Annotated in this window: 61 protein-coding genes (2 of these 61 only partly in view); 5 read left to right on the forward strand and 56 right to left on the reverse strand. The window is 63.2% G+C overall.

Annotated features, from left to right (window positions below; translation table 11 throughout):
- On the forward strand, window positions 1–1,129 hold the 3' portion of the coding sequence (lysA, locus tag AB4851_RS33975) for a diaminopimelate decarboxylase (RefSeq protein WP_414450502.1). It extends 143 nt beyond the left edge of the window; the window shows 1,129 of its 1,272 coding nt (coding positions 144–1,272); its start codon lies off the left edge, out of view; its stop codon occupies window positions 1,127–1,129.
- Window positions 1,130–1,259: 130 nt separating this feature from the next.
- Here lysA and msrQ read toward each other — a convergent pair whose 3' ends face one another.
- The 5 genes from msrQ to AB4851_RS34000 form a co-directional block, all read right to left on the reverse strand.
- Entirely contained in the window at window positions 1,260–1,949 is a 690-nt protein-coding gene (gene msrQ / locus AB4851_RS33980; protein WP_414450503.1) for a protein-methionine-sulfoxide reductase heme-binding subunit MsrQ, read from the reverse strand.
- A gap of 10 nt (window positions 1,950–1,959) precedes the next feature.
- On the reverse strand, window positions 1,960–2,961 hold the full coding sequence (msrP, locus tag AB4851_RS33985) for a protein-methionine-sulfoxide reductase catalytic subunit MsrP (protein ID WP_414450504.1): 1,002 nt from the start codon (window positions 2,959–2,961) through the stop codon (window positions 1,960–1,962).
- 160 nt (window positions 2,962–3,121) lie between these two features.
- Complete coding sequence (gene ccsB, locus AB4851_RS33990; RefSeq protein WP_414450505.1) at window positions 3,122–4,315, reverse strand: c-type cytochrome biogenesis protein CcsB; 1,194 nt, start codon at window positions 4,313–4,315, stop codon at window positions 3,122–3,124.
- Window positions 4,316–4,319: 4 nt separating this feature from the next.
- Complete coding sequence (locus tag AB4851_RS33995) at window positions 4,320–6,500, reverse strand: cytochrome c biogenesis protein ResB (protein ID WP_414450506.1); 2,181 nt, start codon at window positions 6,498–6,500, stop codon at window positions 4,320–4,322.
- 123 nt (window positions 6,501–6,623) lie between these two features.
- A complete protein-coding gene (locus AB4851_RS34000) occupies window positions 6,624–7,271 on the reverse strand; it encodes a c-type cytochrome (RefSeq protein ID WP_414450507.1) in 648 nt (215 codons plus the stop codon).
- Window positions 7,272–7,521: 250 nt separating this feature from the next.
- Between AB4851_RS34000 and yihA the strand changes: the two genes are divergently transcribed.
- Complete coding sequence (gene yihA, locus AB4851_RS34005) at window positions 7,522–8,181, forward strand: ribosome biogenesis GTP-binding protein YihA/YsxC (protein ID WP_414450508.1); 660 nt, start codon at window positions 7,522–7,524, stop codon at window positions 8,179–8,181.
- Window positions 8,182–8,424: 243 nt separating this feature from the next.
- Window positions 8,425–9,423, forward strand: a complete 999-nt coding sequence (hemB, locus tag AB4851_RS34010; RefSeq protein WP_414443699.1) for a porphobilinogen synthase — start codon at window positions 8,425–8,427, stop codon at window positions 9,421–9,423.
- 102 nt (window positions 9,424–9,525) lie between these two features.
- On the opposite strand, the gene dsbD is transcribed toward hemB, so the two are convergent.
- The 37 genes from dsbD to AB4851_RS34195 all read right to left on the reverse strand — a co-directional run bounded on the left by dsbD (window position 9,526) and on the right by AB4851_RS34195 (window position 33,862).
- On the reverse strand, window positions 9,526–11,454 hold the full coding sequence (gene dsbD, locus AB4851_RS34015; protein WP_414450509.1) for a protein-disulfide reductase DsbD: 1,929 nt from the start codon (window positions 11,452–11,454) through the stop codon (window positions 9,526–9,528).
- On the reverse strand, window positions 11,447–11,773 hold the full coding sequence (cutA, locus tag AB4851_RS34020; protein ID WP_414443697.1) for a divalent-cation tolerance protein CutA: 327 nt from the start codon (window positions 11,771–11,773) through the stop codon (window positions 11,447–11,449). The genes dsbD and cutA overlap by 8 nt, the downstream gene beginning before the upstream one ends.
- Window positions 11,774–11,917: 144 nt before the next feature.
- Window positions 11,918–12,310, reverse strand: a complete 393-nt coding sequence (rplQ, locus tag AB4851_RS34025; protein WP_414443696.1) for a 50S ribosomal protein L17 — start codon at window positions 12,308–12,310, stop codon at window positions 11,918–11,920.
- A 142-nt stretch (window positions 12,311–12,452) separates the two neighbouring features.
- Entirely contained in the window at window positions 12,453–13,430 is a 978-nt protein-coding gene (locus AB4851_RS34030; protein WP_414443695.1) for a DNA-directed RNA polymerase subunit alpha, read from the reverse strand.
- Between the two features lie 122 nt (window positions 13,431–13,552).
- A complete protein-coding gene (gene rpsD, locus AB4851_RS34035; RefSeq protein WP_414443694.1) occupies window positions 13,553–14,176 on the reverse strand; it encodes a 30S ribosomal protein S4 in 624 nt (207 codons plus the stop codon).
- Window positions 14,177–14,324: 148 nt separating this feature from the next.
- On the reverse strand, window positions 14,325–14,726 hold the full coding sequence (gene rpsK / locus AB4851_RS34040; RefSeq protein ID WP_012734376.1) for a 30S ribosomal protein S11: 402 nt from the start codon (window positions 14,724–14,726) through the stop codon (window positions 14,325–14,327).
- Between the two features lie 23 nt (window positions 14,727–14,749).
- Window positions 14,750–15,115 (reverse strand): 30S ribosomal protein S13, encoded by a 366-nt coding sequence (rpsM, locus tag AB4851_RS34045; RefSeq protein ID WP_013696382.1) that lies wholly within the window; start codon window positions 15,113–15,115, stop codon window positions 14,750–14,752.
- 36 nt (window positions 15,116–15,151) lie between these two features.
- Entirely contained in the window at window positions 15,152–15,268 is a 117-nt protein-coding gene (rpmJ, locus tag AB4851_RS34050; RefSeq protein WP_004199844.1) for a 50S ribosomal protein L36, read from the reverse strand.
- A 20-nt stretch (window positions 15,269–15,288) separates the two neighbouring features.
- Window positions 15,289–15,507 carry a translation initiation factor IF-1 gene (gene infA, locus AB4851_RS34055; protein WP_012734373.1) on the reverse strand — a complete coding sequence of 73 codons (219 nt, stop codon included), beginning with the start codon at window positions 15,505–15,507 and terminating at the stop codon, window positions 15,289–15,291.
- Window positions 15,508–15,513: 6 nt separating this feature from the next.
- Window positions 15,514–16,860: a preprotein translocase subunit SecY gene (gene secY, locus AB4851_RS34060; RefSeq protein WP_414450510.1), complete on the reverse strand. Its 1,347-nt coding sequence runs from the start codon at window positions 16,858–16,860 to the stop codon at window positions 15,514–15,516.
- Between the two features lie 43 nt (window positions 16,861–16,903).
- Window positions 16,904–17,338 carry a 50S ribosomal protein L15 gene (gene rplO, locus AB4851_RS34065; protein ID WP_206125767.1) on the reverse strand — a complete coding sequence of 145 codons (435 nt, stop codon included), beginning with the start codon at window positions 17,336–17,338 and terminating at the stop codon, window positions 16,904–16,906.
- Window positions 17,339–17,365: 27 nt separating this feature from the next.
- Window positions 17,366–17,548, reverse strand: coding sequence for a 50S ribosomal protein L30 (gene rpmD, locus AB4851_RS34070; RefSeq protein WP_028199571.1), 183 nt, complete (start codon window positions 17,546–17,548; stop codon window positions 17,366–17,368).
- Window positions 17,549–17,560: 12 nt separating this feature from the next.
- Complete coding sequence (gene rpsE, locus AB4851_RS34075; RefSeq protein ID WP_206125780.1) at window positions 17,561–18,079, reverse strand: 30S ribosomal protein S5; 519 nt, start codon at window positions 18,077–18,079, stop codon at window positions 17,561–17,563.
- 13 nt (window positions 18,080–18,092) lie between these two features.
- Window positions 18,093–18,458 (reverse strand): 50S ribosomal protein L18, encoded by a 366-nt coding sequence (rplR, locus tag AB4851_RS34080; RefSeq protein ID WP_206125766.1) that lies wholly within the window; start codon window positions 18,456–18,458, stop codon window positions 18,093–18,095.
- Between the two features lie 12 nt (window positions 18,459–18,470).
- A complete protein-coding gene (gene rplF / locus AB4851_RS34085; protein ID WP_414443692.1) occupies window positions 18,471–19,001 on the reverse strand; it encodes a 50S ribosomal protein L6 in 531 nt (176 codons plus the stop codon).
- 15 nt (window positions 19,002–19,016) lie between these two features.
- Entirely contained in the window at window positions 19,017–19,412 is a 396-nt protein-coding gene (gene rpsH, locus AB4851_RS34090) for a 30S ribosomal protein S8 (RefSeq protein ID WP_206125764.1), read from the reverse strand.
- A 14-nt stretch (window positions 19,413–19,426) separates the two neighbouring features.
- Complete coding sequence (rpsN, locus tag AB4851_RS34095; RefSeq protein ID WP_414443691.1) at window positions 19,427–19,732, reverse strand: 30S ribosomal protein S14; 306 nt, start codon at window positions 19,730–19,732, stop codon at window positions 19,427–19,429.
- A gap of 7 nt (window positions 19,733–19,739) precedes the next feature.
- Complete coding sequence (rplE, locus tag AB4851_RS34100) at window positions 19,740–20,279, reverse strand: 50S ribosomal protein L5 (protein ID WP_206125762.1); 540 nt, start codon at window positions 20,277–20,279, stop codon at window positions 19,740–19,742.
- A gap of 13 nt (window positions 20,280–20,292) precedes the next feature.
- The gene (gene rplX / locus AB4851_RS34105; protein WP_414443690.1) at window positions 20,293–20,598 is read right to left on the reverse strand and encodes a 50S ribosomal protein L24; all 306 of its coding nucleotides are present in this window, start codon (window positions 20,596–20,598) and stop codon (window positions 20,293–20,295) included.
- A gap of 9 nt (window positions 20,599–20,607) precedes the next feature.
- Entirely contained in the window at window positions 20,608–20,976 is a 369-nt protein-coding gene (gene rplN / locus AB4851_RS34110) for a 50S ribosomal protein L14 (protein WP_206125760.1), read from the reverse strand.
- A gap of 304 nt (window positions 20,977–21,280) precedes the next feature.
- A complete protein-coding gene (rpsQ, locus tag AB4851_RS34115) occupies window positions 21,281–21,553 on the reverse strand; it encodes a 30S ribosomal protein S17 (protein ID WP_414443689.1) in 273 nt (90 codons plus the stop codon).
- Window positions 21,550–21,744 (reverse strand): 50S ribosomal protein L29, encoded by a 195-nt coding sequence (gene rpmC, locus AB4851_RS34120; protein ID WP_004199856.1) that lies wholly within the window; start codon window positions 21,742–21,744, stop codon window positions 21,550–21,552. The genes rpsQ and rpmC overlap by 4 nt, the downstream gene beginning before the upstream one ends.
- Before the next feature lie 9 nt (window positions 21,745–21,753).
- Window positions 21,754–22,170: a 50S ribosomal protein L16 gene (gene rplP, locus AB4851_RS34125; RefSeq protein ID WP_013696371.1), complete on the reverse strand. Its 417-nt coding sequence runs from the start codon at window positions 22,168–22,170 to the stop codon at window positions 21,754–21,756.
- 2 nt (window positions 22,171–22,172) lie between these two features.
- The gene (rpsC, locus tag AB4851_RS34130) at window positions 22,173–22,973 is read right to left on the reverse strand and encodes a 30S ribosomal protein S3 (protein WP_414443688.1); all 801 of its coding nucleotides are present in this window, start codon (window positions 22,971–22,973) and stop codon (window positions 22,173–22,175) included.
- A gap of 11 nt (window positions 22,974–22,984) precedes the next feature.
- On the reverse strand, window positions 22,985–23,314 hold the full coding sequence (gene rplV / locus AB4851_RS34135; protein WP_206125757.1) for a 50S ribosomal protein L22: 330 nt from the start codon (window positions 23,312–23,314) through the stop codon (window positions 22,985–22,987).
- A 12-nt stretch (window positions 23,315–23,326) separates the two neighbouring features.
- Window positions 23,327–23,602, reverse strand: a complete 276-nt coding sequence (gene rpsS / locus AB4851_RS34140) for a 30S ribosomal protein S19 (protein ID WP_042623627.1) — start codon at window positions 23,600–23,602, stop codon at window positions 23,327–23,329.
- Window positions 23,603–23,612: 10 nt separating this feature from the next.
- On the reverse strand, window positions 23,613–24,440 hold the full coding sequence (gene rplB, locus AB4851_RS34145) for a 50S ribosomal protein L2 (protein ID WP_414450511.1): 828 nt from the start codon (window positions 24,438–24,440) through the stop codon (window positions 23,613–23,615).
- Window positions 24,441–24,442: 2 nt separating this feature from the next.
- Window positions 24,443–24,757: a 50S ribosomal protein L23 gene (gene rplW / locus AB4851_RS34150; protein WP_206125755.1), complete on the reverse strand. Its 315-nt coding sequence runs from the start codon at window positions 24,755–24,757 to the stop codon at window positions 24,443–24,445.
- A complete protein-coding gene (gene rplD, locus AB4851_RS34155) occupies window positions 24,754–25,374 on the reverse strand; it encodes a 50S ribosomal protein L4 (RefSeq protein ID WP_206125754.1) in 621 nt (206 codons plus the stop codon). Before rplD ends, rplW begins: the two co-directional genes overlap by 4 nt.
- A complete protein-coding gene (gene rplC / locus AB4851_RS34160) occupies window positions 25,374–26,024 on the reverse strand; it encodes a 50S ribosomal protein L3 (RefSeq protein ID WP_414443686.1) in 651 nt (216 codons plus the stop codon). The genes rplD and rplC overlap by 1 nt, the downstream gene beginning before the upstream one ends.
- A gap of 186 nt (window positions 26,025–26,210) precedes the next feature.
- The gene (gene rpsJ, locus AB4851_RS34165) at window positions 26,211–26,522 is read right to left on the reverse strand and encodes a 30S ribosomal protein S10 (RefSeq protein WP_206125752.1); all 312 of its coding nucleotides are present in this window, start codon (window positions 26,520–26,522) and stop codon (window positions 26,211–26,213) included.
- Between the two features lie 132 nt (window positions 26,523–26,654).
- The gene (gene tuf / locus AB4851_RS34170) at window positions 26,655–27,845 is read right to left on the reverse strand and encodes an elongation factor Tu (RefSeq protein ID WP_414443665.1); all 1,191 of its coding nucleotides are present in this window, start codon (window positions 27,843–27,845) and stop codon (window positions 26,655–26,657) included.
- A gap of 40 nt (window positions 27,846–27,885) precedes the next feature.
- Window positions 27,886–29,988, reverse strand: a complete 2,103-nt coding sequence (fusA, locus tag AB4851_RS34175; RefSeq protein ID WP_414443685.1) for an elongation factor G — start codon at window positions 29,986–29,988, stop codon at window positions 27,886–27,888.
- A gap of 117 nt (window positions 29,989–30,105) precedes the next feature.
- A complete protein-coding gene (gene rpsG, locus AB4851_RS34180) occupies window positions 30,106–30,576 on the reverse strand; it encodes a 30S ribosomal protein S7 (RefSeq protein WP_006477195.1) in 471 nt (156 codons plus the stop codon).
- A 174-nt stretch (window positions 30,577–30,750) separates the two neighbouring features.
- Window positions 30,751–31,134: a 30S ribosomal protein S12 gene (gene rpsL, locus AB4851_RS34185; protein ID WP_206125750.1), complete on the reverse strand. Its 384-nt coding sequence runs from the start codon at window positions 31,132–31,134 to the stop codon at window positions 30,751–30,753.
- A gap of 291 nt (window positions 31,135–31,425) precedes the next feature.
- Window positions 31,426–33,273, reverse strand: a complete 1,848-nt coding sequence (recQ, locus tag AB4851_RS34190; protein ID WP_414450512.1) for a DNA helicase RecQ — start codon at window positions 33,271–33,273, stop codon at window positions 31,426–31,428.
- Window positions 33,274–33,298: 25 nt separating this feature from the next.
- Window positions 33,299–33,862 (reverse strand): hypothetical protein, encoded by a 564-nt coding sequence (locus AB4851_RS34195; RefSeq protein ID WP_414450513.1) that lies wholly within the window; start codon window positions 33,860–33,862, stop codon window positions 33,299–33,301.
- Window positions 33,863–34,066: 204 nt separating this feature from the next.
- Between AB4851_RS34195 and AB4851_RS34200 the strand changes: the two genes are divergently transcribed.
- Window positions 34,067–35,026: a LysR family transcriptional regulator gene (locus AB4851_RS34200; RefSeq protein ID WP_414450514.1), complete on the forward strand. Its 960-nt coding sequence runs from the start codon at window positions 34,067–34,069 to the stop codon at window positions 35,024–35,026.
- 32 nt (window positions 35,027–35,058) lie between these two features.
- On the opposite strand, the gene AB4851_RS34205 is transcribed toward AB4851_RS34200, so the two are convergent.
- The 7 genes from AB4851_RS34205 to AB4851_RS34235 form a co-directional block, all read right to left on the reverse strand.
- A complete protein-coding gene (locus AB4851_RS34205; RefSeq protein WP_414450515.1) occupies window positions 35,059–35,979 on the reverse strand; it encodes a 2-hydroxyacid dehydrogenase in 921 nt (306 codons plus the stop codon).
- Window position 35,980: 1 nt separating this feature from the next.
- Complete coding sequence (locus AB4851_RS34210; RefSeq protein ID WP_414450516.1) at window positions 35,981–36,751, reverse strand: class II aldolase/adducin family protein; 771 nt, start codon at window positions 36,749–36,751, stop codon at window positions 35,981–35,983.
- A 28-nt stretch (window positions 36,752–36,779) separates the two neighbouring features.
- Window positions 36,780–38,108 carry an MFS transporter gene (locus tag AB4851_RS34215; protein ID WP_414450517.1) on the reverse strand — a complete coding sequence of 443 codons (1,329 nt, stop codon included), beginning with the start codon at window positions 38,106–38,108 and terminating at the stop codon, window positions 36,780–36,782.
- Between the two features lie 141 nt (window positions 38,109–38,249).
- Window positions 38,250–39,428, reverse strand: coding sequence for a porin (locus tag AB4851_RS34220; RefSeq protein WP_414450518.1), 1,179 nt, complete (start codon window positions 39,426–39,428; stop codon window positions 38,250–38,252).
- 285 nt (window positions 39,429–39,713) lie between these two features.
- The gene (locus AB4851_RS34225) at window positions 39,714–40,739 is read right to left on the reverse strand and encodes a histone deacetylase family protein (protein WP_414450519.1); all 1,026 of its coding nucleotides are present in this window, start codon (window positions 40,737–40,739) and stop codon (window positions 39,714–39,716) included.
- 37 nt (window positions 40,740–40,776) lie between these two features.
- Complete coding sequence (locus AB4851_RS34230) at window positions 40,777–42,009, reverse strand: Zn-dependent hydrolase (RefSeq protein ID WP_414450520.1); 1,233 nt, start codon at window positions 42,007–42,009, stop codon at window positions 40,777–40,779.
- A 77-nt stretch (window positions 42,010–42,086) separates the two neighbouring features.
- Complete coding sequence (locus tag AB4851_RS34235) at window positions 42,087–43,400, reverse strand: MFS transporter (RefSeq protein WP_414450521.1); 1,314 nt, start codon at window positions 43,398–43,400, stop codon at window positions 42,087–42,089.
- A 190-nt stretch (window positions 43,401–43,590) separates the two neighbouring features.
- Between AB4851_RS34235 and AB4851_RS34240 the strand changes: the two genes are divergently transcribed.
- On the forward strand, window positions 43,591–44,550 hold the full coding sequence (locus tag AB4851_RS34240; RefSeq protein WP_414450522.1) for a LysR family transcriptional regulator: 960 nt from the start codon (window positions 43,591–43,593) through the stop codon (window positions 44,548–44,550).
- 103 nt (window positions 44,551–44,653) lie between these two features.
- Here AB4851_RS34240 and rpoC read toward each other — a convergent pair whose 3' ends face one another.
- From rpoC to nusG, 7 genes are all read right to left on the reverse strand, one after another.
- Window positions 44,654–48,916, reverse strand: a complete 4,263-nt coding sequence (gene rpoC / locus AB4851_RS34245; RefSeq protein WP_414443673.1) for a DNA-directed RNA polymerase subunit beta' — start codon at window positions 48,914–48,916, stop codon at window positions 44,654–44,656.
- Window positions 48,917–48,937: 21 nt separating this feature from the next.
- Window positions 48,938–53,047, reverse strand: a complete 4,110-nt coding sequence (gene rpoB, locus AB4851_RS34250; RefSeq protein ID WP_414443672.1) for a DNA-directed RNA polymerase subunit beta — start codon at window positions 53,045–53,047, stop codon at window positions 48,938–48,940.
- 375 nt (window positions 53,048–53,422) lie between these two features.
- Window positions 53,423–53,794, reverse strand: coding sequence for a 50S ribosomal protein L7/L12 (gene rplL / locus AB4851_RS34255; RefSeq protein WP_414443671.1), 372 nt, complete (start codon window positions 53,792–53,794; stop codon window positions 53,423–53,425).
- A 54-nt stretch (window positions 53,795–53,848) separates the two neighbouring features.
- The gene (rplJ, locus tag AB4851_RS34260) at window positions 53,849–54,346 is read right to left on the reverse strand and encodes a 50S ribosomal protein L10 (RefSeq protein WP_414450523.1); all 498 of its coding nucleotides are present in this window, start codon (window positions 54,344–54,346) and stop codon (window positions 53,849–53,851) included.
- A gap of 296 nt (window positions 54,347–54,642) precedes the next feature.
- Window positions 54,643–55,344 (reverse strand): 50S ribosomal protein L1, encoded by a 702-nt coding sequence (gene rplA / locus AB4851_RS34265; RefSeq protein WP_414443669.1) that lies wholly within the window; start codon window positions 55,342–55,344, stop codon window positions 54,643–54,645.
- Window positions 55,345–55,776 carry a 50S ribosomal protein L11 gene (rplK, locus tag AB4851_RS34270; RefSeq protein ID WP_414443668.1) on the reverse strand — a complete coding sequence of 144 codons (432 nt, stop codon included), beginning with the start codon at window positions 55,774–55,776 and terminating at the stop codon, window positions 55,345–55,347.
- Window positions 55,777–55,920: 144 nt separating this feature from the next.
- A protein-coding gene (gene nusG / locus AB4851_RS34275) for a transcription termination/antitermination protein NusG (protein WP_414443667.1) crosses the window boundary here: on the reverse strand, window positions 55,921–56,144 show its final stretch. Its footprint extends 334 nt past the window's final position; 224 of the gene's 558 nt are visible here — the last part of the coding sequence; its start codon lies beyond the right edge, outside the window; it ends in the stop codon at window positions 55,921–55,923.

Raw genomic sequence — 56,144 nt, forward strand, 5'->3', positions numbered from 1 at the left:
AGCCTGCGAGGGCCGCCGCGCGGCGGTCCACGTCGCCGTGAAATCGAACAGCAACCTCGGCGTGCTGAACGTGTTCGCGCGGCTCGGCGCGGGCTTCGACATCGTGTCGGGCGGCGAACTGGCGCGCGTGCTGGCGGCAGGCGGCAAGGCGGAAAACGTGGTGTTCTCGGGCGTCGGCAAGAACGCCGACGAAATGCGCATCGCGCTCGAAGCCGGCGTCAAATGCTTCAACGTCGAATCGATTCCCGAGCTCGACCGCCTCAACGAAGTGGCCGGCTCGCTCGGCAAGCGCGCGCCGGTTTCGCTGCGCGTGAACCCCGACGTCGATCCGAAAACGCATCCGTACATCTCGACGGGCCTGAAAGCCAACAAGTTCGGCGTCGCATTCGCCGACGCGCGCGAAACGTACCGCACGGCGGCCCGGTTGCCGAACCTCTCGGTGGTCGGCATCGATTGCCACATCGGCTCGCAGATCACCGAACTGAGCCCGTATCTCGACGCGCTCGACAAGGTGCTCGATCTCGTCGAACAGATCGAGGCCGACGGCACGGCGATCCATCACATCGATATCGGCGGCGGCCTCGGCATCACCTATTCGGACGAAACGCCGCCCGAGATCGGCGTGTTCGTCGCGGCGCTGTTCGAGAAGCTCGACGCGCGCGGCCACGGCCAGCGCGAAGTGTATTTCGAGCCGGGCCGCTCGCTGACGGGCAACGCCGGCATCCTGCTCACGCGCGTCGAATTCCTGAAGCCGGGCGAGGAGAAGAACTTCGCGATCGTCGACGCCGCGATGAACGATCTCGCGCGCCCGGCGATGTACGAGGCGTACCACGCGATCGTGCCCGTCAAGGAAACCAGCGCTCACCCGAGCGCCGTGTACGACGTGGTCGGCCCCGTCTGCGAAAGCGGCGACTGGCTCGGCCGCGAGCGCACGCTGGCGATCGCGCCCGGCGATCTGCTGGCGATCCGCTCGGCCGGCGCCTACGGCTTCGTCATGAGTTCGAACTACAACACGCGCCCGCGCGCGGCCGAGGTGATGGTCGACGGCGTGAACGCGTACCTCGTGCGCCCGCGCGAGACGATGGAAGACCTGTTCGGCAGCGAAGCGATCCTGCCCGACGCGGAATAAGCCTGCCGGGCCTTGCCCGGCATCCGCTCCGCCCTATGAAAAAAGCGACGCAGGCCCTCCGGCTTGCGTCGCTTTTTTCATGCCCGCCGGTGCGATCGGTCGGTCGCGCCAACCTCCTTGCATTCCGGCTTCAGGGTGCCTCGCGGCGCGGCCCGAGCAACGCGGTGGCCACGCGCCAACCGAGCAGCACCAGCACGATCGCGCCATAAAGCTTCGGCAGCGCGAGATCGTGCTTGCCGGCCCGCATCCACCAGAAATGCAGGATCGCGAGCAACGCGATCGCGTAGATCAGCCGGTGCAGCCGCTGCCAATGCCGGCCGAGCCGGCGCACCATCGCGCGCGGCGAGGTCAGCGCAAGCGGAATCAGCAGCACGAACGCCGCGAAGCCGACCGTGATGAACGGCCGCTTGACCACGTCGCGCAGGATCGCCGCCAGGTCGAACCACTTGTCGAACCAGAAGTAGGTCGTGAAGTGCAGCGCGGCGTAGAAGAACGCGAACAGGCCGATCATGCGCCGCAGGCGCAGCAGCGCGTTCAGCCCGGCGATGCGCCGCAGCGGCGTGACCGCCAGCGTCACGCAGAGGATCACGAGCGTCCAGAGCCCGGTCGAGCGCGTGACGAATTCCACCGGGTTCGCACCGAGCCCGCCCGTGAAGCCGAGCACCACGAGCCGCGCGAGCGGAAACAGCCCGGCGAGGAACACCAGCGGCTTGGCGATGCGCACCCAGCGCGGCCCGGCGGGCGGCGCCACCCGGCGGCTCGCGCCGCGCGGCTGCACCGTTCCCGCGCCGCCGGCCGGCGTCTGCAGATTGTCGTCCACGCCGCGCCGCCTAGAAGTTCTTGCGCAGATCCATGCCGCGATACATCGATGCGACCAGATCGCCGTAGCCGTTGAACATCAGCGTCTTGCGCTTCGGCGTGAAGAAGCCGTCCTCGCCGATGCGCCGCTCGGTCGCCTGGCTCCAGCGCGGATGATCGACCTCGGGGTTCACGTTCGAATAGAAACCGTATTCGGTGGGCGCGTAGGTGTTCCAGCTCGTCTTCGGCTGCTGTTCGACAAAGCGGATCTTGACGATCGACTTGGCGCTCTTGAAGCCGTATTTCCAGGGCACCACGAGCCGCACCGGCGCACCGTTCTGGTTCGGCAGCACCTGGCCGTAGACGCCCATCGTCAGCAGCGCGAGCGGGTTCATCGCCTCGTCGAGCCGCAGCCCTTCCGAATAGGGCCAGTCGAGAACCGGCGCCGACAGCCCCGGCATCTGCGACGGGTCGGCCAGCGTGACGAACTGCACGTATTTCGCGCTCGGGCTCGGCTGCACGCGCCGGATCAGCTCGGCCAGCGGAATGCCGATCCACGGAATCACCATCGACCAGCCCTCGACGCAGCGGTGCCGATAGACGCGCTCTTCGAGCGGCGCGAGCTTCAACAGCTCGTCGATGTCGTAGACCTTCGGCGTCTTCACCGCGCCCTCGACGCTGACGCGCCACGGCCGCGGCCGCAGCGAGCCGGCGTTCTGCGCGGGATCGCCCTTGTCGGTGCCGAATTCGTAGAAGTTGTTGTAGGTGGTGACGTCCTGGTACGGCGTGACCTTGTCGGGCACCACGAACTTCGCATTGGTGGTGGCCGCGAGCGGATGCGCCGACGAGTTCGGCGAGCGATAGGCCGCGAACGCCGCGCCGGGCACGCCGCCAAGGCCGCCCGCCAGCGCCGCGCCGGCACCGGCCGCGCGCAACAGGCCGCGGCGCGCCGCGAACACCGACGACGGCGTGATCTCGTCGCGCGGAATGTCGTCGCCGGCAAGCAACTGCCGGCGCGTGGTTCTGATCAACATGGGCATCTCCGCGCCGGCCTTCCCGCCAGCGATCAAGCAGTGAACCGACAAATTCCGCCGTACCGGGCAGCCCGGCGGGCGGTGCAACAAAAAACCGCCGCTCGCGAACGACGCGGCGGCGGTTTTCGAATCCGTTTCAGGCAGCCTTCGGCACCCTGGCCTACAGCTTGCCGTAGCTGTGCAGCCCCGACAGGAACATGTTCACGCCGAGGAACGCGAACGTGGTGACGAGCAGGCCCGTCAGCGCCCACCAGGCCGCCACGCTGCCGCGCAAGCCCTTCATGAGCCGCATGTGCAGCCAGGCCGCGTAGTTCAGCCAGACGATCAGCGCCCAGGTTTCCTTCGGGTCCCAGCTCCAGTAGCCGCCCCACGCTTCGGCCGCCCACAACGCGCCGAGGATCGTCGCGATCGTGAAGAACGCGAAGCCCACCGCGATCGACTTGTACATCACGTCGTCGAGCACTTCGAGGGGAGGCAAGCGATCGGCCAGCACGCCGCGCGACTTCAGCAGGTAGGCCACGCTGACCATCGCCGACAACGCGAAGCTGCCGTAGCCGATGAAGTTGGCCGGCACGTGGATCTTCATCCACCAGCTTTGCAGCGCGGGCACCAGCGGCTGGATCTGCTGCGCGTCGCGCGCGATCGAGTACCACATCAGGAAGCCGACGGCCGCGCTGATCACCAGCAGCACGAACGCGCCGAGCGCACGCGTGCCGTAATGTCCTTCGTAGTACAGATAGAGCAGCGCCGTGATCAGGCTGAACAGCACGAACACTTCATAGAGGTTCGACACCGGGATATGGCCGACGTCCGCACCGATCAGGTAGGACTCGTACCAGCGCACCATCAGGCCCGTGAAGCCCATCAGCACGGCGGCCCAGGTCATCTTCTGGCCGATCGCCGCGCCCGTGGGCGAGCGGCTCAGCAGGCCGATCCAGTAGAACACCGTGGCGAACACGAACAGCGCGCTCATCCAGAGGATCGCCGACTGGCTCGACAGGAAATACTTGAGGAAGAACGCGGAATCGGCGCGAGAGAGATCGCCGTGATAGATCTGCAGCGACAGCAGCGACGTGCAGGCGATCAGCGCCATCAGCAGCCGCGCCGGCTTCCAGCGCCAGCCCAGCCCGATCAGCGCGACGGTCGCGCCCGTCATCACGACCTGATCGTAGTAATCCATGTGCGCCTGGTAGTGCACCAGGGCAAAACCGGCGCCGGCGACCATCGCCAGCGCGAACAGCCAGTCGACCGGCGACAGGCGGCGCCAGAACGGGCGATCGTCGAACAGCGGCAGGGCCGACGCATCGGCGCGGCCGCGCGGCGAGGGAGACGAAGAAGCCTGGATGAGAGCCATGACGTTACCGTGGGGAGTCGGGGAGCTCGGCGTCGCGCGCGGCCGGAGCCGCGGTTTGCGGCTCGGCGCCCAGCACCGCGCCCGCCGCATCGCGCGTCTGCGCGAATTCCCTCTCGAAATCGAAGGTCCTGCGGGCCGTGGACATCGCCATCACGACAGCCACTCCCGCCTGCGTATCCTTGAGCCAGAACCAGAGCCGGCGTTCGCGCACGTAGAACATCGAAAAGATGCCGAACACCAGCAGCAGGCTGCCAAGATACACCAGATTTTTACCAGGCGCGCGTGTCAACTGGAATACCGAAGCCTGCACCTGCTTATATGAATCCAGCCGCAAATACACCGGCGCGCCGTACAGAAAGCTGTCCGACAGCGCGTTGATGGCGTTCTGCACGAAACGCGCCGTGTCGGCCGATTGCGCGACCGGTTGCAGCCCCGCGTGCTCGCGCGCGACCGCCCAGACCTGCCACATCGCACCTTCCAGCATGCGCAGCAGCAAGCCGGCGGCCTTCTCCTGTTCGGCCTTCGGCACCGATTGATCGATGAAGCCGGCCACCGCCTGGAAGCCGCCCATCGGCGCGCCGTCCGGCTGATGGCCCGCGCTCGCGTCGGCGCCGGCGAACAGGGTCAGGACACGCAGCGCGCTGTCGTCGAGCCGGGTGCGCAGGCCCGCGTCGGCGCTCGGCAGGGACGCCTGCGCGAAGCGCGCGGCGGCTTCGGTGCGCACCGCCGGATCTTCCAGCGCCGCGCGAATTCGCATCCATTCGGCGATCGAATCGTCGGCATCGGCCGGAATCCGCAGATAGCGGAACGGATCGTTCGGGCTCACGCGCATGCCGGCCAGGAACATCCGGTCGCCGCCGACCTCGACCGGCAGCATGTAGTTGTTGAATTCGCGCGCCTGGCCGTCCTTGCCGCGCACCTTGTACTGGATCGACGGGCCGACGTTGTGCAGATTCACCGGGTTCGACGTCTTCGCGCCCGAGCCGAGCCGCTCGTCGAACGCCTCCTTGAGCGAATGGGACGCGCCCACGCCGCGCACGTCGGTCTTGCCGTTCGCGTCGGTGATGTTCTCGACGTTGATCGCGCGGAAATCGGCGAATTCGATCGTATCGCCGTCGTGGCCGGCCAGCGGCGCGGCGTTGCCGATCACGCCGTTCACCGGGAAGGTCTTGTCGCTGCCGCCCGTCATCGGAAACGCCGTCATCTGCATCTGCGAGCCGCCGTCCTGGAAGCTCGACTGATAGATCGACACGCCCTTGTAGGTGAACGGCTTGTTGACCTCGACGCGCGCCGGGATCCGCTTGCCGGTGGCGCGGTCGATCACGACGATATCGCTCGCGAACAGCTTCGGCATGCCGGTCGAGTAGTAATCGACGATGAACTTGTCGAGCTGGATCGAGAACGGCAGATCCTGGATCAGCGAGCCGCTCGGCTGGTTCAGGATCGCGGTGGACACGTACTGCCCCTCGGGCACCCAGGCATAGCCGCGGAACGTGGGGTTCGACGCCGACAACCGGTGTTCCGGCCCGATCTCGCTGATCGCGACGCTGGTGTTGACGGGCGACTTGCCGAACAGCCACATCTGGAAGTGGATCGGCAGGTTGCTGTCGAGCAGGCCGCCGATGCAGATCACGACGATCGCGAGGTGGGCCGAAATGTAGCCGTACTTGGTCAGCGCACCGCGCTTGGCCGCGATCAGCGTCGCGCCATCCGATTCGCGCACCACCTGCTTGTAGCCGGCCTTGGCGACGAACGCCGACAGCGCCGTGGCCACCCCCACACGATCGCCCTCGACGGTGTACTCGGCCTTGTGATGGAACGCGCGCAGGCTGCCTTCGCGCACCTTGTCCTTCCAGTTGCGGGCGTCGGCCAGCATCTTCGGGCCGTTGCGGATCACGCACAGCGACAGCGACACCACCAGGAACAGCAGGATCAGCATGAACCACCAGGCGCTGTAGACCGTGTACAGGCCGATCGAGCGGAAGATGTCGGCCCAGAACGGGCCGAACTGGTTCACGTAGTTCGGATAGGGATCGTCCTGCGTGAGGACGGTGCCGATGATGCTCGCGATCGCCAATACGACGAGCAGCGCGATCGCGAAGCGCATCGAACTGATCAGCTCGATCGCGGTGTTCAGCGCGCCGCGGCGCGTTTTCGTCTCGATTCCCGACGTGGTGACGCTCATTCACACTCCGACTGACAACAAAAAAGGGCAAGGCGCACACCTGCCGGCAAGCGCCCCACCCTTTCTTTCGTTCTTGTACCCGTCACCCGCGATGACAGGCGGACCATCCGTTGCCCGTCGCGCTCAGTGCAGGCCGGCCACGTAATCGGCCACCGCCTTCACTTCGCTGTCCGACAGGCGCGATGCGATCTGATGCATCGGCTCGTTGTTGTTGCGTGCGCCCTGCTGGAAGGCCGTGAGTTGCGTGACCGTGTAATCGGCCCACTGCCCCGACAGGCGCGGATACTGCGCCGGGATGCCCTGCCCGGTCGGGCCATGACAACTGGCACACGCCGGCACGCCCTTCTCGGCGATCCCGCCACGGTAGATCTTCTGGCCCAGCGCGACCGTGGCCGCGTCGCGCGCGACACCCGGTTTTGCCGTTTGCGAACCGTAATAGGCGGCCACGTTACGCGCATCCGCCTCGCTCAACGCGCCGGCAAACCCGGCCATCACCGCACTGCTGCGCGCCGGTGCTTTCGCACCCGGCTGCGTCTTGAAATCGTGCAGTTGCTTGAGCAGATATTCGGGATGCTGGCCGGCCAGCTTGGGAAACGCCGCCGTTGCGCTGTTGCCGTCCGCGCCATGACACGATGCGCAGACCGCCGTGGCGATCGCCTTGCCGCGCTCGAGATCCGGCTTGGCCGGTTCCGCTGCGTACGCCTGTGTCGCGAAACCCGTGAACCCTGCCGCAACCTGAAGCGTGATCAGAGACTTGCACAGTCGATTCATTCGCACACCCTGTTTCGTCTTGTGGGAATTTGAGTTTTGCAAACGACGGTAGCCAGTCTACAGCAGAAAACCTCTGCAACCCGCCCGCAGGGCTTCGCGGAAACCGCCGTATTGTACAATATGGTGTTTAAAGCCCCGTTCCGGCTATCAGGGTTATTGCGCGGATTTCCGTGTATCCAACCGAGCGGATCATTGCGGGGCATCCCGCCTTCACGCGCGCCCCAGCGCGCCCTCGCCCCCCTCCGCTCCCATGGCCTTCCTGCTCCATCAAGCCCGTTTCTATACGACCGTCAATCATCTGCGCGATTTGCCGCCCACGGTGATCCCGGAAATCGCGTTTGCCGGCCGGTCCAACGCGGGCAAATCGACGGCAATCAACATCCTGTGCAATCAGAAACGGCTTGCCTTCGCGTCGAAAACGCCCGGCCGCACCCAGCACATCAATTATTTCTCGGTCGGCCCCGAAGCCGAACCGATCGCCAATCTGGTCGACCTGCCCGGCTACGGCTACGCGGAAGTACCCAACGCGGCCAAGGCGCATTGGGAAGCACTGCTGTCGGCCTATCTGAAGACCCGGTCCCAATTGCGCGGCATGATCCTGATGATGGATTCGCGCCGGCCGCTGACCGATCTGGACCGCCGCATGATCGAGTGGTTCGCGCCGACCGGCAAGCCGATCCACACGCTGCTGACGAAATGCGACAAATTGACTCGCCAAGAAAGCATCCTCGCGCTGCGCGGCACGCAGAACGAACTGAAGGCCTATCGCGAAGCCGGCTATGCAGGCGAGCTGACCTGCCAGTTGTTTTCGGCGCTCAAGCGCGTGGGGATCGACGACGCGCACACGCAAATCGAAGGCTGGCTGCGTCCGTCGGTCGCCGGCGAAAATGACGCAGCTGTAGCAGAATGACCGCTCCGCGCCGTAGAGGCGCGGCCCCGAACGGAGGCTTGCCGTCGGTTAGCGCATAAAAAAACCCGCCGTGAAACGGCGGGTCAAACAGCCTAATCAAACTACGACAGGCACCCGCTCAGGGAGGAGAAGCGGGGAGTGCCGCGCTTACGCGGAACTCGATCGCTATCATATACCATTGTCTCGAAATTTCACCGAAGGCTGCCGTAAGCCAACCTTCAGACTGATTCCAGCGATTCCGTCATGAGCCTCCATCCCTTGCATCGCCCGCGCAGAATGCGCCGCGACGATTTCTCGCGTCGCCTGATGCGTGAAAACATCCTCACCACCAACGATCTGATCCTGCCCGTCTTCGTCGTCGAAGGCACCAACGTGCGCCAGGCGGTGCCGTCGATGCCCGGCGTCGAGCGCGTCTCGGTCGATCTGCTGATGGGTGTGGCCGAACAATGCGTCGCGCTCGGCGTGCCCGTGCTGTCCCTGTTTCCGGCCATCGAGCCGTCGCTGAAGACGCCCGACGGTCGCGAGGCGACCAACCCGGCCGGCCTGATCCCGCGCGCCGTGCGCGAGCTGAAAAAGCATTTCCCGGACCTCGGCGTGCTGACCGATGTGGCACTCGATCCGTACACGAGCCATGGCCAGGACGGCGTGCTCGACGCCAACGGCTACGTGATCAACGACGACACGATCGAGATCCTGGTCGAGCAGGCGCTCGCGCAGGCCGAAGCCGGCGTCGACATCGTCGCGCCGTCGGACATGATGGACGGCCGGATCGGCTCGATCCGCGAAGCGCTCGAAAGCGACGGCCATATCCACACGCGCATCATGGCCTACTCGGCCAAGTTCGCGTCGGCGTTCTACGGCCCGTTCCGCGATGCGGTCGGCTCGGCCTCGAACCTCGGCAAGAGCAACAAGATGACGTACCAGATGGATCCGTCGAATTCCGACGAGGCGCTGCGTGAAGTCCGGCTCGACATCGAGGAAGGCGCGGACATGGTGATGGTGAAGCCGGGCATGCCCTACCTCGATATCGTGCGCCGCGTGAAGGACGAGTTCCGCTTCCCGACCTACGTCTATCAGGTCAGCGGCGAGTACGCGATGCTGAAGGCCGCCGCGCAGAACGGCTGGCTCGACCACGACAAGGTGGTGCTCGAATCGCTGCTCGCGTTCAAGCGCGCGGGCGCGGACGGCGTGCTGACCTATTTCGCGCTCGACGCGGCCCGGTTGCTGCGCGACCAGAAGTAAGCCGCGCGCGCCCGACGGCGCGCTGCGAAATGCAAAAACGGCGAAGCGTGTTCAGCGCTTCGCCGTTTTTCATGCGGCGGCGATGAGGCTCGCCGCCCCTGCTCAAGCCGCGGGCGAGGTCACCGGCGCACCGGCGCGATCGAGGCTGCGCAGGAAGCGGTCGGCCGCTTGATAGCCGACCACGCGGCCCAGCTCGTGCCCGTCGGCGCCGAACACGATGATGCCCGGCGGCCCGAACAAGCCGAAGCGCTTCAGCAGCGCCTGATCGTCGGCGTTATTGGCCGTGACGTCGGCGCGCACCAGATGCAGTTGCGCCAGGCGCGCCTGCACGCGCGGATCGGTGAAGGTCAGGTGCTCCATCTCCTTGCACGACACGCACCAGTCGGCATAGAAATCGAGCATCACGGGGCGGCCGGCGGTCTTGACCACCTGATCCAGCTCCGCGCTGGAGCGCACCGGCGCGAACACCGGGCCTTCGTGCGCGGCCGCCACCGCCGCGCCGGGCGCAGTGGCTGCGCCGCCTCGCGAGGCAAACACCGACAGCGGACGCAACGGATCGGTCGAACCGGCGGCGAGGCCCACCAGCAGCACCGCGGCCCAGATCGCGAACGCCGCGCCCACGCCCCGGCCCAGACGGCGCCAGATCGAGGTGCCGCCCGCGGCCGGCGTGAACAAGCCGGTCGCGGCGGCGGCAATCAGCAGCCAGAGCGCGGCCAGGCCGATCTGCAGCGACCCGCCGAGCACCGGCCAGACGATCCAGAGCGCGGCTGCAAGCAGCACCACGCCGAAGAACACCTTCACGCCGTCCATCCAAGCACCCGCGCGCGGCAGCAGCGTGCCGGCGCCCAGGCCGATGATCAGCAACGGCACGCCGAGGCCGAGCCCCATCGCGAACAGCGCGGCGCCGCCCAGCAACGCGTTGCCGGTGTGTGCGATGAACGCCAGCACGGCGAACAGCGGCGCCGTCATGCAGGCACCGACCACCAGCGCCGACAGCGCGCCCATCGTCGCGACCGCCAGGAAGCGGCCGCCGGAACGGCGGCTCGACGCCTGCGCGGCGCCGTCCTGCCAGCGTTGCGGCAGCGAGATGTCGATGCCGCCGATCAGCGTCAACGCGAACACCGTCAGCAGCAGGCCGAACGCGCCGAGCATCCACGGGTTCTGCAGCCATGCGCCGAGGCTCTGCCCGACCAGCGCCGCAGCAATCCCGAGCACCGTATAGACCAGCGCCATCCCCACCACGTAGGTCAGCGACAGCAGGAAACTGCGCGTGCGCGTGGCCTGCGTGCCTTCGCCGATGATGATCGCCGAGAGGATCGGGATCATCGGATAGGAGCAGGGCAGGAGGCTCAACACCATGCCGGCGACGAAGAACAGCGCGAGGATCGTCACGAAACCATGGCCTTCGAGCAGCGATTGAGCGTAATCGGCGCTCGTCACGCGCTCGTACCAGCTACCGTCGGTTGCAGCGGCGGTGGGGGTAGCAGCAGCCGGAGCGGATATCGACGGGGCCGCCGGGGAGGCAGGCGCTGCGGAGGATTGCGGCGCCACCGATTGCGCGGCCGCCGCCGTCAGCGCCGCGCCATCGACGTGCACCACATGCTCGGCCGGCGGATAGCAGATCCCGCCGTCGGCGCAACCCTGGGACGTCACCGACAGGTCGAACGGCCCGGACGCCTTCGTCACCGGCAGATGCACGACCAGGTCGCCGCGATAGGTTTCGACGTTCTTGGCGAACGTCTCGTCGTACTTCACATGTCCGGCCGGCATCTGCGCGTCGCCGAGCGTCGCATTGCCGCTCTTCACCGCGAACACGAAGCGCTCGCGGTACATGTAGTAGCCGTCCGCGATCTTGAAGTGCAGATCGACCTGCCCCGGCGCTTCGCTCGAACTGAAGCGGAACGCGACCGAAGGATCGAGGAAATCGGCATCGGCGCGCGCGGCCGACGACAGGCCGAACAGCGCCGCAAACAGGGCAAAACCGGCGAGCAGCAGGCGCCACCCGGTGGCCGTAAATTGACGATCAGACATGGAACAGGCGTTGAGTTTCGGCCGCCACCCAGGCGCCATAGGCGTCGGATGCGGTGGCCTGCCACGAGACGATTTCGGGCGTCTCGTAGGGATGATGGGACGCGATGAAGCGTTCGAGCTCGAGCGAGCGCTGGGCACTCGTCTTGAACAACAACTGGATCTCCTCCGCGGATTCGATCTTGCCCTGCCAGTGGTAACTCGAGCGGATCGTGCCGAGTTCCGACACGCAGGCCGCGAGCCGGCCGCCCAGCGCGCCATCGGCGAGCGAGCGGGCCGTGGCCTCATCGGGCACGGTCGTCATCATCAGAACGATCACCATCGACGTCTCCTGCGGCATTCGCAAAACGCCCTATCCTAACGCAGGCCCAGGCATTGCGCGCTCGGTGCGCTGCGCGGGCTTACAAAGCGCCAGGCAACAAAAAAGCCAGGCATCGGCCTGGCTTTTTGGGACAACGGATAAACCTTATTCCGTTTCCTGGATGTTCTCTTCCGAGACTTCCGGACGGTCGAGCAATTCGACCAGTGCCATCGGCGCGTTGTCACCAACGCGGAAGCCGAACTTCAGGATACGCAGGTAGCCGCCCGGGCGGGTCGAGAAACGCGGGCCCAGCACTTCGAACAGCTTCGTGACCGAGTCACGATCGCGCAGGCGGTTGAACGCCAGACGACGATTTGCCAGCGACGGCTTCTTGCCCAGCGTGATGAGGGGCTCGACAACCTTGCGCAGTTCCTTGGCCTTCGGCAGCGTGGTCTTGATGACTTCGTGCTCGATCAGCGAATTGGACATGTTACGGAGCATTGCCAGACGGTGGCTGCTCGTGCGGTTCAGTTTCCGCAAACCATGACGGTGACGCATTTTCAGTTTCCTTGATTCAAAGTTTTGATCCAGCTCTTCTATCGCGCCTCAAGGGCGCACGGGCCGGTAGAAAAAGCAAGACGCGGATTCTAAAGGAAAATCCGCGTCTTGACTAGATGACGACGCTATGACTGTCGTGCGATTACTTGTCGAGACCAGCCGGCGGCCAGTTTTCGAGCTTCATGCCGAGCGTCAGGCCACGCGAAGCGAGGACTTCCTTGATCTCGTTCAGCGACTTGCGGCCCAGGTTCGGCGTCTTCAGCAGCTCGTTTTCCGTACGCTGGATCAGGTCGCCGATGTAGTAGATGTTCTCGGCCTTCAGGCAGTTCGCGGAACGAACCGTCAGTTCGAGATCGTCCACCGGACGCAGCAGGATCGGATCGATCTGCGGCGCACGCGACGGTGCTTCCGCTGCCGTTTCCGTGCCTTCCAGCGCAGCGAACACCGACAGCTGATCGACCAGGATGCGAGCCGACTGGCGGATCGCTTCTTCCGGGGTGATCACGCCGCTCGTTTCGATGTTCATCACGAGCTTGTCGAGGTCGGTACGCTGTTCGACACGGGCGCTTTCGACCGAGTAGCTGACGCGGCGAACCGGCGAGAACGATGCGTCGAGCACGATGCGGCCGATGATCTTCGCGGAGTCTTCGCCATAACGACGCACGTTGCCCGGCACATAGCCGCGGCCCTTCTCGATCTTGATCTGAACGTCGAGCTTGCCGCCCTTCGTCAAGTGAGCGATCACGTGTTCCGGGTTGATGATCTCGCAGTCATGCGCGAGTTCGATGTCGCCGGCCGTCACGATCCCTTCGCCATCCTTGCGCAGCGTCACCGTGACTTCGTCGCGGTTGTGCAGCTTGAACACCACGCCCTTCAGGTTCAGCAGCAGGTTGACGACATCCTCTTGCACACCATCAAGCGTCGAATACTCGTGCACCACGCCGGCGATCGTCACCTCGGTCGGCGCATAGCCGATCATCGACGACAGCAGCACGCGACGGAGCGCATTGCCCAAGGTATGGCCATAGCCGCGTTCGAACGGCTCCATGACCACTCTCGCATGGTTCTCGCCAAGCGATTCCACGGCGATGATCTTGGGTTTCAACAAACTGGTTTGCATAGGTTTTCCTTTTCAATACCCTCGGCTCGTTACACCGATAAGGCTGACCGGTAACACCTGAAAATGAAGAGCCGAGGCCCTGCCGGCGCTTCGCAAGCAGGGTACCTCGGCTATCAATCCGATTAACGCGAATACAATTCGACGATCAGGCTTTCGTTGATGTCGCCTGCAATTTCAGCGCGCTCCGGCACTTGCTTGAACGTGCCTTCGAACTTCTTCGCGTCGACCGCGACCCAGCTCGGCATGCCGCCTTGTTCAGCCAGCGACAGCGCTTCGACGATACGCGCTTGCTTCTTCGACTTTTCGCGGATCGAGATGACGTCGCCAGCCTTGACTTGCAGCGACGGAATGTTCGACACGACGCCGTTCACCGTGATGGCCTTGTGGCCCACGAGCTGGCGCGCTTCTGCGCGAGTCGAGCCGAAGCCCATGCGGTACACGACGTTGTCCAGGCGCGATTCGAGCAGTTGCAGCAGGTTTTCACCCGTGTTGCCCTTGCGACGATCGGCATCGGCGAAGTAACGGCGGAACTGGCGCTCCAGCACACCGTAAATGCGCTTGACCTTCTGCTTTTCACGCAGCTGCGTACCGTAGTCGGACGTACGCGCACCCGAGGTGCGGCCGTGCTGACCCGGCTTGCTGTCAAGCTTGCACTTGTCGGCGAGCGAGCGGCGCGCGCTCTTCAGGAACAGGTCGGTGCCTTCGCGGCGGGACAGCTTGGCCTTGGGGCCGGTATAACGTGCCACTTTGTGTTTCCTCTATCTAGCTTCACGCGGCTGCAACAACCGCGCTAGTTCGTGCCCTTTGGGCCGAACGGTGGACTTAGTCAATCAACGCAATCAACTACGTTGCCCGTAGCCGCCCTGAGGCGACGACAGGCTGCACCGGGCATCCTTAGATGCGGCGGCGCTTCGGCGGACGGCAGCCGTTGTGCGGGATCGGGGTCACGTCGGAAATCGCCGTGATCTTGATGCCGAGGCCATGCAGTGCACGCACTGCCGACTCACGACCCGGGCCCGGGCCCTTGATACGCACTTCGAGGTTCTTCACGCCGTATTCCATCGCGACACGGCCTGCCGACTCGGCGGCAACCTGCGCTGCGAAGGGGGTCGACTTGCGCGAGCCCTTGAAGCCTTGGCCGCCCGACGTCGCCCACGCCAGGGCGTTGCCCTGACGATCGGTGATCGTGATGATCGTGTTGTTGAACGAAGCGTGGACGTGAACCACACCTTCCGCGACGTTCTTCTTAACCTTCTTGCGAACGCGTTGAGCCGCGTTATTGGAAGCCTTAGCCATGACGTTTTCCTGTAACTGTCAGCTTATTTCTTCAGCGCTTGAGCGGCGCGGCGCGGACCCTTACGGGTACGTGCATTCGTACGCGTACGCTGGCCACGCATCGGCAGACCCTTGCGATGGCGGACGCCGCGGTAGCAACCGAGGTCCATCAGGCGCTTGATGTTCATCGTCACTTCACGGCGCAGATCGCCTTCGACGACAAACTTGCCCACTTCTTCACGCAGCTTTTCGAGGTCTGCGTCGTTCAGGTCTTTGACCTTCTTCGAGAATTCGACGCCTGCTGCGACGCAAATGCTGCGAGCGCGCGTGCGGCCGACACCGAAAATCGCCGTCAGGCCGATCTCGGTATGCTGGTGATTCGGGATGTTAACCCCTGCGATACGAGCCATTGTTTTTCCTCAAACAAAAAGCGCAAACAAGCGCAATCAGCCTTGACGCTGTTTATGGCGCGGGTCCGAGCTGCAGATCACGCGAACAACGCCTTTACGCTTGATGATCTTGCAATTGCGGCAAATGCGCTTAACCGATGCCATCACTTTCATGATATTACCCTTTTTACAAATCACTTCGCCCGGAACACGATCCGCGCACGCGACAGATCGTAAGGCGTCAATTCAACCGTCACCTTGTCGCCCGGAAGGATACGGATGTAATGCATCCGCATCTTGCCCGAGATATGCCCCAGTACGACATGGCCGTTTTCCAGCTTCACACGGAAGGTAGCATTGGGAAGGTTTTCAACCACCTCACCCTGCATCTGGATCACATCGTCTTTGGCCATGATCGTTCAACGCACTGGAATGTTGCCGCCCTTGAAATTGGCTTTCTTGAGCAGCGACTCATACTGTTGCGACATAACGTACGACTGCACCTGCGCCATGAAGTCCATCGTGACGACGACAATGATCAGCAGCGACGTTCCACCAAAATAAAACGGTACATTCCAACGCAGCACCAGAAATTCCGGGAGCAGACACACGAAGACGATGTAGATCGCACCGGCCAGCGTCAGACGCGTGAGGATGCGGTCGATATATCGTGCGGTTTGGTCGCCCGGACGGATGCCCGGAACAAACGCGCCGCTTTTCTTCAGGTTATCCGCCGTTTCCCTGCTGTTGAACACCAGTGCGGTGTAGAAGAAGCAGAAAAACACGATCGCCAGCGTGTACAACAGCACATACACCGGCTGACCCGGCTTCAGCGCTTCCGCCACATTATGCAGCGTGTCGGAAAGCCAGCTCTTGTGCTCACCCGAACTGAACCAGCTCAGGATCGTTGCCGGGAACAGGATGATCGACGATGCGAAGATCGGCGGAATCACGCCCGACATGTTCAACTTCAGCGGCAGGTGCGACGACTGCCCACCGTAAATCTTGTTGCCTACCTGACGCTTCGCGTAATTCACGAGGATCTTGCGCTGACCGCGTTCGATGAACACGACCAGGTAAGTCACCGCAGCGATCAGCACGACGATGATGATCGCCGACGCATAACCCATTGCGCCCGTGCTCACCAGATCGAACAGCGAACCCACCGAGTTCGGAAGCCCCGATGCGATACCGCCGAAGATGATGATCGAAATACCGTTGCCCAGACCGCGTTCCGTGATCTGCTCGCCGAGCCACATCAGGAACATCGTGCCGGTCACCAGCGTGACGACCGTCGTGAGACGGAACAACACGCCCGGATCGATCACGAGCCCCGGCTGATTGCCCAGCGCAGCCGCGATGCCGAAGGCCTGGAACGTAGCCAGAACGACCGTAAAGACACGCGTGTACTGCGTGATCTTCCGTTGCCCCGCCTGCCCTTCCTTCTTCAGCGCCTCGAGCTGCGGCGAGACGATCGCCAGCAACTGCATGATGATCGACGCGGAGATGTACGGCATGATCCCCAGCGCGAAGATCGTAAAGCGGGACAACGCACCACCCGAGAACATGTTGAACATGCCCAGGATGCCGCCTGACTGGCTCTGGAACAGCTTCGCCAGTTGATCCGGATCGATACCCGGAACCGGGATGTGCGCGCCGACGCGATAGACGAGCAACGCCAGGAGCAAGAACATTGCTCGCCGGCGCAGATCGCCGAACTTCGCCGTGCTACGACCGGGTTTTGCGAGACTCGGGCTGTTAGCCAAGTATCTTCTCCGATGCAGATGCTAGTAACGGCACGTGAGTGCGTTACTCGGCAAACGAACCGCCAGCCGCTTCGATCGCTGCGCGCGCCGACTTCGTCGCACCGAGACCCTTCACGACAATCTTGCGCTTCAGTTCGCCCGTGGCGATGATCTTTGCGCTCTTCGTCAGCTCGCCGACCAGGCCGGCTTGCTTCAGTGCGAGCAGATCGATCTCGTCGACCGGCAGCTTCTCGAGGTCGCCCAGACGCACTTCACCGACGAATTCCTTCGTCAGCGACGTGAAGCCGCGCTTCGGCAGACGACGTTGCAGCGGCATTTGACCGCCTTCGAAGCCAACCTTGTGGAAACCGCCCGAACGCGATTTCTGACCCTTGTGACCACGGCCGGCCGTCTTACCGAGGCCGGAACCGATGCCGCGGCCGACGCGACGCTTAGCATGCTTCGCGCCTTCTGCCGGCTTCAGGTTATTCAATTCCATATCAACTCCTAGATCGGTAGTCGGCGCTTAGCCGATGACCTTAACAAGGTACGAAACCTTGTTGATCATGCCGCGCACCGCCGGCGTATCCTGCAGCTCGCTGACCGAGTTGAGGCGACGCAGACCCAGGCCACGCACGGTGGCACGGTGAGTTTCGCGGGTCCCAATCAGGCTCTTGACGAGCTGAACCTTGACAGTTTTATCAGACATGGTGACCACCGCTTAGCCCAAAATTTCTTCGACGGACTTGCCGCGCTTGGCAGCAATGTCAGCCGGCGTCGACTGCTTGCGCAGGCCGTCGAGCGTTGCACGAACCAGGTTGTACGGGTTCGTCGAGCCATGGCTCTTCGCGACGACGTTTTGCACGCCCATCACGTCGAACACGGCACGCATCGGACCACCAGCGATCACGCCCGTACCATCCTTCGCCGGAGCGAGGAGGACAGCGGATGCGCCGTGCTTGCCGTGCACTTCATGTTGCAGCGTACCGTTCTTCAACGGCACCTTGAACATGTTGCGGCGAGCCTGCTCCATTGCCTTCTGGACAGCAACCGGCACTTCCTTCGCCTTGCCCTTGCCCATGCCGACGCGGCCATCACCGTCGCCAACCACGGTCAGTGCGGCGAAGCCGAGAATACGGCCACCCTTCACAACCTTGGTCACGCGATTGACCGAAATCATTTTTTCGCGAAGGCCGTCGTCGCGCTCGTCGGCCTGAACTTTCGCTTGCATCTTTGCCATGACGAATTCTTCCTTAGAACTTGAGCCCAGCTTCGCGAGCTGCATCAGCCAGCGCCTTCACGCGGCCATGGTAGCGGAAGCCCGAGCGGTCAAAGGCGACGGATTCGATGCCGGCGGCCTTGGCCTTCTCGGCGATACGCTGACCGATCAGAGTCGCTGCATTGACGTTGCCGCCCTTGCCCGACAGATCAGCCAGCTGCGCACGCACTTCGGCTTCGAGCGTCGACGCACTGGCAACCACCTTGGTGCCGCACGGCGAGAACACTTGAGCGTAGATGTGCGAATTCGTGCGATGCACGGCGAGACGCGCGACCTGCAGCTCAGCGATCTTGATACGCGTCTGGCGAGCGCGGCGCAGGCGAGATTGAGTCTTATCCATGATTGCGCACCCTTACTTCTTCTTCGTTTCTTTGAGGATCACAACCTCGTCGGAATAGCGCACGCCCTTGCCCTTGTAGGGCTCCGGCGGACGGTAACCGCGAACTTCCGCAGCTACTTGACCGACTTGTTGCTTGTTGATCCCCTTGATCACGATTTCGGTTTGCGTCGGGGTTTCAGCCTTGATGCCTTCCGGCATCTGGTGCACCACCGGGTGCGAGAAACCCAGCGACAGGTTCAGCTTGTCGCCTTGCGCCTGCGCACGATAACCAACGCCAACCAGCGTCAGCTTGCGCTCGAAACCCTTGGTCACGCCTTGCACCATGTTCGCGATAATCGCGCGCATCGTGCCCGACAGTGCATTTGCTTCGCGGCTTTCGTCGACCGGCGCCAGGTTCAGCGTGCCGTCGTTGTTCACCACCGTCACAAGCGGATTCACCACTTGCGCGATCGTGCCCAACGGACCCTTCACGGTGATGGAGCCGTTTGCCAACGTCACCTCGGCGCCTTGCAGCGCGATCGGGCTTTTACCTACTCGAGACATATTCTTTCTCCTCGATTAAGCGACGTAGCAGATGACTTCGCCGCCGACGCCGGTAGCGCGCGCCTTGCGATCAGTCATCACGCCCTTGGGCGTCGACACGATTGCCACACCCAGGCCATTCATGACCTGAGGGATGTCATTGCGACCGCGGTACACGCGCAGGCCAGGCTTCGAAACGCGCTCGAGGCGTTCGATGACCGGGCGGCCAGCGTAGTACTTCAGTGCAATATTCAGTTCTGCCTTCGCGCCTTCGGTCTTGATCGCGAAATCATCGATGTAGCCTTCGTCCTTCAGGACTTGGGCGATCGCGATCTTGACTTTCGACGAGGGCATTGCCACCGACACCTTCTCGACCATCTGCGCGTTGCGGATGCGAGTCAGCATATCGGCGATAGGATCACTCATGCTCATTTACGTTTCTCCTATTACCAGCTCGCCTTGGTCAGGCCAGGAATCTCGCCGCGGAAAGCGATTTCACGAATCTTGTTACGCGCGAGGCCGAATTTACGGAACGTGCCACGCGGACGGCCCGTAATCGCACAGCGGTTACGCTTGCGGGTCGGGTTCGAATTGCGGGGCAGTTGTTGCAGTTCGAGACGTGCGGTGTAGCGCTCTTCGTCCGACTTGCTCGCGTCGTCGATAACCGCCTTCAGTGCTGCACGCTTCGGTGCGAACTTTGCTGCCAGGCGAGCACGCTTCTTTTCACGTTCGATCAGTGCCAGTTTAGCCACGGTAACCTCAGTTTCTGAACGGGAACTTGAAGCTGGCGAGCAGTGCCTTCGCTTCGTCGTCGGTCTTCGCGGTCGTCGTGATGCTGATGTTCAGCCCACGCAGCGCGTCGATCTTGTCGTAATCGATTTCGGGGAAAATGATCTGCTCTTTCACACCGATGTTGTAATTGCCACGGCCGTCGAATGCACGACCCGACACGCCGCGGAAATCGCGCACGCGGGGCAGGGCAACCGTCACGAAACGATCGAGGAATTCGTACATCGCACGACCACGCAGCGTCACCATCGCACCGATCGGATAGCCTTGACGGATCTTGAAGCCTGCAATTGCCTTGCGAGCCTTCGTCACGACGGGCTTCTGACCAGCGATCTTCGTCAGATCGCCAACGGCGTTCTCGATGATCTTCTTGTCAGCGATCGCTTCGCCAAGGCCCATGTTCAGGGTGATCTTGGTGATGCGCGGCACTTCCATGATCGACTTGTAGCCGAACTTCTCGACCAGGCCGGGAACTACCGTTTCTTTGTAAAACTCTTGAAAACGTGCCATTTCTATACTCCGGTCAGGCCAGCACGGCACCAGTCGTCTTCAGAAAGCGGACCTTCTTGCCTTCTTCGACCTTGATGCCAACACGCGAAGCCTTGCCGTTCGCGTCGACCAATGCGACGTTCGAAATGTTCAGCGGCATCGTCTTCGCTTCCACGCCACCCGTCGTACCCTTCATCGGGTTCGGCTTCACATGCTTCTTGACGAGGTTGATACCTTCGACAGTGACATGTTCGGCACCGACGGCCAGCACGACACCGCGCTTGCCCTTGTCCTTGCCGGTGATGACGATGATTTCGTCACCCTTGCGAATCTTATTCATCGCGACTCCTTACAGCACTTCCGGCGCCAGCGAAACGATCTTCATGAATCGTTCGCTACGCAGCTCACGCGTGACCGGCCCGAAAATACGGGTGCCGATCGGCTCGAGCTTGTTGTTCAAAAGCACAGCGGCGTTGCCGTCGAACTTGATCAGCGAACCGTCTTGACGACGTACGCCCTTGGCGGTGCGAACCACCACGGCGTTGTAGATTTCGCCTTTCTTCACGCGCCCGCGCGGCGTTGCTTCCTTGACGGTCACCTTGATGATGTCGCCAATGCTGGCATAACGACGCTTCGAGCCGCCGAGCACCTTGATGCACAGAACTTCGCGTGCACCCGTGTTGTCGGCCACTTCAAGCCGAGATTCGGTCTGGATCATGGTTTATCTTTCCCAACTTAATCCGGATACCCCACCATGAGGCATACGGTCAGTCTTGGTCCCGTCAGCCAATCGGCTGCTTGGGTTTGAACAGCAGCGACGGCAAACGAAACCCGCCATCGCAAATCGGTGAATCTATCGAACTGACAGGACGTCAGCCCGCTTCCCCCACCGAGACTTTGCCCGCGACGGGGCTCCCATACAGAGGGAAGACCGGGATTATAACAAATAATCCCGGCCACGCAAGCAAAAACTTTGCGACTTCAAGCACTGCTACTGCTTGTGGGCCTTTCGGCCCTCCCGCTTAGATGACGCGGGCTGCTTCGACCAGGCGCGACACCGTCCAGGCCTTCGTCTTCGAGAGAGGACGCGTTTCCTGGATCTCGACGAGATCGCCTTCGTTGTAGGTGTTAGCCTCGTCGTGCGCGTGATACTTCTTCGAGCGCACAACGTACTTGCCGTAGATCGGATGCTTGACGCGGTTTTCGATCAGCACCGTGACGGTTTTATCCATCTTGTTGCTGACAACCCGACCGACGAGCGTCCGCTTGAGCGAGGTTTTTACGCTATCGTTCATTTCTGGTTCGCCTTCTGAGTCAGGACGGTCCGCACACGAGCGATGTCGCGACGCACCTTCTTCAGCTGGCTCGTGTTCGTGAGCTGCTGGGTCGCGAGTTGCATGCGCAGGCCGAATTGCGCCTTAAGCAGATCCGACAGCTCCTTGTTGAGCGCTGCCTGATCTTTCTGGAGAAGTTCGGAAGCCTTCATATTTTCTCCTTAGGCGCCGAGCTGACGAACGATGAACGCCGTCTTCAGCGGCAGCTTCGCTGCAGCCAGACGGAACGCTTCGCGTGCCAGTTCTTCGGTTACGCCATCCATTTCATACAGCATCTTGCCCGGCTGAATCTCGGCGACGTAGTACTCAGGGTTACCCTTACCGTTACCCATCCGCACTTCGGCCGGCTTCTGCGAAATCGGCTTGTCCGGGAAAATGCGAATCCAGATACGGCCGCCACGCTTGATGTGACGCGTCATGGCACGACGCGCCGCTTCGATCTGACGCGCGGTCAGACGGCCGCGACCGATAGCCTTCAGGCCGAATTCACCGAACGAGACGGCGTTGCCGCGCGTCGCGATACCGGTGTTGCGACCCTTCTGCTCTTTACGATACTTTCTGCGTTTCGGTTGCAGCATCGTTATTCTCCAGTCTTGCCGTCTTCCGGCTTGCCTGCAGCGCGACGCGGAGCGCCACGACGGGCACCCGGACCACCGCCTTCACCGTCACGGCGCGGACGACGATCGCCCGGACGCGCGTTACGGCGCGGACGCTTGTCTTCCGTCACTTCCTCGACCACCGGCGCGTCGTTGCGGCCCAGCGTATCGCCCTTGTACACCCACACCTTGACGCCGATGATGCCGTAGGTCGTCTTCGCTTCCGAGGTCGCGTAGTCGATGTCGGCACGCAGCGTGTGCAGGGGCACGCGGCCTTCGCGGTACCACTCCGTACGTGCGATTTCGATGCCGTTCAAACGGCCCGCGCTCATGATCTTGATGCCTTGGGCACCCAGACGCATGGCGTTTTGCATCGCACGCTTCATCGCGCGGCGGAACATGATCCGACGCTCGAGCTGTTGCGTGATCGAGTCGGCGATCAACTGAGCATCGGTTTCCGGCTTGCGGATTTCCTCGATGTTGACGTGAACCGGAACGCCCATGCGGCGTTGCAGTTCTGCCTTCAGTTGCTCGATGTCCTCACCCTTCTTGCCGATGACGACGCCCGGACGCGAGCTGTAAATCGTGATCCGTGCGTTCTTCGCCGGGCGCTCGATGACGACGCGACCGACCGAAGCGTTCTTCAGCTTCTTCTTCAGATACTCACGGACGCCGATGTCTTCCTGCAGCATCGCCGCGAAATTGTTGTTGTTCGCGTACCAACGCGAAGCCCAATTGCGGCTGACGGCCAAACGGAAGCCAGTCGGATGAATTTTCTGTCCCATCGTGCGACCCCTTAATTCCCGACCGTCACAGTGATGTGACAGGATTGCTTCTCGATGCGGTTACCGCGGCCTTTGGCGCGCGCGGTAAAACGCTTCAGCGACGCTGCCTTGTCGACGAGGATGCTCTTGATCTTGAGCTCGTCGATATCCGCGCCTTCGTTGTGCTCCGCATTGGCGATGGCCGACAAAACGACCTTCTTCACGATGCCGGCGGCTTTCTTCGGCGAGAACGTCAGAACGTTCAGTGCCTTGTCCACCGGCAAACCGCGGATCTGGTCAGCCACCAGGCGCGTCTTCTGCGCCGAAATGCGGGCACCGCGATGAATTGCTTTCACTTCCATCTTGATTGCCCCTTATTTCTTGGCCTTCTTGTCGGCCGCGTGACCCTTGAACGTCCGGGTCAGTGCGAACTCGCCAAGCTTGTGGCCGACCATGTTTTCCGAGATGTACACCGGTACGTGTTGACGGCCGTTATGCACGGCGATCGTCAGACCAATGAAATCCGGGAGAATCGTCGAGCGACGCGACCAGGTCTTGATCGGCTTCTTGTCGCGCGTAGCTGCAGCTGCCTCAACTTTCTTCAGCAAATGGGCGTCGCAGAACGGACCTTTTTTAACAGAACGTGCCATTGCCTACTCCTTAGCGCTTATGACGGCGCTGGACGATCATCGTCGTCGTGCGCTTGTTGCTACGCGTACGGAAGCCCTTCGCCGGCGTGCCCCACGGGCTAACCGGATCGCGGCCTGCCGCGGTCTTGCCTTCACCACCACCGTGCGGGTGATCGATCGGGTTCATCGCGACACCACGGACCGTCGGGCGGATACCGCGCCAACGATTTGCACCGGCCTTACCGATCTGACGCAGGCTATGCTCTTCGTTGCCCACTTCACCGATCGTTGCGCGGCACTCGATGTGCACGCGGCGGATTTCGCCCGAACGCAGACGAACCTGCGCGTAGACGCCTTCACGCGCCAGCAGCATGGCCGACGTGCCGGCCGAGCGCGCGATTTGCGCACCCTTGCCCGGCAGCATCTCGATGCAGTGGATCGTCGTACCGACCGGAATGTTGCGGATCGGCAGCGTGTTGCCTGCACGGATCGGTGCTTCCGAACCCGACAGGAGTTGCTGGCCAACCGTCAAACCCTTCGGCGCGATGATGTAGCGACGCTCGCCGTCTGCGTACAGAACCAGCGCAATGTTCGCGCTACGGTTCGGGTCATACTCGAGACGTTCGACCTTCGCCGGGATGCCGTCCTTGTTGCGACGGAAATCGACGATACGGTACTGTTGCTTATGACCACCGCCCTTATGGCGGGTGGTGATGCGGCCGTTGTTGTTACGGCCGGCGGTCACGCTCTGCGAGTCGAGCAGGGCCGCGAACGGCTTACCCTTGTGCAGATCCTTGTTGACCACCTTGACCATCGCACGGCGACCCGGCGAAGTCGGCTTAACTTTAACGATTGCCATGATTACTTGGCCTCCGCTTCAAAGTTGATTTCCTGGCCGGGCTTCAGGCAGACATACGCCTTCTTCACGTCTTTGCGACGGCCCATCGAACGGCCGAAACGCTTCTGCTTGCCCTTCTGGACCAGCATGTTGACGGAATTGACTTCCACCTTGAACAGCAGCTCGACCGCGGCCTTCACTTCCTGCTTCGTGGCATCCGGTGCGACTTCGAACACAACTTGCTCGTTCTTGTCTGCAACCAGCGTCGCCTTTTCCGAGACTACCGGCGCGAGCAGGACCTGCATCAAACGATGATCGTTTTTGCGAATCTCGCTCATGACAGCAACTCCTCGATCTGGGCGACCGCAGCCTTCGTGACCAGGATCTTCTTGAAGTAGATCAGCGACAGCGGGTCGGCGTAACGCGGCTCGACAACTGCCACATTCGGCAGGTTGCGCGACGCGAGGTACAGGTTTTCTTCGACGGTGTCCGTGATCACGAGCACGGACTCCAGGCCCATGGCCTTGAACTTCTCGGCCAGCAGCTTGGTCTTCGGCGCTTCGAGCGTGAACTCTTCAACGACCGACAGACGGCCTTCGCGGGCAAGTTGCGAGAAGATGGAGCGCAGACCTGCGCGGTGCATCTTCTTGTTGACCTTGTGCGAGAAGTTTTCTTCCGGCGAATTCGGGAAAATACGGCCACCGCCGCGCCACAGCGGGCTCGACGACATACCGGCACGAGCGCGGCCCGTACCCTTCTGACGCCACGGCTTCTTGGTCGTGTGCTTGACTTGCTCACGATCCTTCTGCGCGCGGTTACCCTGGCGAGCGTTCGCCTGGTAAGCAACGACGACTTGGTGGATCAGTGCTTCGTTGTAGTCACGACCGAACACTGCGTCCGATGCGTTGACGACTGCACCTTCCTGACCATTTTCATTCAGGAGCTTGAGTTCCATTATTTCGCTCCCTTGGCCTTGACGGCCGGCGTCACGAAGACTTTGCCGCCCTTCGCACCCGGAATGGCACCCTTCACGAGCAGCAGCTTGCGCTCTGCGTCGATACGTGCGATTTCGAGGTTTTGAACCGTAACCGTGTCGTCACCCATGTGGCCCGTCATGCGCTTGCCGGGGAACACGCGACCCGGATCCTGCGCCATACCGATGGAACCCGGAACGTTGTGCGAACGCGAGTTACCGTGGGATGCGCGACCCGAAGCGAAGTTATAACGCTTGATCGTACCGGCGTAGCCCTTACCGATCGACACGCCTTGCACGTCGACCTTCTGGCCTACTTCGAAGAGATCGGGACCGACGATGGCGCCGTTCGACAGCTCGGCTGCCTTGGTCGCATCGATACGGAATTCCTTGAGAACTTCACCAGCTTCTACGCCAGCTTTGGCGAGATGACCTGCCAGCGGCTTCGTCACGCGCGATGCACGACGGGAGCCGAATGCAACCTGAACAGCCGTGTAGCCGTCGGTTTCAACAGTCTTGATCTGCGTCACGCGGTTGTCCGACACGTCCAGCACGGTGACGGGAATCGAATCCCCTTCAGCCGTGAAAATACGGGTCATGCCAACCTTGCGACCTACGAGTCCAAGGCTCATCGTTTTCTCCATTCCCGACTGCGATTGGTCGGGGCTAATTTACAAAACGCCGCGCTTGCCGGAACGGCAGGTACGCAGGCTTTTACGCAAATGCGCGAAAAGCCAAGCATTATAGCCAAGCTTTTCGTTTTTCGCAAGCAATCAATGACTTAGCGCTTCCGGCTGGGGCCGGATCCGCCGAAAGCCTTACTGCAGCTTGATTTCGACGTCGACGCCTGCCGGCAGGTCGAGCTTCATCAGCGCGTCAACCGTCTTGTCGGTCGGATCGACGATGTCCATCAGGCGCTGGTGCGTACGGATTTCGAGCTGGTCACGCGACGTCTTGTTGACGTGCGGCGAGCGGAGGATGTCGAAACGCTGAATGCGCGTCGGCAGCGGCACCGGGCCACGGACGATTGCGCCGGTCCGCTTCGCGGTGTCGACGATTTCGGCAGCCGACTGATCGATCAAGCGATAGTCGAAAGCCTTCAGGCGAATGCGGATTTTTTGTTGAGCCATGACAATTCCTTGAAAAGAGCGAGGCGATGTTGCATCGCCAGATCACAAAAAAGAACGTAGAAACGGGTGCCCCCGGAGAGGGAGCACCCGTTCCCGGGCGCTGCATATTACACCAAAACCAGACCGACGCGTTTAGGCGAGGATCTTTGCAACGACGCCGGCGCCGACGGTACGGCCGCCTTCGCGGATTGCGAAGCGCAGACCTTCTTCCATGGCGATCGGAGCGATCAGCTTCACCGTGATCGACACGTTGTCGCCCGGCATGACCATTTCCTTGTCCTTCGGCAGTTCGATCGAGCCCGTCACGTCCGTCGTACGGAAGTAGAACTGCGGACGGTAGTTGTTGAAGAACGGCGTGTGACGGCCGCCTTCGTCCTTGCTCAGCACGTACACTTCAGCCGTGAAGTGCGTGTGCGGCTTGATCGAGCCCGGCTTCGCCAGAACTTGACCACGCTCCACGTCTTCACGCTTCGTGCCGCGCAGCAGGATACCGACGTTGTCGCCTGCTTGACCTTGGTCCAGCAGCTTGCGGAACATTTCGACGCCCGTGCAGGTCGTCTTCACGGTGTCCTTGATGCCGACGATTTCGAGTTCTTCGCCGACCTTCACGATGCCGCGTTCGATACGACCCGTCACCACCGTGCCGCGACCCGAGATCGAGAACACGTCTTCCACCGGCATCAGGAACAGGCCGTCAACTGCGCGTTCCGGCGTCGGGATGTACGTGTCCAGTGCGTCGGCCAGGTTCATGATCGCCACTTCGCCCAGCTCGCCCGTGTCGCCTTCCAGCGCCAGCTTGGCCGAACCCTTCACGATCGGCGTGTCGTCGCCCGGGAAGTCGTACTTCGACAGGAGTTCGCGAACTTCCATCTCGACCAGTTCGAGCAGTTCAGCGTCGTCCACCATGTCGCACTTGTTCAGGAACACGATGATGTACGGAACGCCAACCTGACGGGCCAGCAGGATGTGCTCGCGCGTTTGCGGCATCGGGCCGTCTGCTGCCGAGCAAACCAGGATCGCGCCGTCCATCTGTGCCGCGCCCGTGATCATGTTCTTCACATAGTCAGCGTGGCCCGGGCAGTCGACGTGTGCGTAGTGGCGGTTAGCCGTTTCGTACTCGACGTGTGCCGTGTTGATCGTGATGCCGCGCGCCTTTTCTTCCGGTGCCGCGTCGATCTGGTCGTAGGCCTTCGCTTCGCCGCCGAACTTCTTCGTCAGCACCGTCGTGATTGCTGCCGTCAGCGTCGTCTTGCCGTGGTCAACGTGACCGATCGTACCAACGTTGACGTGCGGCTTGGTCCGCTCAAATTTACCTTTTGCCATGGTTCTCTTCTTTCAAAAATGAATGTTTGGAGGAGACGACTTACTTCGACTTTGCGCTGATGATCGCTTCGGCGACGTTGCGCGGCGCTTCGGAGTAGTGCTTGAACTCCATCGTGTACGTGGCGCGACCTTGGGTCAGCGAACGCAGCGACGTCGAGTAGCCGAACATTTCCGACAGCGGCACTTCGGCGCGCACGATCTTGCCGCCGCCCACCATGTCTTCCATGCCCTGGACGATACCGCGACGGCCCGACAGGTCGCCCATCACGTTGCCCATGTAGTCTTCCGGCGTTTCGACTTCGACCGCCATCATCGGCTCCAGCACGACCGGGCTCGCACGGCGCATTGCTTCCTTGAACGCCATCGAACCGGCCATGCGGAACGCGTTTTCGTTCGAGTCAACATCGTGGTACGAACCGAACGTCAGGTGCACCTTCACGTCGACGACCGGGAAGCCAGCCAGCACGCCGGCCTTCAGCGTGTCCTGGATACCCTTGTCGACCGCCGGGATGTATTCACGCGGAATCACACCACCCTTGATCTCGTCGAAGAACTCGTAGCCCTTGCCCTGCTCGTTCGGCTCGAGCGTGATGGTTGCGTGACCGTACTGGCCGCGACCACCCGACTGCTTGACGAACTTGCCGTCGACGTCCTTCGCCGTTGCACGGATGGTTTCGCGGTAGGCAACTTGCGGCTTGCCGACCGTGGCTTCCACGCCGAATTCACGACGCATGCGGTCCACCAGAATTTCGAGGTGGAGCTCGCCCATGCCCGAAATGATGGTTTGGCCCGATTCTTCGTCCGTCTGGACGCGGAACGACGGATCTTCCTGTGCCAGGCGGTTCAGCGCCAGGCCCATCTTTTCCTGGTCCGGCTTCGTCTTCGGCTCGACGGCCTGCGAGATCACCGGCTCCGGGAACACCATGCGTTCCAGGATGATCGGGTGCTGCGGATCGCACAGCGTGTCGCCCGTGGTCGCATCCTTCAGGCCGACCGCTGCAGCGATGTCGCCTGCACGGACTTCCTTGATTTCCTCGCGCTGGTTCGCGTGCATCTGCAGAATCCGGCCCAGGCGTTCCTTCTTGCCCTTGGTCGAGTTCAGCAGCGTGTCGCCCGAATTCACGATGCCCGAGTACACACGGAAGAAGATCAGTTGGCCGACGAACGGGTCGGTCATGATCTTGAATGCCAGCGACGAGAACTTCTCTTCGTCCGACGCCACGCGTTCGACCTTGTCGCCATTGTCGAGTTCGCCCGTGACCGGGGGAATGTCGATCGGCGACGGCAGGAAATCGATCACGGCGTCGAGCATGCGCTGCACGCCCTTGTTCTTGAACGCGGTACCGCACAGCATCGGCTGGATTTCGCAGGCGATCGTACGGTCGCGCAGCGCCTTGACGATGTCGGCTTCCGGCAGATCGCCTTCTTCCAGGTACTTGTTCATCAGGTCTTCATTGGCTTCGGCAGCCGCTTCGACCATCTTTTCGCGCCATTCCTTGCACGTTTCAGCAAGTTCAGCCGGGATGTCGACGTAGTCGAACTTCGTGCCCTGGGACGCTTCGTCCCAAACGATCGCCTTCATCTTCAGCAGATCGACCACGCCCTTGAAGCCTTCTTCCGCGCCGATCGGCACCACGACCGGAACCGGGTTTGCCTTCAGGCGCAGACGGAGCTGGTCGTAGACCTTGAAGAAGTTCGCGCCGGTACGGTCCATCTTGTTGACGAACGCCAGACGCGGAACCTTGTACTTGTTGGCCTGACGCCACACGGTTTCCGACTGCGGCTGAACGCCACCCACCGCGCAGTACACCATGCACGCGCCGTCGAGCACGCGCATCGAGCGCTCGACTTCAATCGTGAAGTCGACGTGACCCGGGGTGTCGATGATGTTGATGCGGTGTTCCGGATAGTTGCCGCCCATGCCCTTCCAGAAGGCGGTGGTGGCAGCGGACGTGATCGTGATGCCACGTTCCTGTTCCTGCTCCATCCAGTCCATCGTGGCAGCGCCGTCGTGAACTTCACCGATCTTGTGGTTCACGCCGGTGTAAAACAGGATGCGCTCGGTCGTCGTCGTCTTGCCGGCGTCGATGTGGGCGCTAATACCGATATTGCGGTAGCGCTCGATAGGAGTCTTGCGAGCCACTTTGAATCCTCTATGGGTTAACGCAACGCAAGGTTGCGTTACGCCTCAACACAAACGGGCGAGGCGCCTGAAACAGCGCACCCGCCCGGATTTTTACCGCTTGAGTCTCGCTCTCGCTTAGAAGCGGAAGTGCGAGAACGCGCGGTTGGCTTCTGCCATCCGGTGAACTTCGTCGCGCTTCTTCATCGCGCCGCCGCGGCCTTCGGCCGCTTCGGAGAGTTCACCTGCCAGGCGCAGTGCCATCGACTTCTCGCTACGCTTCTTCGCGGCTTCACGCAGCCAACGCATCGCCAATGCCATACGACGCGACGGGCGCACTTCGACCGGAACCTGATAGTTCGCACCACCAACGCGACGGCTCTTCACTTCGACCACCGGCTTCACGTTGTTCAGCGCGACAGTGAACACTTCCAGCGGGTCCTTGCCACCCTTGGTCTGGATCTGTTCGAAAGCGCCATAAACGATGCGTTCCGCGACCGACTTCTTGCCGGACAACATCAGCATGTTCATGAATTTTGCAACATCAACGTTACCGAACTTCGGATCCGGCAACACTTCCCGCTTGGGGACTTCGCGACGACGCGGCATGTTTCTTCCTTTGACTTTTTCAGTTGGAGCTGAGATCCAGCCCCGCGGTCACCAACAAACCCGATTCATCTCGTTCGACTAACCAGCTTGGCCGGGTGACCACTTACTCGACAGCACCGGCTATCCGGCACTACCGCATTAACCGCCTGACGGCGATCACCTTTCAGAGGCAACTTACTTCTTCGTGGCCTTTGCACGCTTCGCGCCGTACTTCGAGCGCGCTTGCTTACGATCCTTGACGCCCTGGGTATCCAGCGAGCCGCGAACCATGTGGTAACGCACACCCGGCAAATCCTTCACACGGCCGCCGCGGATCAGCACAACCGAGTGTTCCTGCAGGTTGTGGCCTTCACCGCCGATGTACGAAATCACTTCGAAGCCGTTCGTCAGACGAACCTTGGCGACCTTACGGAGTGCCGAGTTCGGCTTCTTCGGCGTCGTGGTGTACACGCGAGTGCACACGCCGCGACGCTGGGGGCAGTTCTGCAAGGCCGGGCTCTTGCTCTTGGTCGTTTCCGACTCACGGCCTTTGCGAACCAGTTGGTTGATGGTTGGCATTGTGTATTCCTGAAAATGACAAAAACCGGCACACTCGCATCGGGCAAAGCGACGCAGGCATGCCTGTGGTGATCCGACGCCCCGCTGACATCCCGCCCGCCGCCACTTCTTGGCGGCCCGCGAGTTTACCTACCGGGAATCGGAACCCGCCATCTTAAGTCAAAAATCCCAAGCGGGTCAACAGCTTGCGTGATTTGCCGACGCAACAATAAGTGACGAATCAGTGACGGCCGGTTGCGGTGATCGCAATGCAGCATCGCGCCTCACCGCAACCGGCTCGGCTCGATGCATTTACGCAGATTCGACCACGTCGATGAGCTCGTCGCCGAACCGTTCGAGCTTGCGGGCGCCGATGCCGGGGATATGGCGCAGATCCTCGACGGATTCGGGCGCGTTGCGCGCGATCTCGGCCAGGGTGGCATCGTGAAAGATCACGTAGGCGGGTACGCCGTCGCTCTTGGCGGTTTCGGCGCGCCAGGTGCGCAGCCGTTCCCAGCAGGCGCGTTCGTGCGCGGACATGCCGGCGGTGGGATCGGCGCGGGCGCCGCTGCGCGTCGATGCATTGCGCGAGCTCTTGGGCTTGACGTAGCGGCGCAGCGTGACGGTTTCCTCGCCCTTGAGCACCGGCTTGCTCGCCTCGGTCAGCACCAGCGCGCCGAAGCCGCCGTGATCGATGGCCAGGTAACCGAACGCCACGAGCTGGCGGAAGATCGCGCGCCATTCGGGCTCGGACAGCTCGGCGCCGATGCCGAACGTGCTCAACGAATCGTGGCCGCGCTGCTGGATTTTTTCCGTTTTCGCGCCGCGCAGGACTTCGATCAGGTGGCTCGCGCCGAAGTTGAAGCCGCTCGCGCGCTGCGCGCGGAACACGCAGGACAGGGCCATGCGCGCTTCGCGCGTGGCGTCCCAGGTGTTGGGCGGCTCGAGGCAGGTGTCGCAGTTGCCGCAGGGCTGGCTCGCTTCGCCGAAATAGCCGAGCAGGCGCACGCGGCGGCACGACGCGGTTTCGCACAGGCCGAGCAGCGCGTCGAGCTTGGATGTCTGCACGCGCTTGTGGGCGTCGTCGGCTTCGGATTCATCGATCATCTTGCGCTGCTGCACGACGTCGCCGAGGCCATAGGCCATCCAGGCATTCGCGGGCAGGCCGTCGCGGCCCGCGCGGCCGGTTTCCTGGTAATAGCCCTCGACGCTCTTGGGCAGGTCGAGGTGGGCCACGAAGCGCACGTCGGGCTTGTCGATGCCCATGCCGAACGCGATCGTCGCGCACATTACGATGCCCTCCTCGCGCTGGAACATCTCCTGATGGCGCTGGCGCACCTCGAATTCCATGCCGGCGTGATACGGCAGCGCGCGCACGCCCTGCGTCTTGAGCCACTCGGCGGTTTCCTCGACCTTGCGGCGCGACAGGCAATACACCACGCCGGCATCGGTGGTGCCGTCGGCATTGGTGTGCTCGGCACGAATGAAATCGAGCAGTTGCGAGCGCGCGTTGTCCTTTTCGACGATCCGGTAGCGAATGTTCGGGCGATCGAAGCTCGACACGAACACGCGCGCATCGTCGAGCGCGAGGCGCTGGATGATCTCGTCGCGCGTGATTTCGTCGGCGGTGGCCGTCAGCGCGATGCGCGGCACGTACGGGAAGCGCTCGTGCAGGATCGACAGCTTGATGTATTCGGGCCGGAAATCGTGCCCCCACTGCGATACGCAATGCGCCTCGTCGATCGCGAACAGGCCGATGCGCGTGCGTTCGAGCAGATCGAGGAAGCGCGGCGTCATCAGCCGCTCGGGCGCCACGTAGAGCAGATCGAGTTCGCCCTCGCGCAACGCGCGCTCGGTAGCGGCGGCCTCGGCGCCCGACAGCGTGGAATTCAGGTAAGCGGCGCGCACGCCCACTTCGGTCAGCGCGGCGACCTGATCGTGCATCAGCGCGATCAGCGGCGAGACGACGATGCCGGGGCCTTGCCCCGACTCGTGGCGAACCAGCGCCGGGATCTGGTAGCAGAGCGACTTGCCGCCGCCGGTGGGCATCAGCACGAGGCAGTCGCCGCCGCCCGCGACATGCTCGACGATCTCGCCCTGTTGGCCGCGAAAGGCCGGATAACCGAAAACTTCGTTCAGGATTTCGAGCGCGCGCGACATGAGGCAGGAGGGATCGTTTGAAAAATCAAGGCTGCATTTTACAGACAGAAGCCGGGTCGCCGCCGCCTTCGTGTCCGGATTGGCCATTCGGACGAGATTGCTCGGCCGCCGGCGCGTTGGTTGCGCCGCCGTGTGCCGAATCGGCGGGCGGCCGTGCGGCCAGCGAAATCGAGATCGCCGCGCGCTGGCCGCCGGCATCGAGCGAGACCTTGTTCACAAAGCCGTAGACATGCCCGCGCAGCGACACGCAGAGCGAATCGTCGCCATCGACGCCGACCTCGGCCATCTCGCTGTCGGAGATCAGGAACGGCGCGCGGCGGTCCATCAGGCTACCGAGCGAGGCTTGGGCAAGGTCGCGCCGGGACAGATAGTAATCGTAGAGGAACGGCGATGACGCACCTTGGCCGAGCCGCCGCACCACGTAGAGCCGCAGCCCGGGGCGCAGCACGCGCGTGCGCACGATCGCGTCGTGGGAAACACCGTGGTGACGCAGATACCACCAGCCCGGCAGGGCCATCACCGCCAGCAACACGCAGAGCGCGAGACCTGCCACGCCGATCCCGCGATTGACCGCCGCATCGTTTCGCATGATCACTTACCTCGGTTAGTCGCGCAGCCGGAGCGCGATCGTGAAGGCAGAAGATCATCCGGCGGGCGCCGGTTCAAGCGCGCCGGCCTGAATCAGAAAGATGTCGAGCAGCGACCATAGCATCCGGTCCATCTCGAAACAACGGATGCACAGGCAAAAACGGCGCCCCTATAATTCGGCATTTTTTCGCTTCCGGAGGCCGCGATGACTCGCAGCGTACGCGCCGCATTGCTCAACGACCGGCTCGACTGGAACCTGCTCCGGACCTTCCTCGTGATCGCACGCGAACAGAGCGTGAGCCGCGCCGCGGCGCACCTGCACATCACGCAACCGGCCGTCAGCCATGCGTTGCGGCGGCTCGAGGAGCAGCTCGGCCGCAAGCTCGTACAGCGCAGCGGCCCACGCATCGACATCACGCGAGCCGGCCACGAGGTGCGCGAAATCGCCGAGGAAATCTACGGCAGCATCTCGCGTCTCGCCAGCGACGAAGGCGTGGGCGATCACTACGTGTCGGGGCTGGTGCGCCTGATCACCGTCAGCGGCGTGCAGTCGGAGGCCTACGACGATTTCCTCGGCGACTTCCATCGCGACTACCCCGATATCGATCTCGACGTGCAGGTGATGCGCAGCGCCGACGTGCCGAGCGCCCTGCTCCAGCACACGGCCACGGCCGCGTTGAGTCTGAACCGGCACGTCGACGGGAAGATCGCGCAGCAGTTGTTCATGCCGCAGCGCTACGCGCTGTTCTGCGGGCGGCGCCATCGTCTGTTCGGGCAGTCGGGGCTGGGCGTCGACGACCTGCGCGACGAGAATTTCGTATCGTTTGCGGGAGATCAGCTTGGCGCGTCATTGTCGGTGCTGAGTGTGTTCCGCGACCAACACGGGCTGGCCGGGCGCATCGTGGCGACCTCGGCCAGCATGGCCGAAATGGTGAGGCTGATCGTGGCCGGATTCGGCATCGGCAGCCTGCCCGAGCACGTCGGACAAGCGCAGGTGGAAGCAGGCCGCATGATGCGGCTGCCGCCCGCCGACGGCGTGGCCGACCTCGACGTGATGCTGCTGTGGGCGGCCGACCGCAAGCCGCGCGCGGCGGAGGCCGTGTTTCTAGAACGAATCCGCGCGTTCGCGCAGGGCGGCGGCAAGACCGACGACGCAGCGCAGTAAGCCCGGCGCGCCCTCGGCAACGCACGCTCCGCTCAATATCCGCGCAGCACGTCCACCTGATTCGCCAGCGGCGCGCCGTCGCGCAAGCGCCGCACGTTGGCGGCGATCTGCTCGGCGATCTGCTCGAAGCTCGCCACCGACGCCATGTGCGGCGTGACGATCAGGTTCGGCGCGCACCAGAACGGATCGTCCTCGGGCAGCGGCTCGCGCTCGAACACGTCGATCACCGCGCCGCCGAGCGTGCCGTCCTGCAATGCAGCCAGCACGTCGGCCGGCACCAGATGCTCGCCGCGCCCCACGTGGATCAGCTTCGCGCCGCGTGGCAGCCGGGCCAGCAGGCGGCGATCGACGATGCCGCGCGTCTCGGGCGTCAGCGGCAACAGGCAGACGAGCAACTCGCTGCCGGCCAGGAACGCGTCGAACCCATCGGCGCCGAACGTCTCCACGCCGTCGATCGTCTTGCGCTCGCGCGACCAGCCGCGCACGCGAAAGCCGGCATCGGCAAGCTGTCGCGCCACATGCTGGCCGAGCACGCCGAGCCCCATGACGCCCACGCTGCGCTCGCCGGCCGCCACTTGCGGATAGCGCAGCCAGCGGCGCTCGCGCTGGTTGGCCAGTACGCGATCGAGCCCGCGATGAAAATGCAGCACGGCCCACATCACGAATTCGCCCATGCCCTGCGCGTGCGTCGGATCGACCACGCGACACACCGGCACGGCGGGCAAGGCCGGGTCGGCCAGGATGTGATCGACACCGGCCGCGATGCTGTGCACGAGCCGCAGCGACGGCAGCCGTGCCAGCGCGCCGGACGGCGGCCGCCAGCACACGGCGATGTCGGCGTCATGCGGATCGGTGTCGACGCCCGCGATGCGCAGCCCCGGCAAGCGTTCGCGCAGCGGCGCGAGCAACGGCGACAGGTCGAAGCCGTCGCTGAGAAAGGCGATGCGCGTCATGTCAGCTTCGGTAGTCGGTGGCGCCGCCGTCGATCAGCCGCAACGCCGCCTGCCATTGCAGCGCGATGATCGCCTCGGCCTCGTCGCGGTCGAATTGCTCGGCGGCCAGCCGGCACACGGCCTCGGACGGCTGGCTCAACGCCGCGCCGCCGGCCATCGCGCGCACCTGGATCTGGCACGCGAGTTCGAGGAAATAGATGTTCTGGAACGCGGCCGGCACCGAGCGGCCGGCCACCAGCAACCCGTGATTGCGCAGGATCATCGCACTGTGCGGGCCGAGGTCGCGAATCAACCGCTCGCGCTCGCCCAGATCGAGCGCGATGCCCTCGTAGTCGTGATACGCAAGCCGCTCGTAGAACTTCAGCGCGTGCTGGCTGATCGGCAGCAGGCCTTGCTGCTGCGCCGACACGGCCGAGCCGGCCGCCGTATGCGTGTGAATCACGCACTGCAGGTCGGGCCGCGCCTGATGGATCGCCGAATGGATCGTGAAGCCGGCCGCGTTGACGCGATAGCGCGCCGGATCGTCCTCGACGATCGGCTCGACGACGCGCCCCTGCCCGTCGATCTTGATCAGATCGGAGGCGCGCATTTCATGGAACAGCACGCCGTAGCGGTTGATCAGGAAATGATGCTCGGGGCCGGGCACGCGCGCGGTGATGTGCGTGTCGATCATGTCGGTCATGCCGAAATGCGCGACGAGCCGATACAGCGCGGCCAGTTCGACGCGCGCCGTCCATTCGGAGTCCGGAATGTGATGGGGTGCGGTGTGCATGAAATCGCTTGCAGGAAGAGAAAAACAATCAGGAAACCTGAACGGTGCGGGCGGCGGCCGGATGAACCGGCTGCGTCGGCGGGAAGCGCCGCTGATAGCGCGCCAGCGCAAGGATGCCTACCAGCGAGATGGCCGACAGCAACGAGAAGAACAGCGCCAGCGGCAGCCACTGGCCGCGGTAATGCTGCGCAACCACCGTGCCGATCAGCGGCGTGGTGCCGCCGGCCACGGTGGCGCACAGCTGATAGGCGATCGAGATGCCCGAATAGCGCAGATGGGTCGGGAACGCGCGCGTCATGAAGCCGGCGATCACCGCATACACGGCCGACAGCACCACCACCGCGAGCGCGATGCCGGCCACGATCAGCACCGGCTGCTGGCTGTTGACGAGCACGAACATCGGGTACGGCGTGAAGATCGACAGCAGCGCGGCGCAGGCCAGGAAGCGGGCGTCGCCGAAGCGTTGCGCGAGCAGCGCCGACACCGGTTGCGAGGCGAGCTGGATGAGCGTCACCGCGAACAGGCAATCGAGGATCAGCGGCTTCGGCATCTTCAGGAAGCTCGTGACGTACGAAATCATGAACGTGTTCGTGAAGAAGAAGCCGGCCGAGCCGATGGTGGTGGCCGCGGCCGCGTACAGGATCGGCTTCCAGTAGCCGCGCAGCACTTCGGTCACGGGCGCCTTCACGCGCCGGTTCTCGCGTTTGGCCTGCTCGAATTCGGGCGATTCGTTCACGCCCATGCGCACCACCACGCCGACCACCAGCAACACGAAGCTGGCCAGGAACGGCAGGCGCCAGCCCCACGACACGAACGCGTCGTGATCGAGCGACGACACCAGGCGAAACGAGATCAGCGACAGCAGCAACCCGGCCGGGCTGCCCATCTGCGGAATCGACGCGAACAGCGTCTTGCGCCCCGGCGCGGCGTGCTCGCTCGACATCAGCACCGCGCCGCCCCACTCGCCGCCCACGGCGATGCCCTGCAGGATGCGCAGCAGGATCAGGATCACCGGCGCCGCCACGCCGATCGACGCGTACGACGGCAGCAGGCCGATGCCGGTGGTCGCCACGCCCATCAGGAACATCGTGAGAATCAGCATCTTCTTGCGGCCGAGGCGATCGCCCCAATGGCCGAACACGGCGCCGCTCAAGGGGCGCGCGACGAAGCCCACGGCGAACGTCGCGAACGACGCCAGCGTGCTGACGAACGGGTCGCGGGTCGGAAAGAACACGTCGCCGAGCACGAGCGCGGCGGCCGTCGCGTAGGTGTAGAAATCGTAGAACTCGATCGTCGTGCCGAAGAACGCGGCGAGTGCGGCGCGGACCGGCTGGCGTTGAGCAACGGGGGAAGTCATCGGGAATCCTTGGTCGGAGCGCTGCATGGCATCGGAGCACCGAGGCCGCGCGGCTTTGCGCATTTATCGGTGGCCAATATCGCTACGTAAAATGCTGATTTCTTATGCGAAGCATGAATCGCGTTCATGCTCCGCGCCGCATCAGAAGCGGTGCCGGATTCCGGCCACCGTGACGAGCTGATGGCTGTTCGACGACGGCGTCGCGAACGCCACCGCCGCCACCGCCTTGCGGCCCGTCGAATCGGTGCCCGTCGCCAACTGATAGATGCTGACGGCGTACAGGTCCGTGCGCTTGGACAGCGAGTAATCCACGCCGACGTCGAGCTGCCCGTACTTCGCGCCCTCGCGGCCGTTCACGCTGCTGCTGCGCGTGTATGCGTACGACGCGGCCACCTGCAGCGCCGGCGTGATCAGGTACTTCGTATTCAGTTCGAACGTGTTGAACGCCACGCTGCCGCCCGGCATCTGCGTGGTGGAGCCGGCCACGGCGGTAGCGCCGAGGTTGTTGAAGCGCGTGTTGCTGTACACCGCGCCGAAGGTGGCCGCGCCGAACGTGTAGGCGCCGCCCGCATTGACGATCTGCTGCGTGCCCGCGCTCGCATAGCCGCTGTAGACGGGGCTGGCCATGTTGCTGCCGGTGGCGCTGTCGTTGGCCTTGTTGCCGAACAGCGAGAAGTTCGGGTTGCGCGCCAGCGTGTAGGCGGCGGCGGCCTTCAGCGGGCCGCCCTGGTAACCCACACCCACGCCGTAGATCTGGTTGCGCGCGGTGCTGCCCGCCACGCCGCCGAAGCTGTAGAGCGCTTCCACATTGAAGCCGGCCCATACCGGCGACACGTACTTCAGCGCGTTGTTGACACGGAACGATCCGTCGAGATCGTCGAGATCGCCCGGGTGGGCGCCGTAGCCCGCGCCCGACAGCGCCCAATCCTCGCCGGCCGTGTAGATGCCGACCATATCGGCGTTCGGCAGATACTGGCGGCCGGCCGTCACGGTGCCGAACCGCGCCGAGCCGAGCCCGACGTAGAGCTGCCGACCGAACAGGTCGCCGTTCTGGCCGAGCGCGCCGGTCGAGCCGTTGAAGCCGCCTTCGAGCACGAACAGCGAAACCAGCCCGCCGCCCAGCTCCTCGCGGCCGCGCAGGCCCCAGCGGCTGCCCGATGCGTTGCCGCTGGTCAGCGCGAACTGGCGGCTGCCGCCCGCGTTGGTATTGATGGCGATGCCCTGGTCGACGATCCCGTACAGCGTGACCGAGTTTTGCGCGTGAGCGACGGTCGCGCCCAGCAGGGCGACGCCGAGGCAAAGAGGCTTGTTGAGTTTCATGGTGGGTCGCATGGCGCGTGTGGTTGAGATTCGATTTGAAATTCGATTGGGAGTGCGAAGTTCATGACGGACGATGCGGGCATCGGCGGCACGGGTGTCAGTTATCGAGCGCCAATAACGCTACGTACAATGCCGTTTACTCATCGTCAGTATTAATGGCGTTCATCCTTGCCAAGACGGCGCTCGCGAAACGGCAGGCACAAAAAAGCGCGGCGCCGGAAGCAGAAACCTGCCTCCGGCGCCGCGCCCGAGCGTGCGCGAACGTTTCGTTCTGCTATCCGACCATCAGCGGCGCGCCTCGCCGAAACCGCCGAAGAACGCACGCGCGTTCGCTTCGAGGCTCTCGATGTGATAGCCGCCTTCCTGCACGATCACGGTGGGCAACTGCAACGCGCCGACCGCGCCGCCGAGCCGGCCGAAGCCCTCGGTGGTAACGGCCACCTTCGATTGCGGATCGTCGCGATAGATGTCGAAGCCGAGCGCCAGCACGATCGCGTCGGGCTGGAAGCGCTTGAGCACGCGCAGCGCGTCGTCCACGCGCTCGAAGAACACCGCCTCGGAAGCGCCGTGCGGCATCGGCAGGTTCACGTTGTAGCCATAGCCGTCGCCGCTGCCGGCTTCGTCCTCGTAGCCGGCGACGACCGGATAGAAGTTGGTCGGATCGCCGTGGATCGAGATGTAGAGCACGTCGTCGCGGCCATAGAAGATTTCCTGCACGCCCTGGCCGTGGTGCATGTCGGTATCGAGGATCGCGACGCGGCCGAAGCGCTCGCGCAGCGATTGCGCGGCGATCGCGGCGTTGTTCAGATAGCAGAAGCCGCCGGCCGCATCGCGCCGCGCATGATGGCCGGGCGGCCGGCACAGCGCCCAGCTCTCGCGCGCGCCACCGTTCACCGTGTCGGCCGCGGCCAGCGCGCTCTGCGCCGACCAGTACGCCGAGCGCCACGTATGCTCGCCGACCGGGCAACTGCCGTCGGCCAGATAGCGCGCCGCCTGGGCCAGCACGCCGCGCAGCGGATTGCCCTCGCGCACGTAGATGTTCGACATCACTTCGTTGCCCCAATCGTCGGGCATCCGGGTCCAGTCGCGGTGCGCTTCTTCGAGGAAACGCAGGTAGTTCATGTCGTGCACGGCGGCGATCGGCGCGGTGCCGTGGTCGGCCGGTTCGAGCACCTCGAAATCGAGCGAGCGGGCGGCCGCGACGAGCCGCGCCGCGCGCTCGGGCACTTCCTGCGGCTCGCGCATCTGGCCACGCGACAGATAGGTGCGCGGATGGTGCAGCGACTGCTCGGGATGGAAATAGGTTTTCATCGGTTCTCCGTAATATCGGGCCGCTTCGCGTGACGCATCAGCGCGCCAGGGCGCGCGCGAGCACGGCGTGCAGCAGCACGTTGGCGCCGGCGGTCACGTCGCCGGGCAAGGCGTCTTCGGCTTCGTTGTGCGAGAGGCCGTCGACGCAGGGAATGAACACCATCGCGGTGGGGTAATGACGCGCCATCAGGATCGCGTCGTGCCCCGCGCCGCTGACGATCCGCTCGTTCGAATAGCCGAGCGCATCGGTGGCCTGCTGCACGAGCGCCACGCATGCAGCGTCGAACGGCGTGGCCGGGCTGCGCCAATAGGTGGCGATCTCGACGCGCAGGCCGCGTTGCGCCGCGATGCGCTCGAACGCCGTGCGCAGGTCGCGCTCGATCGCATCGACCTCGGTGTCGTCGTGATGGCGCAGGTCGACGGTGAAGCCGACCTGCCCCGCGATGGTGTTGCGCGAAGCGTTCGGGATGGTGGTCTGGCCGATCGTGGCGAGGCCGCGCGGCGCGTAGCCGGCGATGATCCGTTCGAGTTCGAGCGCCATCTGCGCGCTCGCGAACAGCGCGTCCTTGCGATACGGCATCGGCGTCGTGCCCGCGTGGGCGGCCACGCCCGTCACCGTCACGTCGAGCCAGCGGATCGCCTGGCCGCCCGTCACCACGCCGATCGTCGTGCCGTTCGCCTCCAGCACCGGGCCTTGCTCGATGTGCGCCTCGAAGTAGGCATCCACCGCGCCGCGCTCGCGCGTGCCGCGGCTGCCGCAGGCGTCGAGCGCGTCGCCGAGCACGATGCCGTCGGCGTCGCGCGTGGCCAGCGCCGCATCGAGCGCGGTGGCGCCCGTGAACACGGCGGAGCCGAGCATCGCGGGCGTGAAGCGCGCACCTTCCTCGTTGGTCCACGAAACGATCTCGATCGGGCGAGCCGTGTCGATCTTCGCGTCGTTCAGCGCGCGCACCAGTTCGAGGCCGGCCAGCACGCCGTACACGCCGTCGAAGCGGCCGCCCTCGGGCTGCGTGTCGAGATGGCTACCGACCAGCACCGGCGCGGCTTCCGGATCACGACCGGCGCGCCGCGCGAACAGGTTGCCGACCGCGTCGGTGCTCACCGTCATGCCGGCCTCGCGGCACCATTGCGCGAACAGCTCGCGCCCGCGCCGGTCTTCGTCGGTCAATGCCAGCCGGCGCACGCCACCGCGTGCGGTCGCGCCGATCTTTGCCATCTCCATCAGGCTGCGCCAGAGGCGCGCGCCGTCCACATTCAGTTGCGATTCCATTCGTGTTCCTGAGCAATCACGGATTGCTTATCGTGCGAGAAGGTGCGGGGAAGCCCCGGAAAATCGAGCCGGGCCGGTCAGCCGCGGCTCGTCAGCGCCTCGGCCGCATCGCGGCTCACGGCGCGCCGCGCGTCGAGCGCGACGATGCAAAGCAGCGAGATCCCGGCCAGGCAGGTGTAGAACACCGCCAGCGGCCACCATTGGCCGGTGTAGCGATGCGCGAGCCAGGTGCCGACCAGCGGCGTCAGGCCGCCGGCGATCGCGCCGCACACCTGGTAGGCGAGCGAGATCGCCGAATAGCGGATATGGGTGGGGAAGATGCCGCTGATGAAGCCGGCGATCACCGAGTAGAAGCTGGCCATGCAGATCACCGCCAGCGCAATGCCGATCACCATCGACACCGTTGTGCCGTGCTGCACCAGCGCGAACATCGGATACGGCGAGGCCATCGCGAGCAACGCGGCCAGCTTCAGGAAGCGCGCGCCGCCGATGCGCTCGGCGAGCCACGCCGCGCACGGCTGCGACAGCAACTGGATCACCGCCACCACGAACAGGCAGTCGAGGATCATCGAGCGCGTCACGCCGACGTACTGCGTGGTGTACGCGATCATGAACGTGTTGGTGAAATACACGCCGGCGATGCCGATGGTGTTCGCGCCGATGCCGAGCAGCACCAGGCCCCACGCCGACCGGAACACCTCGGCGATCGGCAGCTTGGCGGTGCGCTTGGCCTCGCGCAGCCGCGCGAATTCGGGCGACTCGTTCACGCCGAGCCGGATCAGGATGCCGACGATCAGCAGCGCCGCGCTGGCGAGGAACGGCAGGCGCCAGCCCCAGGACAGGAACGCGGCCTTGTCCATCGAGGTGACGGCGCGAAACGCGATCAGCGACAGGATCAGGCCGGCCGGGCTGCCCAGTTGCGCGAACGACGCGAAAAACGTGCGCCGGCCTTCGGGCGCATGTTCGCCGGCCATCAGCACCGCGCCGCCCCACTCGCCGCCCACGGCGATGCCCTGCACCACGCGCAGCAACACCAGCAGCACCGGCGCGAGCACGCCGACCGTGGCGTAATCGGGCAGCAGCCCGACGCACACGGTGGCCGCGCCCATCATCATCAGCGTGGTCATCAGCGCTTTCTTGCGGCCGATCCGGTCGCCGAGATGGCCGAAGATGATGCCGCCGATCGGGCGGGCGAAGAAGCCCACCGCGAACGTCGCGAACGACGCCATGGTGCTGACGAAGCGATCGCCCGACGGGAAATACAGTTCGCCGAACACGAGCGCGGCGGCCGTGGCGTAGATATAGAAGTCGTACCACTCGATCATCGTGCCGATGAACGCGGCGGTCGCCGCGCGGGCGGGCTGGCGGGTGCTGGCGGATTGGGGGGTCATGCTGGCTCCTGATGCGCCGGCGGCGGCCCGGAAGGCCCCGGGCGCGCTTGTCACGGGTCGGCGTGCGCGGCGTTTCGATGCACCGCGCACGCCGCCTTTATCGATAGCCAGAAATCATTAGTCAAATTTCAAGTTATTATTCAGCGCATAAATCAAACTTATAGTTTGATCGCCACCCTCCGGAACCGCGATGCGCACCGACTTCACCCGCTTCCTGAACGACCGTCTCGACTGGAACCTGCTGCGCACCTTCCTCGTGATCATGCAGGAGCGCAGCCTGAGCCGCGCCGCCGCGCGTCTGCACGTCACGCAGCCGGCCGTGAGCCAGGCACTGAAGCGGCTGGAGGACGCGCTCGAACACCGCCTGATCGAGCGCCGCGGCCCGTACTTCGCGCCCACCGCCGCCGGCGAGGCCGTCTACCGGATCGCCGGCGACCTGTACGGCACGATCTCGCGGCTCGACTCCGAGCTCGACGACCGCACCGCCGACATCACCGGCTCGATCCGCCTGCTGACCATCAGCCGCATCGAATCGCCCGTCTACGACGAATTCCTCGCCGAGTTTCATCGCACCTATCCGCGCATCGATTTGCAGATCGAGGTCATGCGCTCGTCCGACATCATTTCCTCGCTGCTGCAGAAAACGGCGACGGCGGGCCTCGGCCTGTGCCGCAACCCGCACGACAAGCTCGAGATGCGGCCGTTCCTGCGGCAGCGCTACGCGATCTTCTGCGGCCGCCACCACCGCCTGTTCGGCAAGTCGCAACTGACGATGAACGACCTGCTCGCCGAGAACTTCGTGTCGTTTACGAGCGATCAGCTCGGCGACAGCCTCTCGCCGCTCACGGTGTTCCGCGACCAGAAGGGCTTCACGGGCCGCATCGTCGCATCCTCGCCGAGCCTCGACGAAGTGCGCCGGCTGATCTTCGCGGGTTACGGCATCGGCTGCCTGCCCGAGCACATCGTGCGCGACGACCTGGCCCAGCAACGGCTCTGGCGGCTGCCGCCCGACGAGGGGCTGGTCGACGTGGACGTGTTCCTGCTGTGGCGGCGCGAACGCAAGATGAACGCGGCCGATCTCGCGTTTCTCGAAAGCATGGAGCGCCATATGCGGCGTTATTCGTTCGCGGAGCGGCTCGGCGCGAAATAGTCAGGGCCGCGTTGCAAAAGCGACGGACGAAAAAAAACCGCCCGGTCGAAACCGGGCGGTTCTGATGGGCGGACCATCGAAAGCGGCTTGGCGCCGCTCCCGCTTACTCCGCGCTCGGGTGCTGCTGCGACTCGACTGCGTCGGGCGTTTCGGCAGCCGGGGTTTCCGGGATGCCGAAGTCGAAGGCTTCTTCCGCCGCGATCTGATCGAAACGCTCGCGATCCGACACTTCCTTGTTCTTGCGCGCCTTGTGGAACGCAAGACCGGTACCGGCCGGGATCAGACGACCGACGATCACGTTTTCCTTCAGGCCACGCAGATCGTCGCGCTTGCCCATGATCGCCGCTTCCGTCAGCACGCGCGTCGTTTCCTGGAACGATGCCGCCGAGATGAACGAATCCGTCGACAGCGACGCCTTCGTGATACCCAGCAGGATGTTGTCGTACGACGCCGGACGCTTGCCTTCCGCGATCATGCGATCGTTTTCGTCCAGCATGTCCGAACGCTCGACCTGTTCACCCAGGATGAAGCGCGTATCGCCGTTGTCGGTGATCTGCACACGACGCAGCATCTGGCGAACGATCACCTCGATGTGCTTGTCGTTGATCTTCACACCCTGCAGACGGTACACGTCCTGCACTTCGTCGACGATGTAGCGCGACAGCGCCTCGATACCCTGCAGACGCAGGATGTCGTGCGGATCGGCCGGGCCGTCCACGATCATTTCGCCCTTGTTGACGACCTGAGCATCGTGGACCAGCACCTGCTTTTCCTTCGCGATCAGGAACTCGTGCTGATTGCCTTCGAGATCCGTGATGACGAGACGCTGCTTGCCCTTCGTGTCCTTGCCGAACGACGTCGTGCCGGTGACTTCCGCCAGAATGCCGGCGTCCTTCGGCGAACGCGCTTCGAACAGTTCCGCGACACGCGGCAGACCGCCGGTAATGTCACGCGTTTTCTGCGCTTCGGTCGGGATACGTGCGAGCACTTCACCCACCTGCACCTGCTGGCCATCCTTCACCGTGATCAGCGCGCCGACCTGGAAGCCGATCTGCACCGAGTGCTCGGTGTTCGGGATCTTCACTTCCTCGCCAGCCGCGTCGAGCAGCTTGACCTGCGGCCGCACGCTCTTCGCCGCTTGCGAACCGCGGCGCTTCACGTCGATCACGACCAGCGTCGAGAGGCCCGTCACGTCGTCGATCTGCTTGGCGACCGTCACGCCTTCCTCGACGTTTTCGAACTTCACCGTACCGCCGTACTCGGTGATGATCGGACGCGTCAGCGGGTCCCACGTGGCCAGTTGCGTGCCGGCCTTGATCACGTCGCCGTCGAGACGCAGCAGCGTCGCGCCGTACGGGATCTTGTGACGTTCACGCTCGCGGCCCAGATCGTCGGTGATCATGGCTTCGCCCGAACGCGAAATGACGATCTGCTCGCCCTTCGCGTTGGTGACGTAACGCATGGTCGCCGTGAAGCGGACCGTACCGTTGCTCTTCGCTTCGACCGACGAGGCGACTGCCGCACGCGATGCCGCACCACCGATGTGGAACGTACGCATGGTCAGCTGGGTGCCCGGTTCGCCGATCGACTGCGCCGCGATCACGCCGACCGCTTCGCCGACGTTCACCGCCGAGCCACGACCCAGGTCGCGGCCGTAGCAGGCTGCGCACAGGCCATAACGCGTTTCGCAGGTCAGCGGCGTGCGCACGCGCACTTCGTCGATGCCGAGGCGTTCGATTTCCTCGACCGCCGTTTCATCGAGCAGCGTGCCGTTCTCGTACAGCGTTTCCTGCGTTTCCGGGTTGACGACGTCAGCCACCGCGACGCGGCCGAGAATCCGGTCGCGCAGCGCTTCGACCACTTCACCGCCTTCCACGAGCGCCTTCATCGCCACGCCGTTCGACGTGCCGCAGTCGTTCTCGACCACCACCAGATCCTGCGTGACGTCGACCAGACGACGCGTCAGGTAACCCGAGTTTGCCGTCTTCAGTGCCGTATCAGCCAGACCCTTACGTGCACCGTGGGTCGAGATGAAGTACTGCAACACGTTCAGGCCTTCGCGGAAGTTCGCCGTGATCGGCGTCTCGATGATCGAGCCGTCCGGCTTCGCCATCAGGCCACGCATACCGGCCAGCTGACGAATCTGCACCGCGGAACCCCGCGCGCCCGAGTCGGCCATCATGTAGATCGAGTTGAACGATTCCTGGCGCGTTTCCTTGCCGTCGCGATCGACCACCGGCTCCGTCGAGAGCTGCTCCATCATCGCCTTGCCGACCGCTTCCGACGTCGCCGACCAGATGTCGACCACGTTGTTGTAGCGTTCCTGCGCGGTGACGAGACCCGACATGTACTGACGGTCGTATTCCTTCACCTTCTTCGCGGCGTCACCGACGATCACTTCCTTCTGCGTCGGCACGAGCATGTCGTCCACGCAGATCGAGATGCCGGCGCGCGTCGCGAGACGGAAGCCCGATTGCATCAGTTGATCGGCGAACACGACGGTCGCGCGCAGGCCGCACTTGCGGAACGCGGTGTTGATCAGTCGCGAGATTTCCTTCTTCTTCAGCGGCTTGTTCAGCACCGAGAACGGCAGGCCGGCCGGCAGGATTTCCGACAGGATCGCGCGGCCGACGGTGGTGGCGTACAACGAGATCTTCGGCACGAACTGCGGTGCGCCTTCCGACTTGTCCTCGTTGTGGACCATTTCCGTGATCCGCACGTTCACGCGCGAAGCCAGCTCGACTTCCTTGTTCTCGTACGCCAGCAGCGCTTCCGACACGCCCGTGAAGGTCATGCCTTCGCCCTTGGCGTTGACGGCTTCACGCGTCGCGTAATACAGGCCGAGCACGATATCCTGCGACGGCACGATCGACGGATCGCCGTTGGCCGGGAACAGGACGTTGTTCGACGCCAGCATCAGCGTGCGCGCTTCCATCTGCGCTTCGAGCGACAGCGGCACGTGCACGGCCATCTGGTCACCGTCGAAGTCGGCGTTGAACGCCGCGCAGACGAGCGGGTGCAGCTGGATTGCCTTGCCTTCGATCAGCACCGGCTCGAACGCCTGGATGCCCAGACGGTGCAGCGTCGGCGCGCGGTTCAGCATCACCGGGTGTTCGCGGATCACCTCTTCGAGGATGTCCCACACCACCGCCGTCTGGTTCTCGACTTCCTTCTTCGCAGCCTTGATGGTGGTAGCGACACCCATCACTTCGAGCTTGTTGAAGATGAACGGCTTGAACAGTTCGAGCGCCATCAGCTTCGGCAGACCGCACTGGTGCAGCTTCAGCGTCGGGCCGACCACGATGACCGAACGGCCCGAGTAGTCGACGCGCTTGCCCAGCAAGTTCTGACGGAACCGGCCGCCCTTGCCCTTGATCATGTCGGCGAGCGACTTCAACGGACGCTTGTTGGCGCCCGTCATCGCCTTGCCGCGGCGGCCGTTGTCGAGCAGCGAATCGACGGCTTCCTGCAGCATCCGCTTTTCGTTGCGGACGATGATCTCCGGCGCCTTCAGCTCGAGCAGACGCTTCAGACGGTTGTTCCGGTTGATCACGCGGCGATACAGATCGTTCAGGTCCGACGTCGCGAAACGGCCGCCGTCCAGCGGCACCAGCGGACGCAGTTCCGGCGGCAGCACCGGCAGCACTTCGAGAATCATCCACTCGGGCTTGATGCCCGAACGCTGGAATGCCTCGAGCACCTTCAGGCGCTTCGCGTACTTCTTGATCTTCGCTTCCGAGCCGGTGTTCTTCAGCTCGGTGCGCAGCGTCTCGACCTGTTCGTCGATGTTGATCGCGCGCAGCAGCTCGCGCACGCCTTCCGCGCCCATCTCGGCGCGGAATTCGTCACCGTATTCCTCGACCTTGTTGTAGTAATCCTCTTCGGTCATGATCTGCCGCGCCTTCAGCGGCGTCATGCCCGGTTCGATGACCACGTAGGCTTCGAAGTACAGCACGCGTTCGATGTCGCGCAGCGTCATGTCGAGCACCATGCCCAGACGCGACGGCAGCGACTTCAGGAACCAGATGTGCGCGACCGGCGAGGCCAGTTCGATGTGGCCCATGCGTTCGCGACGCACCTTGGCCAGCGTCACTTCGACGCCGCACTTCTCGCAGATCACGCCGCGGTGCTTCAGACGCTTGTACTTGCCGCACAGGCATTCGTAGTCGCGGATCGGCCCGAAGATCTTCGCGCAGAACAGACCATCCCGCTCCGGCTTGAACGTGCGGTAGTTGATCGTTTCCGGCTTCTTGACCTCGCCGAACGACCACGAACGGATCTTGTCCGGCGAAGCCAGACCGATCTTGATCGCGTCGAAAACTTCTTCCTGTTGGACTTGCTTGAATAGATCGAGCAGAGCTTTCATTGCTTTCTCTCCGTAGTCCGATTAGTTGCGGTCGAGGTCGATGTCGATACCGAGCGAGCGGATTTCCTTCACCAACACGTTGAAGGATTCCGGCATGCCCGCGTCGATCACGTGGTCGCCCTTGACGAGGTTTTCGTACACCTTCGTCCGGCCGTTCACGTCGTCCGACTTCACCGTCAGCATTTCCTGCAGCACGTACGACGCGCCGTAGGCTTCGAGTGCCCACACTTCCATTTCACCGAAGCGCTGGCCACCGAACTGCGCCTTACCACCCAGCGGCTGCTGCGTGACGAGCGAGTACGGGCCGGTCGAACGCGCGTGCATCTTGTCGTCGACCAAGTGGTGCAGCTTCAGGTAGTGCATGTAGCCGACCGTCACGGTCCGCTCGAATGCCTCGCCCGTGCGGCCGTCGTACAGGCGCACCTGGTTCTTCGAAGGCGTCATGCCGAGGTTCTGCGCGATGTCGTCCGGGTATGCCAGATCGAGCATCTTCGACATTTCTTCTTCGGTCGCACCGTCGAACACCGGCGTGGCGAACGGCACGCCTTCGCGCAGGTTCTTCGCCAGTTCGACGATTTCGTCGTCGCTGAAGCTTTCGAGGTCTTCCGCGCGGCCCGACTCGTTGTAGATCTTGGTCAGGAACACACGCAGCTCTTCGATCTTCGCCTGACGCGCCAGCATTTCGCCGATTCGCCAGCCGAGACCCTTCGCGGCCCAGCCCAGATGCACTTCGAGCACCTGACCCACGTTCATCCGCGACGGCACGCCCAGCGGGTTCAGCACGACGTCTGCCGGACGACCGTCCGCCATGTACGGCATGTCTTCCACCGGCACGATCTTCGAGACCACACCCTTGTTGCCGTGACGACCTGCCATCTTGTCGCCAGGCTGCAGGCGACGCTTGACCGCCAGGTACACCTTGACCATCTTCAGCACGCCAGGCTGCAGTTCGTCGCCTTGCGTGAGCTTCTTGCGCTTCTCTTCGAACGCGAGGTCGAACTGGTGGCGCTTTTCTTCGATCGAGTTCTTGATCGCTTCGAGCTGTGCCGCCGCTTCCTCGTCGGCCAGACGAATATCGAACCAGTGATAGTGGTCGAGATCCGACAGGTAGGCCTGGTCGAGCTTGGTGCCCTTGACGAGCTTCTTCGGGCCGCCGTTGGCGACCTTGCCGTCGAGCATCCGCGCCAGACGCTGGAACGCGTCGCCTTCCACGATGCGCAGCTGGTCGTTCAGGTCCAGGCGATAGCGCTTCAGTTCGTCGTCGATGATCTGTTGCGCACGCTTGTCGCGCACGATGCCTTCGCGCGTGAACACCTGCACGTCGATCACCGTGCCGCTCATGCCCGACGGCACGCGCAGCGACGTATCCTTCACGTCCGAAGCCTTCTCGCCGAAGATCGCGCGCAGCAGCTTTTCTTCCGGCGTCAGCTGGGTTTCGCCCTTCGGCGTGACCTTGCCGACCAGCACGTCGCCCGCTTCGACTTCCGCGCCGATGTAGACGATGCCCGATTCGTCGAGACGACCGAGCTGGACTTCCGCCAGGTTCGAGATGTCGCGCGTGATTTCCTCAGGTCCGAGCTTCGTGTCGCGAGCGACCACGTTCAGCTCTTCGATGTGGATCGACGTGTAGCGATCGTCCGCCACGACCTTCTCCGAGATCAGGATCGAATCCTCGAAGTTGTAGCCGTTCCACGGCATGAACGCGATCAGCATGTTCTGGCCGAGCGCGAGCTCGCCCAGATCGGTGGAGGCGCCATCGGCCACCACGTCGCCACGCGCAACCTTGTCGCCCATCTTCACGATCGGACGCTGGTTGATGTTCGTGTTCTGGTTCGAACGCGTGTACTTGATGAGGTTGTAGATGTCGACACCGACCTCACCCGCCACCGCTTCGTCGTCGTTCACGCGAATCACGATACGGCCCGCGTCGACGTAGTCGACCACACCGCCGCGTTCGGCCTGAACCGTCGTGCCCGAGTCGACCGCGCAGGTACGCTCGATGCCCGTACCGACGACCGGCTTTTCCGGACGCAGACACGGCACGGCCTGACGCTGCATGTTCGAACCCATCAATGCACGGTTCGCGTCATCGTGTTCGAGGAACGGAATCAGCGAGGCCGCCACCGAGACGATCTGCGACGGCGCCACGTCCATGTACTGGATGCGGTCCGGCGTGACCATCATGGTTTCGCCGGCTTCACGCGCCGAGACGAGTTCGTCGGTCAGTTCGCCCGACACTTCGTCCACCGATGCGTTCGCCTGCGCGATCACGTAACGGCCTTCTTCGATCGCCGACAGGTAATCGATCTGGTCGGTCACCTTGCTGTCCGTCACCTTGCGGTACGGCGTCTCGAGGAAGCCGTATTCGTTCAGGTGGGCATACAGCGCCAGCGAGTTGATCAGGCCGATGTTCGGACCTTCCGGCGTTTCGATCGGGCACACACGGCCATAGTGGGTCGGGTGCACGTCACGAACTTCGAAGCCTGCGCGCTCACGCGTCAAACCGCCCGGGCCCAGTGCGGAAACACGGCGCTTGTGGGTGATTTCCGACAGCGGGTTGGTCTGGTCCATGAACTGCGACAGCTGCGACGAACCGAAGAACTCGCGGATTGCCGACGAAATCGGCTTCGAGTTGATCAGGTCGTGCGGCATCAGGTTTTCGCTTTCGGCCTGGCCGAGGCGTTCCTTGACGGCGCGTTCGACACGCACGAGGCCGGCGCGGAACTGGTTTTCCGCCAGTTCGCCGACGCAACGCACGCGACGGTTGCCCAAGTGGTCGATATCGTCCACTTCGCCCTTGCCGTTGCGCAGCTCGACCAGGATCTTGATCGTCGCGAGGATGTCGTCGTCCAGCAGCGTCATCGGGCCGACGATTTCGTCGCGGCCGACACGTCGGTTGAACTTCATGCGGCCGACCTTCGACAGGTCGTAGGCGTCTTCGCTGTAGAACAGACGGTTGAACAGCGCCTCGACGGCTTCTTCCGTCGGCGGCTCACCCGGACGCATCATGCGGTAGATCGCGATACGCGCGGCCGTTCTGTCAGCCGTTTCGTCGACACGCAGCGTCGACGAGATGTACGGACCTTGATCCAGATCGTTCGTGTAGATCGTCTGGATGTCCTTGATCTTCGCGTCGCGCAGCTTGTCCAGCACGGTTTCGGTGATCTCGTCGTTCGCGTTCGCGATGACTTCACCGGTATCGCCGTCGACGACGTTCTTCGCCAGCACGCGGCCGATCAGATAGTCTTCCGGCACCGAGATGAAGGTGGTCTTGGCGGCTTCGAGATCGCGAATGTGCTTCGCGTTGATCCGCTTGTCCTTCTGGACGATGACCTTGCCTTCGCGATCCGAGATGTCGAAGCGCGCGACTTCACCGCGCAGACGCTCCGGCACGAACTCCATCTGTGCGCCTTCGGCCATCAGCGTGAAGTTGTCGAACACGAAGAAGTTCGCGAGGATCTGTTCCGGCGTCAGGCCGATGGCCTTCAGCAGGATCGACACCGGCATCTTGCGGCGACGGTCGACGCGGAAGTACAGGATGTCCTTCGGGTCGAATTCGAAGTCGAGCCACGAGCCGCGGTACGGAATGATCCGTGCCGAGAACAGCAGCTTGCCCGAGCTGTGGGTCTTGCCCTTGTCGTGTTCGAAGAACACGCCGGGCGAACGGTGGAGCTGCGAGACGATCACGCGCTCGGTACCGTTGATGACGAACGAGCCGGTCGGCGTCATGAGCGGAATTTCGCCCATGTACACTTCCTGCTCCTTCACTTCCTTGACGACGGGCTTGTTCGGCGATTCCTTGTCGAGCAGCACGAGGCGAACCTTCGCGCGCAGGGCCGAACAATAGGTGAGACCACGTTGCTGACATTCCTTGATGTTGAATGCCGGCGACGACAACGCATAGCTCACGAATTCGAGACGTGCGAAACCGTTGTGGGAAACGATCGGAAAGACCGACGTAAAGGCAGCCTGCAGACCTTCAGACTTGCGTTGTGCTGCAGACACTTCGGCTTGCAGAAACGTGCTGAATGATTCAAGCTGAGTAGCCAGCAGGAAAGGAACTTGGTGAACGATGGAGCGTTTCGCGAAACTCTTGCGAATACGCTTCTTCTCGGTGAAGGAATATTGCATACGATCTCCGAATCACGACGGGCGCTATCGAGGCGGGATACCTGGACGTGTCAAACCCGAGTGTTCACCGACTGAGACTCGAATGCCGTGCGGCGGCTCGAGCCTAGAAGCTTGGTGGTTGGCCGCTACCAACCGCTGGCTGACGGCAGCGGATGCCTGTGTTGCCCGCTACCCGACCAAACTTGCCTTCTGCAGTCGCTTCAGAAGACAAAGAAAATCGCCGGCTGTCACGCATTTCATGTCGTAACGGCGGTTTTCTTTGACTTCTGGGGCCATCCATCTTGACACAGAAATTGAGTGTCAAAACACCGTCCCCACAAAGCACAAAAAGGCCGGCGGTATAAAACCGCCAGCCTTCGCGCAGCAAATCGAAACTTACTTGATTTCGACCTTTGCGCCTGCTTCTTCCAGCTTCTTCTTGGCTTCGTCAGCAGCAGCCTTGTCAACGCCTTCCTTGACCGGCTTCGGTGCGCCGTCGACCAGGTCCTTCGCTTCCTTCAGGCCCAGGCCCGTCAGTTCGCGAACAGCCTTAATCACGGAAACCTTGTTGGCGCCCACTTCAGCCAGGATAACCGAGAACTCGGTCTTCTCTTCGACTGCAGCAGCTGCGCCGCCTGCCGGGCCTGCGACTGCCACTGCAGCTGCCGACACGCCAAACTTCTCTTCGAACGCCTTGACCAGCTCGTTCAGTTCCAGAACAGTCATGCCTTCGACTGCTGCCAGGATGTCTTCTTTTGCGATTGCCATGTGAAATACTCCTAAATTGAATGCGAATACAGCCAGCGATCTGTGACGCGGACGTTATGCAGCTTCGGCCTGCTTCTTTTCTGCCAGCGCGGCCAGGGCACGCGCAAAGCCAGCAACAGGCGACTGCATGACGAACAGCAGCTTCGAGAGCAGTTCTTCGCGGCTCGGGATGGTGGCCAGCGCTTGCACAGCGGCCTTGTCCATCACCTTGCCATCGAACGAACCAGCCTTGATGACCAACTTGTCATTGCTCTTGGCGAAGTCGTTCACGACCTTCGCAGCAGCAATTGCATCTTCCGAGATGCCGTAGATCAACGGGCCAGTCATCTGCTCTGCCAGCGGAGCAAACGGCGTACCTTCAACTGCGCGGCGTGCCAGGGTGTTCTTCAGCACGCGCAGGTACACCTGCTTTTCACGCGCTTGCGCGCGCAGCTTGGTCAGATCGCCAACCGCAATTCCACGATACTCAGCCAGCACAACGGTCTGGGCCTTCGCGACTTGCGCGGAAACCTCAGCCACGACGGCTTGCTTGTCTTCTCTATTAAGCGGCACGGTCAGCCTCCAGAAACGATACGATCGGCGCGAGCCTTTCGTACCTCGTTCAACAACGGCGTCCGAGTCGTCAGGAGTATTTCCGCCGCCGGCCCGGATCGCTCCGCACCATCGGCTTCACCACTACAAAACTTGTTCGGGTTCGCCATCTGCGTTGGCTTGAATTAAGGGATGCCTGACTGCTGCCTCCCACCAACGGTCTTTGATAACCGGTCACCTGACGCTCACGCGCCGGGCAACCGCCCAAAGCCCTTGTCAGGCCGCCTCGCACCCGCAAAGCGACCCAAATACTTCGATTACTGCTGCGCTGCGATCGAGCCCTGGTCGACGCGAACGCCGACGCCCATCGTGCTCGACAGAGCGACCTTGCGCAGGTACACACCCTTGCTGGTCGCCGGCTTGGCCTTTTGCAGCGCTTCGATCAGCGCCGACAGGTTGCTGCGCAGTGCTGCCGATTCGAACGACGCACGGCCGATCGTTGCGTGGATGATACCGCCCTTGTCCACACGGAACTGAACCTGACCCGCCTTCGCGTTCTTCACTGCGGTGGCGACGTCCGGCGTAACCGTACCGACCTTCGGGTTCGGCATCAGGCCGCGCGGGCCAAGGATCTGGCCGAGCGTACCGACGATACGCATCGTGTCCGGCGAAGCGATCACGATGTCGAAATCCATCTGGCCGGCCTTGATCTGCTCTGCCAAGTCTTCCATACCGACGATTTCAGCGCCGGCGGCACGTGCTTGCTCAGCCTTTTCGCCTTGAGCAAACACGGCGACACGCACCGACTTGCCGGTACCTGCCGGCAGCACGACCGAACCGCGGACCACTTGGTCCGACTTCTTCGCGTCGATGCCGAGCTGGACTGCCACGTCGATCGATTCGTTGAACTTCGCGCTCGCGCATTCCTTCACGAGTGCCAGTGCGTCTTCGATCGCGTACAGCTTTTCACGGTCGACCTTAGCGGCAAATGCCTGACGGCGCTTCGAGATCTTGGCCATTTACACGCCCTCCACGGTGATGCCCATCGAGCGTGCGCTGCCTGCGATGGTGCGAACTGCTGCGTCCAGATCCGCTGCCGTGAGGTCAGGCATCTTGGTCTTTGCGATTTCTTCAGCTTGAGCGCGCGTGATCGAACCGACCTTGTCGGTGTGCGGCTTGGCCGAACCCTTGTCGATCTTCGCTGCCTTCTTGATCAGGACGGTCGCCGGCGGCGTCTTCATCACGAACGTGAAGCTCTTGTCCGCGAATGCCGTGATCACGACCGGAACCGGCAGACCCGGTTCCATGCCTTGAGTCTGCGCGTTGAACGACTTGCAGAACTCCATGATGTTCAGGCCGCGTTGGCCCAGTGCCGGACCGACCGGCGGCGACGGGTTGGCTTTACCTGCAGGGATCTGCAGCTTGATAAAGCCGATAATCTTCTTTGCCATTTGAAAACCTCGTTGGAACGCCAGGCTGGCGTCCGGTGAGTGATAACGCGGGTTCGTCCGTGCGGACTACTGGCGCTCCTCAACGGTCAATGATGCGGACCGTAATCGCGACGGTGGGCAGCCCGAAGGCCGCCCACTTGAAACTCAGACTTTTTCGACCTGACCGAACTCGAGCTCGACCGGCGTTGCACGACCGAAAATCGTGACCGACACGCGCACTCTCGATTTCTCGTAGTTCACTTCTTCGACAGTGCCGTTGAAGTCGGTGAACGGGCCTTCCTTGACCCTGACCATCTCGCCTACTTCGAACAGGGTCTTCGGGCGCGGCTTTTCCACGCCTTCCTGCATTTGCGACATGATCTTTTCGA

It is taken from the genome of Burkholderia sp. 22PA0099, from assembly GCF_047497165.1.
Taxonomy (GTDB): Bacteria; Pseudomonadota; Gammaproteobacteria; order Burkholderiales; family Burkholderiaceae; genus Burkholderia.

Bases quoted from the DNA above. Each gene is read 5' to 3' on its own strand.
- msrP (WP_414450504.1), bottom strand. From the start codon at position 2,961: ATGTTGATCAGAACCACGCGCCGGCAGTTGCTTGCCGGCGACGACATT.
- ccsB (WP_414450505.1), bottom strand. From the start codon at position 4,315: ATGGCTCTCATCCAGGCTTCTTCGTCTCCCTCGCCGCGCGGCCGCGCC.
- AB4851_RS33995 (WP_414450506.1), bottom strand. From the start codon at position 6,500: ATGAGCGTCACCACGTCGGGAATCGAGACGAAAACGCGCCGCGGCGCG.
- AB4851_RS34000 (WP_414450507.1), bottom strand. From the start codon at position 7,271: ATGAATCGACTGTGCAAGTCTCTGATCACGCTTCAGGTTGCGGCAGGG.
- yihA (WP_414450508.1), top strand. From the start codon at position 7,522: ATGGCCTTCCTGCTCCATCAAGCCCGTTTCTATACGACCGTCAATCAT.
- hemB (WP_414443699.1), top strand. From the start codon at position 8,425: ATGAGCCTCCATCCCTTGCATCGCCCGCGCAGAATGCGCCGCGACGAT.
- dsbD (WP_414450509.1), bottom strand. From the start codon at position 11,454: ATGTCTGATCGTCAATTTACGGCCACCGGGTGGCGCCTGCTGCTCGCC.
- cutA (WP_414443697.1), bottom strand. From the start codon at position 11,773: ATGGTGATCGTTCTGATGATGACGACCGTGCCCGATGAGGCCACGGCC.
- rplQ (WP_414443696.1), bottom strand. From the start codon at position 12,310: ATGCGTCACCGTCATGGTTTGCGGAAACTGAACCGCACGAGCAGCCAC.
- AB4851_RS34030 (WP_414443695.1), bottom strand. From the start codon at position 13,430: ATGCAAACCAGTTTGTTGAAACCCAAGATCATCGCCGTGGAATCGCTT.
- rpsK (WP_012734376.1), bottom strand. From the start codon at position 14,726: ATGGCTAAGGCTTCCAATAACGCGGCTCAACGCGTTCGCAAGAAGGTT.
- rpsM (WP_013696382.1), bottom strand. From the start codon at position 15,115: ATGGCTCGTATCGCAGGGGTTAACATCCCGAATCACCAGCATACCGAG.
- rpmJ (WP_004199844.1), bottom strand. From the start codon at position 15,268: ATGAAAGTGATGGCATCGGTTAAGCGCATTTGCCGCAATTGCAAGATC.
- infA (WP_012734373.1), bottom strand. From the start codon at position 15,507: ATGGCCAAAGACGATGTGATCCAGATGCAGGGTGAGGTGGTTGAAAAC.
- rplO (WP_206125767.1), bottom strand. From the start codon at position 17,338: ATGGAATTGAATAACCTGAAGCCGGCAGAAGGCGCGAAGCATGCTAAG.
- rpmD (WP_028199571.1), bottom strand. From the start codon at position 17,548: ATGTCTGATAAAACTGTCAAGGTTCAGCTCGTCAAGAGCCTGATTGGG.
- rpsE (WP_206125780.1), bottom strand. From the start codon at position 18,079: ATGGCAAAGATGCAAGCGAAAGTTCAGGCCGACGAGCGCGACGACGGC.
- rplR (WP_206125766.1), bottom strand. From the start codon at position 18,458: ATGGATAAGACTCAATCTCGCCTGCGCCGCGCTCGCCAGACGCGTATC.
- rplF (WP_414443692.1), bottom strand. From the start codon at position 19,001: ATGTCTCGAGTAGGTAAAAGCCCGATCGCGCTGCAAGGCGCCGAGGTG.
- rpsH (WP_206125764.1), bottom strand. From the start codon at position 19,412: ATGAGCATGAGTGATCCTATCGCCGATATGCTGACTCGCATCCGCAAC.
- rplE (WP_206125762.1), bottom strand. From the start codon at position 20,279: ATGGCACGTTTTCAAGAGTTTTACAAAGAAACGGTAGTTCCCGGCCTG.
- rplX (WP_414443690.1), bottom strand. From the start codon at position 20,598: ATGAATAAGATTCGCAAGGGTGACGAAATCATCGTCATCACCGGCAAG.
- rplN (WP_206125760.1), bottom strand. From the start codon at position 20,976: ATGATCCAGACCGAATCTCGGCTTGAAGTGGCCGACAACACGGGTGCA.
- rpsQ (WP_414443689.1), bottom strand. From the start codon at position 21,553: ATGAACGATAGCGTAAAAACCTCGCTCAAGCGGACGCTCGTCGGTCGG.
- rpmC (WP_004199856.1), bottom strand. From the start codon at position 21,744: ATGAAGGCTTCCGAACTTCTCCAGAAAGATCAGGCAGCGCTCAACAAG.
- rplP (WP_013696371.1), bottom strand. From the start codon at position 22,170: ATGCTGCAACCGAAACGCAGAAAGTATCGTAAAGAGCAGAAGGGTCGC.
- rpsC (WP_414443688.1), bottom strand. From the start codon at position 22,973: ATGGGACAGAAAATTCATCCGACTGGCTTCCGTTTGGCCGTCAGCCGC.
- rplV (WP_206125757.1), bottom strand. From the start codon at position 23,314: ATGGAAGTGAAAGCAATTCATCGCGGTGCCCGCATTTCGGCGCAGAAG.
- rpsS (WP_042623627.1), bottom strand. From the start codon at position 23,602: ATGGCACGTTCTGTTAAAAAAGGTCCGTTCTGCGACGCCCATTTGCTG.
- rplB (WP_414450511.1), bottom strand. From the start codon at position 24,440: ATGGCAATCGTTAAAGTTAAGCCGACTTCGCCGGGTCGCCGTGCGATG.
- rplW (WP_206125755.1), bottom strand. From the start codon at position 24,757: ATGAGCGAGATTCGCAAAAACGATCATCGTTTGATGCAGGTCCTGCTC.
- rplD (WP_206125754.1), bottom strand. From the start codon at position 25,374: ATGGAACTCAAGCTCCTGAATGAAAATGGTCAGGAAGGTGCAGTCGTC.
- rplC (WP_414443686.1), bottom strand. From the start codon at position 26,024: ATGAGCCTTGGACTCGTAGGTCGCAAGGTTGGCATGACCCGTATTTTC.
- rpsJ (WP_206125752.1), bottom strand. From the start codon at position 26,522: ATGGCTCAACAAAAAATCCGCATTCGCCTGAAGGCTTTCGACTATCGC.
- tuf (WP_414443665.1), bottom strand. From the start codon at position 27,845: ATGGCAAAAGGTAAATTTGAGCGGACCAAGCCGCACGTCAACGTTGGT.
- rpsG (WP_006477195.1), bottom strand. From the start codon at position 30,576: ATGCCGCGTCGTCGCGAAGTCCCCAAGCGGGAAGTGTTGCCGGATCCG.
- rpsL (WP_206125750.1), bottom strand. From the start codon at position 31,134: ATGCCAACCATCAACCAACTGGTTCGCAAAGGCCGTGAGTCGGAAACG.
- recQ (WP_414450512.1), bottom strand. From the start codon at position 33,273: ATGTCGCGCGCGCTCGAAATCCTGAACGAAGTTTTCGGTTATCCGGCC.
- AB4851_RS34195 (WP_414450513.1), bottom strand. From the start codon at position 33,862: ATGCGAAACGATGCGGCGGTCAATCGCGGGATCGGCGTGGCAGGTCTC.
- AB4851_RS34200 (WP_414450514.1), top strand. From the start codon at position 34,067: ATGACTCGCAGCGTACGCGCCGCATTGCTCAACGACCGGCTCGACTGG.
- AB4851_RS34205 (WP_414450515.1), bottom strand. From the start codon at position 35,979: ATGACGCGCATCGCCTTTCTCAGCGACGGCTTCGACCTGTCGCCGTTG.
- AB4851_RS34210 (WP_414450516.1), bottom strand. From the start codon at position 36,751: ATGCACACCGCACCCCATCACATTCCGGACTCCGAATGGACGGCGCGC.
- AB4851_RS34215 (WP_414450517.1), bottom strand. From the start codon at position 38,108: ATGACTTCCCCCGTTGCTCAACGCCAGCCGGTCCGCGCCGCACTCGCC.
- AB4851_RS34220 (WP_414450518.1), bottom strand. From the start codon at position 39,428: ATGAAACTCAACAAGCCTCTTTGCCTCGGCGTCGCCCTGCTGGGCGCG.
- AB4851_RS34225 (WP_414450519.1), bottom strand. From the start codon at position 40,739: ATGAAAACCTATTTCCATCCCGAGCAGTCGCTGCACCATCCGCGCACC.
- AB4851_RS34230 (WP_414450520.1), bottom strand. From the start codon at position 42,009: ATGGAATCGCAACTGAATGTGGACGGCGCGCGCCTCTGGCGCAGCCTG.
- AB4851_RS34235 (WP_414450521.1), bottom strand. From the start codon at position 43,400: ATGACCCCCCAATCCGCCAGCACCCGCCAGCCCGCCCGCGCGGCGACC.
- AB4851_RS34240 (WP_414450522.1), top strand. From the start codon at position 43,591: ATGCGCACCGACTTCACCCGCTTCCTGAACGACCGTCTCGACTGGAAC.
- rpoC (WP_414443673.1), bottom strand. From the start codon at position 48,916: ATGAAAGCTCTGCTCGATCTATTCAAGCAAGTCCAACAGGAAGAAGTT.
- rpoB (WP_414443672.1), bottom strand. From the start codon at position 53,047: ATGCAATATTCCTTCACCGAGAAGAAGCGTATTCGCAAGAGTTTCGCG.
- rplL (WP_414443671.1), bottom strand. From the start codon at position 53,794: ATGGCAATCGCAAAAGAAGACATCCTGGCAGCAGTCGAAGGCATGACT.
- rplA (WP_414443669.1), bottom strand. From the start codon at position 55,344: ATGGCCAAGATCTCGAAGCGCCGTCAGGCATTTGCCGCTAAGGTCGAC.
- rplK (WP_414443668.1), bottom strand. From the start codon at position 55,776: ATGGCAAAGAAGATTATCGGCTTTATCAAGCTGCAGATCCCTGCAGGT.